Raw genomic sequence first — 56639 nt, forward strand, 5'->3', positions numbered from 1 at the left:
CCGCCGCAGAAACCGGCGACCAGGGTGGACACCGCCTCGGCCAGCAACACGTCGCGGGTGCGGTAGTCGTCGCCGGCCGCGCGCGCGCTTTCGGCCACGTTGATGCCGCCGACCACCATCAGCAGACCGAACGGCAGCAGCAGCGGCAGGTAGGGCACGGTATACGGCAGTCCGGCGATGAAGCCGGCATTGGGCAGCGGCAGCACGAAGGCCAGCGGCTGCAGCGGCGGCAGTTCGAAACCCGGCAGGCCCAGGCCGGCCAGGCCCAGCCCGTAGTACAGCGCGGTGCCGGCGACGAACGCGGCGAACACGCCCGGCACCCGCCATGGCAGCCGCCCCTTGCCGACCAGCACGTACAGCAGCAGGCCGAGGGTGGCGATGCCGACCACCGGATTGCGCAGGGTTTCGATCAGCGGCAGGAAACCCAGCAGCGCCAGCGCGGCGCCGCCGATGGAACCCAGCAGTGCCGCGCGCGGCAGCACCCGCGTGACCCAGTCGCCGGCGAAGGACAGCACCAGCTTGAGCACGCCCATCACCACCAGCGAGGCCATGCCCAGCTGCCAGGTCGCCATTGCCGCCGCATCGGTGGCCATGCCCTGCCCCGTGAAGCCGGCATAGGCAGGACCCAGCACCAGCAGGGCCATGCCGATGCTGGTCGGCGCATCCAGGCCAAGTGGCATGGCAGTGACGTCGTCGCGCCCGCTGCGCAGTGCCAGGCGCCGCGCCATCACCGTGTAGACCAGGTTGCCCACCAGCACGCCCAGCGCGGTGCCGGGAAACATGCGCCCGAACACGACCTCCGCCGGGAACTGGAAGATCCCGACCAGGGCCGCGGCGATGAAGCCGAGGATGGACAGGTTGTCGACCACCAGGCCGAAGAAGCCGTTGAGGTCGCCGGCGACGATCCAGGGCAGGGGGCGGGGCTGGGCGGGGGCATTGGACATCGGGATGGTCTTCGCTGGGGTCGCGTGGAAGCGGGGCGGCGCCGGCCGGCCCGTGAGGCTGGGAAGGCGCGACGGGGCCGGCGGCGGCGCCGGCCCCGTCCGCGGTCAGAACCGGGTGCGGAACTCCACGCCCCAGGTACGCGGCTCGTTGAGGAAGCCGGTGAGGTTGTTGAAGTCGATCGCGCCGACGATGCGCTCCTGGTCGGTGATGTTGCGGCCGAACAGTGCCACTTCCCGGTCGCCCTGGTTCCACAGGTAGCCGATGCGCAGGCCGCCTTCCAGCGAGGACTTGCCGCGGAACTCGCGCGACTCGTACAGGAAGAAGTTGACCTCGCTGCGGTAGGCCCAGTCGGTGAGGAAGTACAGCTCGCCACCGGCCAGCGGCACGCCATAGCGCGCGCTGAGGTTGTGCACCCACTCCGGCGCCTGCGGCAACGGGTTGCCGTCGATCAGGGCGCGGCCGGATGCGTCCAGCGGGTCGGTCACGGTGCAGGCGGCGCACGGCGCCACCGCCAGGGTGTCGTCCCGGATTTCGGTGTCGTTGTAGCTGGAACCGAGGGTGACCAGCAGCTGGTCGGCCAGGTACGCCTCCAGGTCCAGCTCGAAGCCCTGGCCCACGGTGCGGTCGGCGTTGAGCAGGGTGGCGATGTTGCTGCCGCCGCCGACGGCGATGATCTGCTGGTCGTCGACCGTGTAGCGGAACAGGTTGAAGCCCAGGCGCGCGCGGCGGTCCCACAGGTCGGCCTTGATGCCGGCCTCCCAGGAGATCACCTCCTCCGAATCGGCGGTGGTCACGCCGCCGTTGGGCGCGCCCGGATCGGCGAACAGCAGCCGTCCCTGGATGGAGGGCGCGCGGAAGCCCTTGGCCACGCGCGCGTACAGGTTCACGTCCTCGTCCACCGCGTACACCACGCTGGCGTCCCAGCTGACATCGTTGGCGTCGGTGTGCACCCGGTACGGGCCGCCCACCGGCGCGCCAAACGGCGCGCCTTCGACCACCTGGGCGGCGAAGTCCTTCTTGTCCCGGGTATAGCGCAGGCCGCCGCGCAGCTTCAGCCGGTCGGTGGCGTCGTACTCGCCGGAGGCGAACACGGCCCAGGCGGTGTTCTCCTGCTGCTGCACGGCGAAGCCGGCCTGCGGGTTGCCGGGGGCCAGCGAGTCGTAGTTGAAGCCGTGGATGGTGATGTCCTCGCGGAACCAGAACAGGCCGGCCTGCCAGTTGAACGGGCCGTCGTTGTCCGATTCGAGGCGGAACTCCTGGGTCAGCTGCTCGTGGTCGGGCAGGCCGTCGGCCGACTCGGAGGCGAACGGGATCACGCCGGGGCCGGAATCAGGCAGGAACACCGCGCCGTAGCCGCCGTCGATGTCGCCGCGGTTGAGCGACTCGGCGGTCTCGTAGCCGCTGATCGAGTGCAGCACCAGGCCATCGAAGTCCCAGCGCAGGCGCGCATTGGCGCCCCAGGTCTCCAGGTCGGAGAAGTTCACGCCGTCCAGCGAGACCTTTTCGCGGTCGAAGCCGGGGACCAGGTCGTTCGTGCCCGGCTGGATGATGTTGGCGCGGAACAGGCGCGCGGTGCCGTTGAGGTCGCGCCGGTGCAGGTTCAGCAGCGCCTCGAAGGCGTCGCCCTCGTACAGGAACTGCACCCGCACCGCGGATTCGTCGTAGCCCTCGAAACCCTCGTTGGGCGCGCCGTCGAGGGTGTTGTCGACCCAGTCGTCGCGGCGCTGGTACAGCGCCGACAGGCGCGCCGACCAGCGCTGGCCCAGCGCGCCGCCGACCGCGCCCTCGAAGTTGACCATCTCGTCGCTGCCCAGGCCCAGCTTCGCGTAGCCGCCGAACTCCCGCGACGGCCGCACCGATTCGAACTTGACCACGCCGGCCGGGGTATTGCGCCCGAACAGCGTGCCCTGCGGGCCTCGCAGCACTTCCACACGCTCCAGGTCGAACAGCGGGAAGCCCTTCAGCAGCGGGCTCTCCTGCACCACCTCGTCGTACACCAGCGACACCGGCTGCGAGGCATTGAGGTCGAAGTCGGTGTTGCCCAGGCCGCGGATGTAGAAGCGCGGGAAGGCGCGGCCGTAGGACGACTCGATGTTGAGACTGGGCACCCGCGCGGAGAGGAAGCGGATGTCGGCGCCGCCGGAGCCATACAGCTCGAGCTTCTCCGCATCCACGCTGGTGATCGACACCGGCACGTCCTGGATGTTCTCGACCTTGCGTTGCGCGGTGACCTGCACCGCATCGAGGGTGGAGGCCTCCTGGGCGTGCAGCACCGGCACGGCCAGCAGCAGGGCGACGGCGGTGGCCAGGCGGCAGCGCCGGGCCGGGATGACGTGCGACGGGTTCATCGGGTGGCTCCTCGTGGGGTGGAGACGGGACGGTCGTGCATCGCGGGACCGGCACGCGCCGGTCAGAAGGAAACCTCGGCCGGCTGCCGCGACCACAGCACCGACTGGTGGCCGGTGGCCCGCTTCCAGGCCAGGCGGATGGCCTCGATGTCGGCGCGGCGCTGCGGCGTGTCCTCGTGCAGGACCACCAGCACCTTGCTGCGCAGCCGCTGCGGCTCGGCGTCGCCGCGGAACAGCCACTGGCCGTAGGCATCGAGCACGGTCAGGCCGTCGGGAAAGCGCGGGGTGACTTCCTCGTCCAGGAAGCGGCGCCAGCGCGCCTCGTCGATGGCGTCGGTCTGCGGCCGCGTGGAGGGGCCATCTTCGCGGCCCACGCCGAAATACAGCTCGCTGCGCACCCAGCCGGCGGCCTCGGCCGGGCGCGTAGCATCGCCCTGCAGCCGCGGCCCCAGCGCCGGCGCACCGGCGCAGGCCGGGAGCATCACGGCAAGCAACAGCGCAAGGCAGGGGACACGATGCATGGCAGCTCCAGGAAACCAGGGCGCGAAGCGTGTCGGCAGCCCATCCTGCGACGGAAATAACCCGCCGTCATGTGCTGATGCCGATCCCACGCCTCGTGGCCGCGAAGGACGCGCCTATCCTATCGCTCCATCCGGATGGATATAAGGATCCCCGAGCAGGCCGCCGCATGTCCGCCCATTCCCGCACCCGCCTCGCCCTCGTCCTGACCCTCGCCCTGCCCGCGACCGCCGCCGCGCAGGCGCCCGTCGCCGCCACCACCCTGGACCAGGTCATCGTCACCGGCACCCGCGCCAGCGACCGCACCGTGCTGGAGTCCACCTCGCCGGTGGACGTGCTCACCGCCGAGGACCTGCGCCGCGCCACGGGCCCGTCCGGCGAACTGGGCAGCGCGCTGCAGGCATTGCTGCCCTCGTTCAACTTCCCGCGCCAGTCCAACTCCGGCGGCGCCGACCACGTGCGCGCGGCGCAGCTGCGCGGGCTCTCGCCGGACCAGGTGCTGGTCCTGGTCAACGGGCGCCGCCGCCACACCAGCGCCGTGGTGTCCACCGACTCCAAGATCGGCCGCGGCACCACGCCGGTCGATTTCAACGCCATCCCGGTCGGCGCGGTGGCGCGGATCGAGGTGCTGCGCGATGGCGCCGGCGCCCAGTACGGATCGGACGCGGTGGCCGGAGTGGTCAACATCATCCTCGCCGGCGGCGCCGAAGGCGGCGCCCTGGAGGCCGGCTATGGCTTGCACCACACCCGGCTGGAGCCGATCGGGCGCCGCCTGAGCGACGGCCAGACTGGCCATGCCCATGGCCAGGCCGGCATCGCCCTGGGCGACGGCGGCTTCCTGCGCCTGGGCGCCGGCTACCAGCAGCGCAATGCCACCAACCGCGCCGGCTTCGACCAGGTTCCGCCCTGGGACCAGACCCCGGCCAACCTCGCCGTGCAAGGCCGCCGCAACTACCACCTCGGCGACGGCGACTCCAGGCAGCTGGACGGCTGGTTCAACGCCGAACTGCCGCTGCCCGGCGACGCCGCGCTGTACGGCTTCGGCACCTGGCACCAGCGCGATACCGAGGGCGCCAACTACTACCGTTACCCGGAAGGCGAGGCCAACTGGCCGCAGGTGTATCCACACGGCTACCGCCCGGTTTCGGTCGGCGAGAACCTCGACGTCGGCCTGGTGGCCGGCGTGCGCGGCCGCCTCGGCGCCTGGGACTACGACGCCAGCCTCGACCATGGTGCCAACGAGTTCACCTACCGGCTGCGCGAATCGCTCAACGCCTCGCTGGGTCCGGACAGCCCCACCCGCTTCCGCGTGGCCGACTACCGCTTCGCCCAGACCCTGGCCAACCTGGACTTCAGCCGCGGCTTCGCCGGCGCCGGTGCGGACCACGTGCTGGCCCTGGGTGCCGAGTTCCGCGCCGAGCGTTACCAGACCGGCGCCGGCGACCCGGCCAGCTACGCCGCCGGCCCATACCGCGACCGCCCGGCCGGCGCCCAGGCCGGTGGCGGCCTCACCCCGCAGGACCAGGCCAACCTCCGCCGCGAGGTGGCCAGCGCCTACGCCACCGTGTCCTCGTCCTTCGGCGAGGCGTTCAGCACCGACCTCAGCGCGCGCTACGAGCACTACCAGGACTTCGGCGGCCAGTTCACCGGCAAGCTCGCCGCGCGCCACGCGTTCACCCCGCGGCTGGCACTGCGCGGCACGCTGTCCAGCAACTTCCGCGCGCCGTCGCTGGCGCAGGTCGGCTTCGAGTCCACCAGCACCGGCTACAACGCCGCCGGGCAGCTGGTGCAGGGCCGGCTGCTGGCGGTGGCCAACCCGATCGCCCGCGCCCTTGGCGCGCGCGACCTCGACCCGGAGCAGTCGCGCAACCTCGGCCTGGGCCTGGCCGCGCGCATCGGCGAACGCCTCGACCTGTCGCTGGACCTGTTCCAGATCGAGATCGACGATCGCATCGCCCTGTCCGAGGCCATCACCGGCGACGCGCTGGCCGCCTTCGTCGCCGCCAACTTCGACGTCCCCGCCCTGGAGAGCGCGCAGTTCTTCGTCAACGCCGCCGACACCCGCACCCGCGGCGCCGAGCTGGTGGCCAACTGGCGCGACCACCTGGCCGGTGGCCGCCTGCTGCTGACCGGCGCCTGGAGCTACGCGAAGACCGAACTGGAGCACATCGTCGCCACCCCGCCGCAGCTGTCGGCGCTGGATCCGTCCTACGTGCTGTTCGGGGTGGAGGAACGCAACACCCTCACCGACGCGGCGCCGCGCACCCGCGCGCTCCTCAGCGCCAGCTGGGCCGGCCACCGCTGGAACCTGCTGGCGCGCGTGCAGCGCCACGGCAGCGCCAGGCGGGTGTTCGACTTCGGCGGCGGCTTCCAGCCGGAGCAGCGCTACGGCGCCGAATGGCAGCTGGACGCCGAGGTCGAGTACGCGCCCGCCCCGGGCTGGAGCCTGGCCCTCGGCGGCAGCAACCTCACCGACGCCTACCCGGACCGATCCAACGAGGACATCCACTACTTCGGCAACCTGCCCTACGACGTGCTCTCGCCGCTCGGCAGCAACGGCCGCTACCTGTACGGCCGCGTGCGCTACGCGTTCTGAGGCGTCGCGGCGCGCGGCCGCGGCGCTGCCGACCTGCCCCTCACGGGCAGTTCGTGCACAATGGGTGCATGGTCGACGAGACGCCATCCCGTCCATCACCACCCGCGCTAGGCGACGACTGCGCGCTCTTCCTCGACGTCGACGGCACCCTGGTGGAGTTCACCGCGGACCCCGCCGCGGTGCACGTGCTGCCCGAGGTACGCGAGGCCATCGGCCGCCTGAGCCGGCGCCTGCACGGCGCGGTCGCGCTGGTCAGCGGGCGTCCGCTGGCGCAGCTGGACGCGCTGTTCGCGCCGCTGCGGCTGCCGGCCGCCGGCCTGCACGGGCACCAGTTCCGGCATGCCGCCGGCGCCGATCCGGACATTCCCGAGGACACCTCCGCCCTGCTGCACGAACTGCACCGCCAGGCGCTGGCGATGGCCGCCTCGCGCCCGGGCGTGCTGGTGGAGGACAAGGGCGTGAGCCTGGCCCTGCACTGGCGCGCCGCGCCGCATTTCGGCCCGGAGGTCGCCGCGTTCGCGCGCGAGCACCTCGCCCGCCTGCCCGGCTACCGCCTGCAGCCGGGCGACCACGTGGTCGAGTTCGTGCCCTGCGGCAGCGACAAGGGCCGGGCGCTGGAACGGATGATGGCCCAGCCCGCGTTCCGCGGGCGGGTGCCGGTGTTCGTCGGCGACGACCTCACCGACGAATACGGCTTCGCCGCGGCCAACCGCGCTGGCGGCTGGAGCGTGCTGGTCGGCCAGCGGGAACCGAGCGCGGCGACCCACGCCCTGGCCCGCACCGCCGACGTGCACGCCTGGCTCATCGCCAATGCGGCAAAAGGGGAGGTCGGCCCGCGGTAGCCCCGGTACCGCCGAATCACGGGACAGGCAATGGACATCAACGTACACGACGCCAACCTCGAGCTTGGCGTGATCGGCAACAGCAGCTTCGGCGCGCTGGTGGACAAGCGAGGACGGGTGGTGTGGAGCTGCCTGCCCTCGTTCGACGGCGACCCGGCCTTCTGCGCGCTGCTGTCGCCACGCGGGCAGGAAGGCGGCGACTTCTCCATCGAGCTGGAGGACTTCGAGCGCTCCGAGCAGCGCTACGAGCCCAATACCGCGATCCTGCGCACCGTGCTGCACGACCGCAACGGCGGCTCGCTGGAGATCGTCGACTTCGCCCCGCGCTGGCGCCAGAACGGGCGCTTCTACCGGCCGGTGTCGATCATCCGCCGGATCACCCCGCTGTCCGGCAACCCGCGCATCCGGGTGCGGGTGCGGCCGCTGGCCGACTGGGGCGCGCGCGTGCCCGAGTCGACCTGGGGCAGCAACCACATCCGCTGGCTGCTGCCGCACTTCACCCTGCGCCTGACCACCGACGTGCCGGTGCGCTTCGTGCGCGACTCGCTGCCGTTCGTGCTGACCCACCGCATGCACCTGGTGCTGGGCCCGGACGAGCCGATGGGGCGCTCGCTCACCGGCTACGTCGAGGAGGCGATCACCCGCACCCGCGAGTACTGGCGCGAGTGGGTGCGCTACCTGTCGATCCCGCTGGAGTGGCAGGATGCGGTGATCCGCAGCGCGATCACCCTCAAGCTGTGCCAGTACGAGGACAGCGGCGCGATCATCGCGGCCATGACCACCTCCATCCCGGAGGCGCCCGGCACCACCCGCAACTGGGACTACCGCTACTGCTGGCTGCGCGACGCGGCCTTCGTCGTGCGCGCGCTCAACCGCCTGGGCGCGACCCGCAGCATGGAGGAATTCCTGCGCTACATCTTCAACATCGCCAGCCACGACGGCAGCCTGCAGCCGCTGTACGGGATCGGCTTCGAGGACCGCCTGGACGAGGTCGAGGTGCCCTCGCTGGCCGGCTACCGCGGCATGGGCCCGGTGCGGCGCGGCAACCTGGCCTGGATCCAGAAGCAGCACGACGTGTACGGCAGCGTGGTCCTGGCCTCGACCCAGCTGTTCTTCGACCAGCGCCTGGCCGACCCCGGCGACGCGCACACCTTCGCCCGCCTGGAGCCGCTGGGCGAGCGCGCGTTCGCCCTGTACGACGTGCCCGACGCCGGACTGTGGGAGTTCCGCGGCCGCGCCGAGGTGCACACCTACACCGCCGCCATGTGCTGGGCCGCCTGCGACCGCCTGGCCAAGATCGCGGCGCAGCTGGGCCTGCAGGAACGGGTGGACTACTGGCGGCTGCGCGCCAACACCATCCGCAAGACCACCCTGGAGCGCGCCTGGCGCGCGGAGGCCAACCACTTCAGCGCCTCGTTCCAGAGCGACTACCTGGACGCCTCGCTGCTGCTGCTGGCCGACATCGGCTTCGTCGAGGCCGACGACCCGCGCTACGTGGCCACGGTCGAGGCCATCGGCCGCGAGCTGCGCCACGGCGACGGCGTGTTCCGCTACGTGGCGCCGGACGACTTCGGCGCGCCGGAAACCAGCTTCACCATCTGCACCTTCTGGTACATCGACGCGCTGGCCGCGACCGGGCGCATGGACGAGGCGCGCGAGCTGTTCGAGCGCGTGCTGGCGCGCCGCAACCACCTGGGCCTGCTCTCGGAGGACATGGCCTTCGACAGCGGCGAGGGCTGGGGCAACTTCCCGCAGACCTACTCGCACGTGGGCCTGATCATCGCCGCGATGCGGCTTTCGCGTTCCTGGCAGGAGGCCTCATGAGCCGTCTGGTCGTTGTTTCCAACCGCGTCGCCGTCCCCGGCGAGAACCGCGCCGGCGGCCTGGCCGTGGCCCTGCAGGCGGCGCTGTCCGAGCGCGGCGGCGTGTGGTTCGGCTGGAGCGGCAAGACCGTGCGTGGCAACAGCGGCGAGGTCCACGAGCAGGAGGCCGACGGCATCCGCTACGTGACCATGGACCTCAACCGCCCCGACCTGGACGCCTACTACAACGGCTTCGCCAACCGCACGCTGTGGCCGTTGCTGCACTTCCGCCTGGACCTGGTGGACTACGACCGCGCCACCCGCGAGGGCTACCGCCGGGTCAACGCCATGTTCGCCGACCGCCTGGCGCCGCTGCTGCGCGACGACGACACGGTGTGGGTGCACGACTACCACCTGATCCCGCTGGCGGCGCTGCTGCGCGAGCGCGGGGTGGGCGCGCGCATCGGCTTCTACCTGCACGTGCCGGTGCCCTCGGCCGACCTGCTGATGGCGGTGCCGGACCACCAGCGCCTGTTCTCGCCGCTGTATTCCTACGACCTGCTCGGCTTCCAGACCCAGCGCGACAACGACCGCTTCCAGTCCTACGTGCGCCTGTACGGCGGCGGCAAGATCATCGGCCCCGGCCTGCTGGAGGCGCCCGGCGGGCGCCGCTTCCGCACCGGGGCGTTCCCGATCAGCATCGACACCCCGCAGATCGCGCGCCAGGCCGCGGCCGCGTCGGCCAAGCCGGCGGTACGCAGCCTGCGCACCAGCCTGGAGGACCGCCTGCTGGCGATCGGCGTGGACCGGCTGGACTACTCCAAGGGCCTGCCCGAGCGCTTCCACGGCTTCGAGCGCTACCTGCAGCGGCACCCGGACCAGAAGGGCACCCTGACCTACCTGCAGATCGCGCCGCTGTCGCGCGCCGACGTCAGCGAGTACCGCACCCTGCGCAGCCAGCTGGAGCAGATCGCCGGGCACATCAACGGCGCCCACGCCGCGCCGAACTGGACCCCGCTGCGCTACGTCAACCGCAACTTCCCGCACGCCACCCTGACCGGGTTCTACCGCACCGCGCGGGTCAGCCTGGTGACGCCGCTGCGCGACGGCATGAACCTGGTGGCCAAGGAATACGTGGCCTCGCAGGACCCGGAGAACCCCGGCGTGCTGGTGCTGTCGCTGCTGGCGGGCGCGGCGCAGGAGCTGAAGGAGGCGCTGCTGGTCAACCCGCACGACCTGGACGGCGTCGCCGACGCCATCGCCACCGCCGCGACCATGCCGCTGGCGCGGCGCAAGGAACGCTGGCACGCGATGATGGAGCACCTGCTCAAGCACGACATCCACGCCTGGCGCAAGGAGTACCTGGCGGTGCTGGAGTCGACCTGACAGGCTGGCGTCAGCCGCGATCGGCATCATTGGACCTTCGCGCCGGCATGCCGGCGCGCGTCTTTCCGCTCCCCAGGAGGTCCTCCCCCATGCGTCGCGTCCCCGCCCTGCTGTTCGTTTCCCTGCTGCCGCTGGCGGCTTCCGCCCAGCAACCGGCCCAACCGGAAGGCTGGACCGGCACCGGCGAGCTCGGCCTGGCCATGGCCCGCGGCAATTCCCGCTCCGAGAGCCTCAACACGCGCCTGCGCTTCTCGCGCGAGGAGGAGCGCTGGAAGAACGGCTTCGCCCTGTCGGCGCTGCGCTCGCGCGCCGAGGTCGAGAGCGACGTGGACGGCGACGGCGTCGAGGAACGCCACTACGAGACCAGCGCCAACCGCTACGACGTCTCCGGCTCCAGTGCCTACCGCTTCAGCCCGCGCCACCATGTCTCGGCCAACGGCCGCTACGAGCGCGACGACTTCTCCTCCTACGACTACCAAGGCACCCTGGCCATCGGCTTCGGCAGCCGCTTCATCGACAGCGAGCGCACCAAGCTCACCGGCGAAATCGGCCCCGGCTACCGCCGCGCCCGCACCGCGCTGGACGGCGAGGTGCAAAGCAGCCTGATCGGCCGCGGCCTGCTCGACCTGCGCCACCAGCTCACCGCCAACACCGAGCTGTTCAACACCCTGCTGGTCGAGTCCGGCAAGGACAACACCTTCGCCCAGAACGACTTCGGCGTGTCGGTGGCGATGAACGAGCGCTTCGCGCTCAAGGCCGGCTTGCAGGCGCGGCACAACACCGAGGTCGAGGACCCGGCCACCCGCCGCACCGACACCCTGACCACGGTCAACCTGGTCTACAACTTCCGCTGAGCTGGCCCGCACTGCCGCCCCGGCCGGCGCGCGGGGCGGCGGCGCGGACGCGGGCCGCGAGGAAGCGCAGGTGGTTGCGGAGGCGCCCGGGCGCGACTCAGCGCGGGGCGATGTAGGCGAGCGTGGCCATGCGCCCGGTGCGCTGCTCGCGCCGGTGCGAATAGAACCGTTCCGGGTCGCTGATCGTACACAGCCCGCCGCCGTGGATCGCGCCCGGTGCCAACCCGGCGGCGCCCAGGCGGCGCCGGGCCAGGGCGTAGAGGTCGACCTTCCAGTGGCCGGGCCGGGTGGGGACGAACGCCTCCGCGGCCTGCGGATCGGCGCCGACGAAGGCGTCGAACACCTCGGCCCCGATCTCGTAGGCCTGCGGCCCGGCCGCCGGGCCGAGCCAGGCCAGCAGCCGTCCCGGGGCGGCATGCATGGCGGCGACGGTCACCTCCAGCACCCCGGCGGCCAGCCCGCGCCAGCCGGCATGGGCCACCGCGACCTCGCTGCCGTCGGCGGCGGCCAGCACCACCGGCAGGCAGTCGGCGGTCAGCACCGCCAGCACCACGCCGGGGACCGCCGTGGTGGCCGCGTCGGCCTCCGGCTCGGCCTCGGTGGGAAGCGGCGCCTGCAGCGGCCGGTCGAAGCGCAGCACGGCGGTGCCGTGCACCTGGCGCAGCCAGTGCGGCGCCGAGGGCAGGCCACGGCGGCGGCGCAGTTCGGCGCGGTTGGCCGCGACCACGGCCGGGTCGTCGCCGTTGCGCGCGCCCAGGTCGAAGCTGGCGAACGGCGCGGCCGAGCCGCCCGCGCCATGGCGCAGGGTGGTGAAGGCATGCACGCCCGGCGGCGCCGGCCAGTCCGCTTCCAGGATGGCCGGATCGCGCGCGCCGCCGTGGCCGCCGCCGCCCGCCGTCATCGCCGCTGGTTCTCCTCCCAGCGGCGGGTGTCCTCGCGCAGCACCCGCAGCAGGTCGAGCATGTCCGCCGGCAGCGGCGCCGCCACCCGCACCGGTTCGCCGCTGACCGGGTGTTCGAACTCCAGCACCTCGGCATGCAGGGCCTGGCGGCCGAACCCGCGCAGGCGCCCGACCAGTTCGTCGCTGGCACCGCGCGGCAGCTTCAGCGGGCCGCCGTACAGCGGATCGCCGACGATCGGGTGGCGCAGGTGCTGCATGTGCACGCGGATCTGGTGGGTGCGGCCGGTTTCCAGGCGGCATTCCAGCGCGGTATGGGCGCGGAAGCGCTCGCGCAGCCGGTAGTGGGTGACCGCCTCGCGTCCGTCCTCGCGCACGGCCATGCGCAGGCGGTCGCGCGGATGGCGGTCGATCGGCGCGTCGGCGGTGCCGCCCGACACCAGGGCGCCGACCACCACCGCCAGGTACTGCCGGTGCACCTCGCGCGCGGCCAGCTTCGCCACCAGTCCGGTGTGCGCCGGCAGGGTGCGGGCCACCACCATCACCCCGCTGGTGTCCTTGTCCAGGCGGTGGACGATGCCGGCCCGCGGCAGCGCGGCCAGGCCCGGATCGCGGTGCAGCAGGGCGTTGACCAGGGTGCCGGCCGGGTTGCCGGCGCCGGGATGGACCACCCGTCCGGCGGGCTTGTCGAGCACGAACAGGTGCTCGTCCTCGTACAGGATGTCCAGCGGGATGTCCTCGGCCACCGCCTCGGTCTGGACCTCGGCCACCGCGGCCAGGGTCACGGTCTCGCCGCCCTTGACCGGGTCGCGCGGGCGCGCGGCCTGGCCGTCCAGCAGGGCATCGCCGGACTTGATCCAGGCGGCCAGGCGCGAGCGGGAGTACTCGGGGAACAGTTCGGCCAGCACGGCGTCGAAACGGCGGCCGGCGGCCTCGTCGGGGACGATGGCCTGGCGGGGGGCGTCGGAAGTGTGGGACATCGGGGGCTTCGGTTCGGGGTCCGGGCAGGCGAAGTCAGTCGCCGGACAGGCCACTAGGCTATCATCGGCCCTTCCGATTTCCCCGGCATGCCCTCCCCGATGGCCCTAAGCCCCCGTTCCAGCCTCTCCGTCCTCCGCCTGGTGGCCCTGCTCGTGCTCGTGGCCCTGCTGGCCACCGGCTGCGGGCGCAACAAGACCAAGAAGGATGCCGACGAAGGCAGGCCGGTCGCCGAACTGTACGAGAAGGGCCACCACCACATGGAGCGCGGCAACTGGGCCAGCGCCGAGCTGGTGTTCAGGCGCCTGGTCGCGCAGTACCCCTACGGCCCGTACACCGAGCAGGCGCTGATGGAAACCGCCTACGCCCAGTACAAGGCCGGCAAGCACGACGACGCGGTCTCCACCATCGACCGCTTCATCCGCACCTACCCGACCCACCGCAACATCGCCTACTTCTACTACCTGCGCGGCCTGTCCAACTCCAACCGCGACGCGGTGTTCATGCAGCGGGTGTGGTCGCTGGACCCCAGCCGCCGCGACCTGTCCTCGCCGCAGCAGGCCTACGAGGACTTCAACACCGTCGCCCAGCGCTACCCGAACAGCCGCTACGCCGCCGACGCGCGCCAGCGCATGGTGGTCCTGCGCAACGTGTTCGCGCGCCACGAGATGGACATCGCGCTGTACTACATGCGCCGCGGCGCCTGGCTGTCGGCGATCGGCCGCGCCAAGTACATCCTCGAGACCTATCCGCAGAGCGACTACCAGTACGACGCCGTCGCCGCCCTGGCCGAGTCCTACCGCAACCTGGGGCAACCGGAACTGGCCGAGGACGCCGCGCGCGTGCTGCGCCTGAACCAGCCCTCGCACCCCTACCTGAGCGGCGACTGGCCGAAGTACCCGTGGGCCATCCGCAAGCTCAATCCGTTCGCCGGCGAGCGCTCGCCGACCACCGGCCAGCGCGACGCCTCGCGCCGCTGAACAACGGGGTCCCGCGACGAGGAAGGGCGCATCCGCGGATGCGCCCTTCTTTTTTTGCGTGTGCCGGTGGGGCCTCAGCCGGTGAAGCCGTTGCTGATCGGGTAGCGGCGCTCGCGCCCGAACGCGCGCCGCGAGACCTTCGGTCCCGGCGCGGCCTGCTGCCGCTTCCATTCGCTGGTCCGCACCAGGCGCAGGACCCGGTCCACCACCTCGGCGGCATAGCCGGCGGCAACGATCTCCTCGCGCGACTGCTCCTGGTCGACGTAGCGGTAGAGGATGCCGTCGAGCACGTCGTAGGGCGGCAGCGAGTCCTGGTCCAGCTGGTTGGCGCGCAGCTCGGCCGAGGGCGGGCGGCTGATCACCGCCGGCGGGATCACCGGCGCGCCGCCGACGGTGTTGCGCCACTTGGCCAGGCCGAACACCTCGGTCTTGTACAGGTCCTTCAGCGGCGCGTAGCCGCCGCACATGTCGCCGTAGATGGTGGCGTAGCCGACCGCGTACTCGCTCTTGTTGCCGGTGGTCAGCAACAGCCCGCCGAACTTGTTGGACAGGGCCATCAGGATCGCGCCGCGGCTGCGCGACTGCAGGTTCTCCTCGGTGGTGTCGCTCTCCTGCCCGGCGAACACCTGCTCCAGCGACTGCAGGAAGCCGGTGAAGGCCGGCTCGATCGGGATCGTCTCCAGGCGCACGCCCAGTGCCGCGCACTGCTCGGCGGCCAGGTCGTTGGACAGGCCGGCGGTGTAGCGCGAGGGCAGGCGCACCGCGGTGACGTTGTCCGGGCCCAGGGCCTCGGCCGCCAGGGCCAGCACCAGGGCCGAGTCGATGCCGCCGGACAGCCCCAGCCAGGCGCGCCGGAAGCCGTTCTTGCCGCAGTAGTCGCGGATCCCGCGCACGATCGCGCGCCAGGCCAGCGCGTCCATGCTCTCGTCGCCGTCGTCCATCCACTGCACCGGGGTGAAGCGGCGGCCGGCGGTGTCGTAGTCCACCACCAGCCACTGGTCGGTGAACGCGGCCGCGGCCGGGTGCACGGTGCCGTCGCCGTCGGCCACCACCGAGGCCCCGTCGAACACCAGCGAGTCCTGGCCGCCGACCAGGTTGAGGTAGGCCACCGCCGCGCCAGTGTCGCGGGTGCGCTCGGCCAGCAGGGCGTCGCGCTGGGCGTGCTTGCCGCGCTCGAACGGCGAGGCGTTGGGCACCAGCACCAGCTGTGCGCCGGCCTCGACCGTGGCCGCCATCGGCTCGGGGAACCACAGGTCCTCGCACACCACCACGCCCACCGGCACGCCGCCGACCTCGAACACGCAGGGGCCGCCGTCGGGGTCGACCTCGAAGTAGCGGCGCTCGTCGAACACCGCGTAGTTGGGCAGCTCGCGCTTGCGGTAGGTGGCCTCGATGCGGCCGTCGCGCAGCACGCTGGCGGCGTTGTACAGCACGCTGCCGGCAGACTCCGGCCAGCCCACCACCGCGGTGATGCCGTGCACGCCGGCGGCGATCCGTTCCAGCTCGCGGTGGCACTGGGCCAGGAACGAGGGCCGCAGCAGCAGGTCCTCCGGCGGGTAACCGCTGATCGCCAGTTCGGGGAACAGCACGATGTCCGCGCCGTATTCGTCGCGGGCCTCGGCGATCATCGCCGCGATCCGTTCGGCGTTGGCGGCGACGGCGCCGACCGGGAAGTCGAACTGGGCCAGCGCGATGCGCAGCGAATCCTTCATGGACGGGGGGCCGTGTTGGGGATGGCCCATGATACCGGCGCGGCGTGGGCATCCTGCATCGGCCGGGCCCGGTGCGCGGGAAACCCGGGGCCCGGACGCGCGAAGGCCGCCCGGAGGCGGCCTTCGCTCCACCGTCGGAAACGGTGGGGGTATTACTTGAGCAGCGAGGCGATCGCGGCGCCCAGGTCGCCCGGCGAGCGGACGGTCTTCACGCCGGCGGCCTCCATGGCCTTGAACTTGCCCTCGGCGGTGCCCGAGCCGCCCGACGCGATCGCGCCGGCATGGCCCATGCGCTTGCCCGGAGGGGCCGAGGCGCCGGCGATGAAGCCGACGACCGGCTTCTTCACGTGCTCCTTGATGTAGGCCGCACCGGCTTCCTCGGCGTCGCCACCGATCTCGCCGACCATGATGATGCCCTCGGTCTGCGGGTCCTCGTTGAACAGCTTGAGGCAGTCGACGAAGTTCAGGCCGTTGATCGGGTCGCCGCCGATGCCGATGACGGTGGACTGGCCCAGGCCCGCGGCGGTGGTCTGCTTGACCGCCTCGTAGGTCAGGGTGCCCGAGCGCGAGACGATGCCGATCTTGCCCGGCATGTGGATGTGGCCCGGCATGATGCCGATCTTGCACTCGCCCGGGGTGATGATGCCCGGGCAGTTCGGGCCGACCAGGACCACGTCGGGGTGCTGCTTGAGCACGTTCTTCACGCGCAGCATGTCCAGCACCGGGATGCCCTCGGTGATGGCGACGATGACCTTGATGCCGGCCGCGGCCGCCTCGAGGATCGCGTCGGCCGCGAACGGCGGCGGGACGTAGATGACCGAAGCATCGGCGCCGGTGGCGTCGACCGCCTCGCGCACGGTGTTGAACACCGGCAGCTCGATGTGGGTGGTGCCGCCCTTGCCGGGGGTCACGCCGCCGACGACCTGGGTGCCGTACTCCACCATCTGGGTGGCATGGAAGGTGCCCTGCTGGCCGGTGAAGCCCTGCACGATCACCTTCGTGTTCTTGTTGATCAGAACGGACATTGTCTTGAAGTCCTCGAAATTCTTGTTGGTTGCCGGCTCCCGGGGCGCGCCTCCCCGGCCTGCGCCGCGCCGCTTCGCGGCGGGCCGCCCCCTGGCTCAGGGGGCCGGCCGGGATTCACGCCGGTTCCGCGAACCGCCAGGGCGGATCAGGCGGCGGCAGCGGCGGCGACGGCCTTCTTGGCGCCGTCGTTGATGTCGTCGGCCGGGGTGATGGCCAGGCCGGACTCGGCCAGCAGCTTCTTGCCCGCCTCGACGTTGGTGCCCTCCAGCCGGACCACGACCGGGACCTTGACGTCGACTTCCTTGACCGCGGCGATGATGCCCTCGGCGATCATGTCGCAGCGGACGATGCCGCCGAAGATGTTGACGAAGATCGCCTTGACCTTGTCCGAGGACAGGATCAGCTTGAAGGCCTCGGTGACGCGCTCCTTGGTCGCGCCGCCGCCGACGTCGAGGAAGTTGGCCGGCGAACCGCCGTTGAGCGCGATCACGTCCATGGTGGCCATCGCCAGGCCGGCGCCGTTGACCATGCAGCCGATGTTGCCGTCCATGGTCACGTAGTTCAGGTCGTACTTGCTGGCCAGGACCTCGGTCTCGTCCTCCTGGCTGACGTCGCGCATCGCGGCCAGGTCCTTGTGGCGGAAGGTCGCGTTGTCGTCGGAGTTGACCTTGCCGTCCAGGGCGTACAGGTTGCCGTCGTCCAGGATCGCCAGCGGGTTCAGCTCGACCAGGGACAGGTCCTTGTCGTTGAACAGCTTGTACAGGGCGCCCATGATGTGGGCCAGCTGGTTGGCCTGCTTGGCGTTCAGGCCCATCTTGAAGCCGATCTCGCGGCCCTGGTACGGCTGCACGCCCTCGACGAAATCGACGTTGAGGGTGTGGATCTTGTCCGGGGTCTCGGCGGCCACCTGCTCGATGTCCATGCCGCCCTCGGACGAGGCGATGAAGGTGATCGACTTGGTGCCGCGGTCGACCAGCACCGACAGGTACAGCTCCTTTACGATCTCGCCGGCGGTGGTCACCAGCACCAGGTTCACCGGCAGGGCCACGCCCGCCGACTGGTAGGTCGCCATCTTCGTGCCGAGCATCTTGCCGGCGGCGGCCTTCACGTCGTCGAGGGTCTTGCAGAACTTCACGCCGCCGGCCTTGCCGCGACCGCCCGCGTGGATCTGCGCCTTCACCATCCAGGGGCCGTCGCCCAGGGACTTGGCGGCCTCGACCGCTTCATCGGCCGTGGACGCGACGCGTCCGGCCGGAACCGGGATGCCATAGTCGGCAAAAAGCTGTTTCGCCTGGTACTCGTGGAAATTCATGCTTCACCAATGGGTGGGGAACGGCCGCCGGTGGCAGGCGGGAAAGGGCCGGAAACGGCCCCGGGACGTGCCGGGCGGGGGCGATATTGTCGCCGATGGCGGGGCGGGCGTGCAAAACCGCCCCGCCAACGCACCGTTCCTATACTGACGCCGAGCCCGACCGGGGAGTCCCGCTTGCCGCACCCTTCGCTGATCGACCGGATCGAATCCATCCCGCGGCGCGAACTGCACGCCTTCGGCCTGTACCGGGTACTGGAGGCCGGACTGATCGCCGCCCTGGCCTTCAGCCCGCTGCGCGACCTGGCCGGGCCGGTGGACGCGCCCCTGGCCTACGCGGTGGCCGCCGGCTACATCGTCGCCGCGGGGGTGCTGCTGGTGCTGGGCCGCGACGAGCGCTGGCTGGCGCCGCTGGTGCTCACCGGCAGCTGCATCGACATCCTGGCCGCGGCGCTGGCCACCCATGCCCTGCCCGGGGTCGGCGCCGGCATCGCCATGATGCTGCTGTTCAACGTGGCCGCCGCGGCCATGCTGCTGCGCCTGCGCCAGGGCCTGGCGGTGGCGGTGCTGGCCTCGCTGGCGCTGGTCGGCGAATACGCCTGGTCGGTCCTGGGCAGCGACGGCCCGCCCCCACGCCCGCTGGCGGAACTGACCATGTTCGTCACCAGCTACCTGGCACTGGGCTGGCTGGGCCACCAGATCGGCCAGCGCGCCCGTGCCAGCCTGCAGCTGGCCGCCACCCGCAGCGCCCAGGTCGCCAACCTGGTGGAGATCAACGAGCTGATCATCCGGCGCATGCGCACGGGGGTACTGGTGGTCGACGGTGACAACCGCATCACCCTGGCCAACGAAGCGGCGCTGATGCTGCTGGGCGACGCCGCCCCGGACCCCGACGGCGGCCGCCTGGCCAGCGCCGCGCCGGATCTGGCGCGCCGGCTGCAGCGCTGGCGCGAGGGCGGCGAGGCCGACGCCGGCCCGCTGCAGCTGCGCCCGGACCAGCCGGAGATCCAGCCGCGCTTCGCCCGCCTGCTGGCCGACAGCGACCTGGCACTGGTGTTCCTGGACGACGCCACCGTGGTCTCGCGCCGCGCCGAATCCCTGACCCTGGCGGCGATGGGCCGCTTCTCCGCCAGCCTGGCCCACGAGATCCGCAACCCGCTGGCGGCGATCAGCTACGCGGTGCAGCTGCTGCAGGAATCGCGCGGCATGGACGAGGGCGACCGCCGCCTGCTGCAGATCATCCACCAGCAATGCCTGCGCACCAACGGCATCGTCGAGAACGTGCTGGGCCTGGCCCGGCGCGAGCGCGCCAAGCCCGAGCACGTGGACCTGCGCGCCTTCGTCCGGCGTTTCGTCGACGATTACCGCGGCACCCTGCCGCTGGAGACGGACACCGTGGAGGCGGCGCTGCCGGACACCCCGGTGCCGGCCCTGGTCGACCCGGCGCACCTGCAGCAGATCCTCACCGCGCTGGTGCAGAACGCGCTGCGCTACGGGCGCCTGCCGGACGAGCCGGCACGGGTGCGGGTGCAGGTCGCCAGCGAGGGCCGCAACGCCGTGGTCGAGGTGCTCGACCACGGTCCCGGCATCCCCGAGGCCGCGGCGGCGCAGCTGTTCCGCCCGTTCTTCACCACCTCCGAGCATGGCACCGGCCTGGGCCTGTACATCGCCGGCGAGCTGGCGCGCGCCAACCAGGCCACGCTGCGCCACGTTCCCCCGCCGGGCGGCGGCGCCTGTTTCCGGATCACCCTGCCCGGCCCGATGGGCATGCTCGCCGTGTGACCGGCATCACCTACTTGGTCACGCGCGAAAGAGTCGGCTATCGTTCCCCGCCATGACCCAAACCCGCAGCGCCCTGATCGTCGACGACGAACGCGATATCCGCGAGCTGCTGGTCCTGACCCTCGGGCGGATGGGACTACGCGTGGATACGGCGGCCAACCTGGCCGAGGCGCGCGAGCTGCTGGCGTCCCGGCGCTACGACCTGTGCTTCACCGACATGCGCCTGCCCGACGGCAGCGGCATCGAGCTGGTCGGCGAGATCGCGCGCAAGTACCCGCAGACGCCGGTGGCCATGATCACCGCCTTCGGCAACATGGACCTGGCGGTGGAGGCGCTGAAGGCCGGCGCCTTCGACTTCGTCAGCAAGCCGGTGGACATCAACGTGCTGCGCGGCCTGGTGCGGCACGCGCTGGAGCTCAACAACGCCGAGCGCCCGGCCCCGCCCCCGCCGCCGGCCGAGCAGGCCAGCCGCCTGCTGGGCGATTCCCCGGCGATGCAGGCCCTGCGGGCGACCATCGCCAAGGTCGCCCGCAGCCAGGCGCCGGTGTACATCCTCGGCGAATCCGGCGTGGGCAAGGAGCTGGTGGCGCGCACGATCCACGAGCAGGGCGCGCGCGCGGCCGGGCCGTTCGTGCCGGTCAACTGCGGCGCGATCCCGGCCGAGCTGATGGAAAGCGAGTTCTTCGGCCACAAGAAGGGCAGCTTCACCGGCGCCCACGCCGACAAGCCCGGCCTGTTCCAGGCCGCCAGCGGCGGCACCCTGTTCCTGGACGAGGTGGCCGAGCTGCCGCTGGCGATGCAGGTCAAGCTGCTGCGCGCGATCCAGGAGAAGTCGGTGCGCCCGGTGGGCGCGGCCAGCGAGGTGCCGGTGGACGTGCGCATCCTCTCGGCCACCCACAAGGACCTGGCCGGGCTGGTGGCCGAGGGCCGCTTCCGCCACGACCTGTACTACCGCATCAACGTGATCGAGCTGCGGGTGCCGCCGCTGCGCGAGCGCACCGCCGACCTGCCGCAGCTGGCCAACGCGATCCTGGCGCGGCTGTCCGCGGGCCATGGCCGGGAGGCGCCGGAGCTGGCCGAGGCCGCGCTGGCGGCGCTGGCGCGCTACCCCTTCCCGGGCAACGTGCGCGAACTGGAGAACGTGCTCGAGCGCGCCCTGGCCCTGGCCGAGGGCGACCGCATCGAGGTCGCCGACCTGCACCTGCCGCAGGCGCCGATGCGCACCGCCACGGCGCCGGCCGCGGCCGCCCCGGAACCGGCGCTGGAGCCGGCCGGCGGCGCCCTGCCCTCCTACATCGAGCAGCTGGAGCGGGCCGCGATCCAGAAGGCGCTGGAGGACAACCGCTGGAACAAGACCCGCGCCGCGGCGCAGCTGGGCATCACCTTCCGCGCCCTGCGCTACAAGCTCAAGAAGCTGGGCATGGACTGAGGCGGCCGCGCCGCCTCCCCCGCGCGCCGCGCCAGCGGCGATAATGGCGCATGACCACGAGCCACACGCCGAAGAAATCGCTGGGCCAGAACTTCCTGCACGATGCCCGCTACATCGAGCGCATCGTCCAGGCCATCGACCCGCGCCCCGGCGACCGGGTGGTCGAGATCGGCCCCGGCCAGGGTGCACTCACCCTGCCGCTGCTGCGCCGCCACGGCGCGCTGACCGTGATCGAATTCGACCGCGACCTGGTCGGCCCGCTGGCCGAGATGGCGGCCCCGGTCGGCCAGCTGGAGATCATCCACCGCGACGTGCTGCAGGTGGACCTGACCGCCCTGGCCGGCGGCGGACGGATCAAGCTGGCCGGCAACCTGCCCTACAACATCTCCTCGCCGATCCTGTTCCATGCCCTGGACCACGCCGCTGCGATCCGGGACATGGTGTTCATGCTGCAGAAGGAAGTGGTCGACCGCATGGGTGCCGCGCCCGGCAGCAAGGTCTACGGCCGGCTGAGCGTGATGCTGCAGGCGTACTGCCAGGTGCAGCCGCTGTTCGTGGTGCCGCCGGGCGCGTTCCGCCCCGCGCCCAAGGTCGACTCGGCGGTGGTGCGGCTGGTGCCGCGCGACCCGGCCACGATCGGCATCGCCGACCGCGACCGCTTCGCCCACGTGGTGCGCGCGGCCTTCGGCCAGCGCCGCAAGACCCTGCGCAACGCCCTGCGCGACGTGTGCACGCCGGAACAGTTCGAGGCCGCGGGGGTCAGCGCCGACGACCGCGCCGAGCAGGTCGACGTCGCCGGCTTCGTGCGCCTGGCCAACGCCTGAGGCGTGCGCGGACGCCGCGCTTGCGGCGGACGCCGGCACGCGCGATCTTGTGCCCCCGGCATCACGCGGCGTTCGCTTACACTGTCGCCATGTCCCGCTCCGATACGCCCTACGCGATCGAGGTCGAAGTCGCCCCGCGGTTCCTGGAAGACCAGTCCGAACCCGACGCCGACCGCTACGTGTTCGCCTACACCATCCGCATCCGCAACCGCGGCAGCGTGGCCGCGCAGCTGCTGGCGCGGCACTGGACCATCACCGACGGCCACGGCCGCACCGAGGAAGTGCACGGCGAGGGCGTGGTCGGCGAGCAGCCGTGGCTGGAACCGGGCGAGGACTTCGAGTACACCTCCGGCGTGGTGCTGGAGACCGGGGACGGGTCGATGCAGGGAAGCTACGACATGCTGGCCGCCGACGGCACGCGCTTCGACGCGCCGATCGCCCCGTTCCTGCTGACCGTCCCACGGACGCTGCACTGAGGCCGCCGGATGACCACCTGGGCCATCGGCGACCTGCAGGGTTGCTACGACGCCACCCAGCGCCTGCTGGAGAAGATCAACTTCGACCCGGCCGCGGACACCCTGTGGTTCTGCGGCGACCTGGTCAACCGCGGCGGGCAGTCGCTGGAGACCTTGCGGCTGGTGCATTCGCTGCGCGAGCACAGCGTGGTGGTGCTGGGCAACCACGACCTTTCGCTGCTGGCCATCGGCGAACGCCCGCTGGCGGAGAAGCGCAAGGTCAACCCGGACCTGCAGCGGGTGGTGCTGGCCGACGACGCCGGCGAACTGCTGGGCTGGCTGCGCCGGCAGAAGCTGGTGCACGTGGACCGCGAACTGGGCTGGCTGATGGTGCACGCCGGGCTGGCGCCGCAGTGGACCACGCAGATGGCCGAGCAGCTGGCCAACGAGGTGCAACGCCAGCTGCGCGGCGACGGCTACCGCGGCCTGCTGCGCAACATGTACGGCGACAAGCCGCACTGGTCGCCGGGCCTGCGCGGCCAGGACCGCTGGCGCGCGATCATCAACTGGTTCACCCGCGCCCGCTACTGCACCCCGCGCGGGCGCATCGCGATCGACGAGAAGGGCCCGCCGGGCAGCCAGGCCCCCGGCCTGTACCCGTGGTACGAGGCCCCGGGCCATGCCCCGCGCGACCTGAAGATCGTCTGCGGCCACTGGTCCACCCTGGGCCTGACCATCGCCCGCAACGTGCACGCGATCGACACCGGCGCGGTCTGGGGCGGCAAGCTCACCGCGCTGCGCCTGGACGGCGACGAACTGTGCGTCAAGCAGGTCGCCGGCCGCGATGTGTCGGCGATCCCGCCGCACCTGCGCAAGGAATGAGCCGGCCCGCTCAGCGGCGGCGGTAGTCGACGAACTGGAAGGCGTGGGCGTGGCGCGCGTCGGCCGCATGCGCCTGGCGCGCGACTTCCCGCCACTGCGCCTGGTCCCATTCCGGGAAGAAGGTGTCCGCGTCCTCGACCACGGTGTCGACCAGGGTCAGGTGCAGGTCGGTGGCCAGCGGCAGGGCCAGCGCATAGACCTCGCCACCGCCGATCACGCTGAGGGTTCCAGCGCCCTGCACGCGCGCCAGCCCAAGCGCCTGCTCCAGCGAAGCCACCGGCTGCATGCCCGCGAACGGCACCGCGCCGCTGCGGGTCAGCACCAGGTTGGTCCGGCCCGGCAGCGCGCGGCCCAGCGATTCGGCGGTACGCCGGCCCATCAGCACCGGCGTGCCCAGGGTCAGGGCCTTGAAGCGCCTGAGGTCGTCCGGCAGCCGCCACGGCAGGTCGTTGCCGCGCCCGATGGCGCGGTTGCGGTCCATCGCCACCACCAGGGCGACGCGCATGCTCACACCGCCACCGGGGCCTTGATCGCCGGATGCGGGTCGTAGCCCTCGATGGCGACGTCCTCGTAGCGGAAGGCGAACAGGTCGCGCACTTCGGGATTGAGCCGGAGCTTGGGCAGCGGCCGTGGCGCGCGCGCCAGCTGCTCGCGCGCCTGCTCGAAATGGTTGGAGTACAGGTGGGCGTCGCCCAGGGTGTGGACGAAGTCGCCGACTTCCAGCCCGGTGGCCTGGGCCACCATGTGGGTCAGCAGGGCGTAGCTGGCGATGTTGAACGGCACGCCGAGGAAGATGTCGCCGCTGCGCTGGTACAGCTGGCAGCTCAGGCGGCCGTCGGCCACGTAGAACTGGAACAGGGTGTGGCACGGCATCAGCGCCATCTTCGGCAGGTCGGCCACGTTCCAGGCACTGACCACCAGCCGGCGCGAATCCGGGTTGCGCTTTATTTCCTCGACCACCCAGCGGACCTGGTCGATCTCGCTGCCGTCGCTGCCGGTCCAGCGCCGCCACTGCTTGCCGTAGACCGGGCCCAGCTCGCCGTGCTCGTCGGCCCACTCGTCCCAGATGCTGACCTTGTTCTCCTTCAGGTAGGCGATGTTGGTCTCGCCCTTCAGGAACCACAGCAGTTCGTGGATGATCGAGCGCAGGTGCAGCTTCTTGGTGGTGACCAGCGGGAAGCCCTGGCCCAGGTCGAAGCGCATCTGCCAGCCGAACACGCTGCGGGTGCCGGTGCCGGTGCGGTCCGGCTTGTCGGTGCCGTGCTCCAGCACGTGGGACAGCAGTTCCAGGTATTGCTTCACGCCTTGCCTCCGTCAGCGGTGGGCGCCGGCCGCAGCACCGGCGCGCCGTGCGAGCGCCACAGCAGGAACAGGCCCAGCAGCACCAGCGGCAGGCTCAGCAGCTGGCCCATGGTCAGCCAGCCGAAGGCCAGGTACCCGATCTGGGCATCGGGCACGCGCACGAATTCGACCAGGAAGCGGAAGCAGCCGTACAGCAGGGCGAACATGCCGGCCACCGCGTAGCGCGGGCGCGGCCGGCGCGAGAACCACCACAGCACGCAGAACATCACCAGGCCCTCGAGGAAGGCCTGGTACAGCTGCGAGGGATGGCGCGCGAACGCGTCCAGCGCGCCGGCGTCGAAGCGGGCCTTGAGCGCGGCCGGATCCAGCCCCTGGTATTCGGCCGGCAGGCCGGACGGGAACACCACGCCCCAGTCGCCGCCGGTGTACTTGCCCCACAACTCGCCGCCGACGTAGTTGCCGATCCGGCCGAAGCCCAGCCCCGGCGGCACCAGCGGCGCGACGAAGTCCATGGTGTCGAAGAAGTGCAGGCCCTGGCGGCGCGACCACAGCCAGCTGGCGATGAGCACGCCGATCAGGCCGCCGTGGAAGCTCATGCCGCCGTCCCACACCCGCACCACCATCAGCGGGTCGCGCAGGGCGTCTCCCAGCGCGTAGAACAGCACGTAGCCCAGGCGGCCGCCGAGCACCACCCCGAGCATCCCGTAGAAGAGCAGGTCCGAGTAGGCGTTGGCGTCGGTTCCGGGCAGGCGCCCGGCGGCGATCCGGCGCTGGCCCAGCCACCACGCGGCGGCGAAGGCCAGCAGGTACATCACCCCGTACCAGTGCACCTTGAACGGGCCGAGGCTCAGGGCGATGGGGTCGATCTGGTGCAGGACGATCATGGGGCCACGCGCTGGGTTCGGAGTCGGACTGTATTACAGGGCGGGTCCGCCCGGCGCCGCCGCCGGGCACCGCGGCTCAGAACTCGCCCGCGCCCGGGACCTGCTTGGCACGCGCCACCCGGCGCATGAGCAGGTTCAGGATCTCCACCATCACCGAGAAGGCCATGGCGAAGTAGATGTACGGCTTGGGCACGTGCACGTCGAAGCCGTCCAGCACCAGGACCACGCCGACCAGCAGGATGAAGGCCAGGGCCAGCATCTTGATGGTGGGGTTGGCGTCGATGAAGTTGCCCAGCGGGTTGGCCGCCAGCAGCATGATCGCCACCGCCACCAGCACCGCCACCACCATCACCGGGATGTGGTCGGCGATGCCCACCGCGGTGATCACCGAGTCCAGCGAGAACACGATGTCGATCACCGCGATCTGGGCGATCACCACCCAGAACACCTGCGAGGCCTTGGTGGTGCGCGGGTCGTCGTCGTGGCCGCCGCTGATCAGCTCGCGGATTTCCATGATGCCCTTCACCAGCAGGAACGCGCCGCCGACGATCAGGATCAGGTCGCGCACCGAGATGCCCATCTGCCCGATGTGGAACAGCTCGGTGTGCATGCGCGCCAGGAAGGCCAGCGAGACCAGCAGGCAGATGCGGGTGACGCAGGCCACGGCGATGCCGAACTTGCGGGCGAAGGCGCGCTTCTCCTGCGGCAGGCGGCCGACCGCGATCGAGATGAACACCAGGTTGTCGATGCCCAGCACGATCTCCAGCGCGCTGAGGGTCACCAGGGTCAGCCAGACGTTCGGGTCGGCCAGGAATTCAAGGTTCATGGGGGATGTTTCCAGTGGTAAGCGGGTTCACAGCAGGCGCGGGCCCAGGACCAGGCCCCAGCACGCCAGCACGTTGAGCATCAGCACGAACACCGCGGCCGAGCCCATGTCCTTGGCGCGGCCGGCCAGCTCGTGGTGTTCCGGGCCGTAGCGCTCGATCACCGCCTCGATCGCGGAGTTCAGCAGCTCGGCGGCCAGCACCAGCAGCATCGAGCCGAGCAGCAGGGCGCGCTCGATCCCGTCCCGGCCCAGCCACAGCGCCAGCGGCGCCAGCACCACGAACAGGTAGACCTCCAGGCGGAACGAAGACTCGTGGCGCCAGGCCGCGGCCAGTCCCTGCAGCGACCATTGCGCGGCCTGCAGGATCCGGCGCGGGCCGCGGGGCAGGTGGCCGCTCACGTCAGCCATGGGCTTGCCCTGCGGGGAGATGCGGGTACGGCGGCAATGGAAGCCGGCCGGAGGGCCGGGCCCGGAACTGGGACGTCATCAGGCGGTGGCGGGCCAACGGAGCGCCAATTTTGCCACACCCCTCCCCGGCACGCCGCGCGGGCGCGCGGCGCCGGCCACGGACAGCCGCCACTCCGGCCGTTCGGCCGGGTCACCTGGAGGCGCGCAGCGCCTGCTGTTCGGCCAGGGTCAGGGCGACGTTGTCGCGCAGGTAGGCCGGTTCGACCCGCTCGGCCGGCACCGCCTCGCCGGCCTCGCAGGCACTCGCGGCCAGGCGCGCCAGCACCGCGGCGCGCGGCAGCGCGGCCGGGTCGACCGCGACCATTTCGCCCGCCAGGCGCTGCGCGAGCAGGCCGTCGGCGGCGGCAAAGCCGGTGCCCACGCCCTGCCAGGCTCCGGAGGCGACCGGCAGCCGCACCGCTTCCGGCGCCAGTACCTGCTCGCGGTCCAGCGCCCGCAGGCGCCCGCCTTCGCGTTCGTAGGCGCCGACGTAGACCTCGCCCATGCGCGCGTCGATCGCGGCCAGGATCCGGTCCGGGCCGTCGGCCGCGGCGCCGGCGGCCAGCACCTGCAGGGTCGAGACCGGCACCAGCGGGCGCTCCAGCGCCAGGGCGATGCCCTGGGCCAGGGCGATGGCCAGGCGCACCCCGGTGAACGCGCCGGGGCCGCGGCCCACGGCGATCGCGTCCAGCTGCGCGCGGGCAATGCCGGCCTCGGCCAGCAGTTCCTGTGCCCACGGCAGGGCCAGCTCGGCGTGCCGGCGCGGCACCACGCCGAAGCGCTCGCGGATTTCCCCGTCCAGGTACAGCGCGACCGAGCAGGCCTCGGTGGCGGTTTCGAAAGCGAGCAGTTTCATCGGGGCGGTCTTCGGCAGCGGAACGGGGAAACGGGGGTTGCAGGTTAGTCCAGCGGGGCGTCCGGCGCGGCGGTGGCGAAGAACGCCTGCACGTCCTCGATCCGGCGGGTCACCGCGAAGCGCGGCAGCGACTGCATGAACACCCGGCCATAGGGCTTGCCGGTGATGCGCGGGTCGCACAGCACCAGCACGCCGCGGTCGGTCTCGCTGCGGATCAGCCGGCCCACGCCCTGCTTGAGCGCGATCACTGCCTGCGGCAGCTGCTCGTCGCGGAACGGATTGCCGCCGCGCCGGCGCACCGCCTCCAGCCGCGCCTCGAACACCGGGTCGTCCGGGGCGGCGAACGGCAGCTTGTCGATCACCACCACGCTCAGGGCGTCGCCGGCCACGTCCACGCCCTCGCGGAAGGTGGCCGAGCCCAGCAGCACGCCGTTGCCGGATTCGCGGAAGCGGCGCAGCAGCTCCACCTTGGGCGCACTGCCCTGCACGAACAGCGGCCACGGCCCGCCCTCCAGCGCGGCGGCGGCCTCGCGCAGGGCGCGGTGCGAGGCGAACAGCAGGAACGCGCGGCCGCCGGAGGCCTCCAGCACCGGACGCACCGCGGCGAGCATGGCCGCGGTGAACTCGCGGCTGCTGGGCTCGGGCAGGTTGCGCGGCAGGTAGCACAGCGCCTGGCGCTGCCAGTCGAACGGGCTTGGCTCCAGCAGGGTCTGCGGATCGAACAGGCCCAGCTTGCGGCCGATGTGGGTGAAGCCCCCGCCCACCGCCAGGGTGGCCGAGGTGAAGATCCAGGCCGCGTGCGAGCGCTCGCGGTGCTGGCGCAGCGGCGCGGACACGTCCAGCGGCGTGCGCTGGCAGCGGAAGCCACGCGCGCTCAGCTCGTACCAGTAGACCTCGCCGCCGCGCGCGGCCGCGGCGGCCAGGGCCTCGGCATCGGCCCCCTCCTCGCCGGCCACCGCCTCGACCATGGCCTGCTCGTCGGCCGGTTCGGCAAAGGCATCGGAAACGGCGTCGCCATCGCGCCAGCGCTGCAGCCGTTCGCCCAGGTCGCGGGCACGGGCCACGCAGGCCTCGAAGCCGGGCGAGGTTTCGGCCAGCGGCTCCATGGCCTGCTCCAGCGCGGCCAGCGCGTCGGCCAGCACGTCGAAGCCATCGGCCACCGCCGGCAGGGCCAGGGCGCGGTAGCGCGTGCCGCGCGGCGGCAGCGCCTCCATCGCCGCGCGCAGCTCGCGCAGGGCCTGCTCCAGCGCGCGCACCGGCCCCTGCACCACCGCGGTGGCGCCGGTGGTCTGCTTGCACTCGGCCAGGCAGTCGCGGCCCAGCTCCTGGATCTGGCGCATGCCGAAGCCTTCGCCGAAGAAGCTGGCGGCCAGCTCCGGCAGCTGGTGCGCCTCGTCGATCACGAAGGCCTGGGCGCCGGGCAGGATCTCGCCGAACCCCTCCTGCTTGAGCGCCAGGTCGGCCAGCAGCAGGTGGTGGTTGACCACCACCAGGTCCGCGGCCTGGGCGCGCTGCCGCGCCTGGACCACGAAGCACTCCTCCCAGAACGGGCAGTCGCTGCCCAGGCAGTTGTCCACCGTGGAGGTGACCAGCGGCAGCAGCGGCGAATCATCCGGCAGGGATTCCAGCTCGGCCATGTCGCCGGCGCGGGTGCGCCCGGCCCAGGCGACGATGCGCTGGAACTGGCTGGCCTGCTCGGGGCTGGAGAAGCGCGCGTCGCCCCTGGCCTGCTCCAGCCGGTAGCGGCACAGGTAGTTGGCGCGACCCTTGAGCAGGGCGCTGCGGACACCCTTGCCGAGGGCGTCGCGCACCCGCGGCAGGTCGCGGTGGTAGAGCTGGTCCTGCAGTGCGCGGGTACCGGTGCTGACGATGGTCTTCAGCCCCGACAACAGCGCCGGCACCAGGTAGGCGTAGGTCTTGCCGGTGCCGGTGCCGGCCTCGGCCAGCAGCACGTCGCGGTGCTCGATCGCCTCGGCCACCGCCGCGGTCAGGCGCTGCTGCGCCGGGCGCGCGGTGAAGCCGTCCAGGCGCGCGGCGAGCGCGCCTCCTTCGCTGAGCGCCTCGCGGCTGGCCTGGGCAAGAAGGGACATGGTCGATGCAGGATGCACGGTCCGGCGCGGCCGGCGGCGGGGTACGCCGCGGCCGCCGCCGTCAGAACCGCTGCACGCCCGGGACGGTGCAGGCGGCCAGATGCGCCCTGGCCGAGGCGGCATTCTCCGCCTGGCCGCGCGCCAGCCGCGACTGCTCGATGGTGGCCCAGTGCCGCCGGCACATCGGCCCGACCCGCGAGCCGAGGTCATAGGCGCGCCGGGCCAGGGTCTCGGCGCGGTCGTACTGGCCCTGCAACAGCGCCACCTCCGCCCGCTCCTGCAGCACCGCCGGGTCGTCGGGGGCGGCCAGCAGGGCCTGGTTGAGGGCCTCGGCGGCGGCTTCGGCCTGGCCGGCGGCCAGCGCCGCGGCGGCGCGCTCGCGCAGGTCGGCGACCTGCGGGTCGCGCAGCGGCTGCACGTCCAGTTCGGTGTCGGCGGCGCCGGCGGCGGCCTGGACCGCGGCCAGGCGCTGCGCCGGGGTCACCTCGGGCACGGCCGGGGCCGGCGGCGCGGGCGTGGTACCGCAGGCGGCCAGCAGCAGGCAGGCGGCCGCTGCGGTGGGGAAACGGGGGAAGGCTTGCATGCCGGCCATTATGGCGCAGGCGGCTGCGCCGGGGCCGGCGCCTGTTGCGGATCGGCGGCGCGGCCGCCGCCGAACAAGCGCCGCCAGAAGCCCGGCTGGCGCTCCTGCGCCTGCGCCGGCGGCGGCGCGGTGCCATCCAGCGGCAGCGGCAGGTAGTCCGGGGTGCACGGCGCGTAGTCCGGCGCGGTGCCGGCCACGAACGGCAGCCGGCGCGCGCCGGGGCAATCGGCGTCGGTGACGTAGGAGCCCTCGGCCTGCACCCAGTGCCATTCCACGCCCTTGCCATCGACCTGCAGCGGCGAGCTGGGCAGGCGCGAGAACAGGCCCGACCAGATCCGCATCGCGCCGGTGGCGCCGTACAGGCCGGTCTGCTGGTTCTGGTCGTTGCCGACCCAGACCACTGCCAGGTGGTCGCCGGTGTAGCCGGCGAACCAGCTGTCGCGGCCGTCGTTGCTGGTGCCGGTCTTGCCGGCCGGGGACAGGCGGCCGAGGCCGTCGCGCTGCAGCTGGCGCGCGGTGCCGCTGTTGACCACCTGCTGCAGGGCGATGGTCACCAGGCGGGCGGCGATCGAGTCGCCCTCCTGGGCCGGCGCCGGCGCGGTGTCGTAGCGCTTGAGTAGCCGGCCTTCCGGGTCGAGCACGCCGCGCACCGCGCGCAACGGCTGCACCTGCCCGCCGGAGGCGAGGAACTGGTACAGCTGGGTCATCGCGTACGGGCTCTGGTCGGTGGAACCGAGGATCAGCGAGGGATTGGGTTCGGCCTCGATCCCCGCCAGCACCTTCAGCAGCTGCGCCAGGCGGTCCGGACCGACCTGCATGCCCACCCGCACCGTGGCCTGGTTGTAGGAATGCGCCAGCGCGTCCACCAGCCGCACCGTGCCGTGGCTGCGGTTGTCGGAATTGCCCGGCGACCAGCGCCGGCCGCGTCCCAGCTCGACCGTGACCGGGGCGTCCTCGACGAAGCTGGCCAGCGAGAAGCGCTGCGGCTGCGCCAGCGCCAGCAGGTACACGAACGGCTTGAGCAGCGAGCCGACCGGCCGCTGCGCCTCGACCGCGCGGTTGAAGCCGTGCAGCTCGGCGTTGCGGCCGCCGACCACCGCCAGCACGTCGCCGCCGCGCACGTCGGTCACCACCACCGCCGCCTCCAGCGGCGGGCGCTTGCCGGTCTGCAGCGCCTCCAGGGTGCGCGCCACCGCGCCCTCGGCATAGGCCTGGGCCGAGGGCGACATGCCGGTGAGCACGGTCAGGCCGGCGCCCTGCAGCGCGCTTTCCGGGTAGTCGCTGGCCAGCTGCCGGCGCACCAGGTCGATGTAGCCGGGGAAGCGGTTGGCCGCGGCCACGCCCGGGCGCGCGGTCACGCCCAGCGGCGCCTTGCGCGCGCGCTCGTATTCGGCGTCGTCGATCAGGCCGGTGGCGTGCATCATCGACAGGGCGACGTTGCGACGCTCCAGCGCGCGCTGCGGGTGGCGGCGCGGGTCGTAGTAGGACGGGCCCTTGACCAGGCCGATCAGCAGCGCGGTCTGCTCGGTGGTCAGGTCGTCCAGGTCGCGGCCGAACCAGAACTCGGCGCCGGAAGCCACGCCGTGGATCGCCTGCCCGCCGCGCTGGCCCAGGTAGACCTGGTTGAGGTAGGTCTCCAGGATCGTGCGCTTGTCGTAGCGCGCCTCCAGGATCAGCGCGTACAGGATCTCGTTGAACTTGCGGCTCCAGGTCTGCTCCTTGCCGATGCCCAGCAGGCCGCTGCGGGCCAGCTGCTGGGTCAGGGTGGAGGCGCCCTGCTTCTTCTCGCCCGAGCGCAGGTTGACCAGCAGTGCGCGCAGCATGCCGGACACGTCGATGCCGTGGTGGCGGGCGAAGTCGCGGTCCTCCACCGCCTGCAGGCCGGTGGTCAGCAGTTCCGGCACTTCCTCGATCCGCACCAGGCGCCGTTCTTCCTGGCGCTGGCCGTAGAGGGTGGCGATCCGCGCCGGGTCCAGGCGCGCGGCCTTGATCGCCTGGCCGCTTCCGGCATCGCGCAGGCGCGAGACCTTGCCGCCGGACAGGCTGACCTCGATCCGCCGCGGCGGCACCACGCCGTCGATGTCGGCGTAGCCGCGGCTGGAGATCGTGAAGCGGGCGCCGTCGACGTGGTAGCTGCCCTGGCGCCGGCCCTCGCCGTCCTCCTGGTAGCCGGCCGCGTCCAGCTCGGTGCGCAGGGTGCGCTCGTCCAGCGCCAGGCCCGGCCGCAGGTGCAGCGGGCGCGCGTACACGCGGGTGGGGATCTGCCACTGCAGGGCGCCGAAGCGCTCGGTCACCTGGTTGTTGAGGTGGACCGTGTACGGGACCAGGAACCCGGCCGCCAGGGCGGCGGCCGCGAGCACCACGGTCAGCAGGCGGCCGCGCCAGGCGGACGCCCCGGGGGACTTCGCGCGGGCGGTATCTCCGGCGGTAGAACGTCGAGGCACAGGAATACCAGGATCAGGAACGGGCGGAGTCTAACCCGAGATCGGCGCGCGCCCGGTCGGGGGGCTGAACGGCCGCCGGGTGCGCGCCGGCGCCGCCACGGCTCATACCCGCAGCCCCAGCAGGTCGCCGGCGGCCGAGCGCAGGCCGAAGGAAAACCGCGCGTAGCGGCCGCTGCCCAGTTCCTCGCGCACCGAGGCCAGCCGGCGCAGCGGCGAACGCGGCAGGCGCGCGCGCGCCAGCGCGTGCCGCAGGCGCTGCGCCACCGCCTCGCGCACTTCCGGTTCCACCGCCAGCCCACCCTCGTCGATGCGCTGCAGGAACGAGCGGTACAGCACGCACAGCCGCTCCAGCGAGACCCGCCGCGCCACCCAGCCGTAGGCCAGGCGCTCGACCAGGCGGCGCGGGCGCGCGCCGATCTGGTTGCTGCCATGCTGGCGGTAGTCGATCGAGGCCCAGGGCATGCAGTCGACCCGGGCCTGGGTGGCCGCCGCGATCGCCAGCCACTCGTCGTGCACCCAGCCCTCCGGCACCGGCAGCAGGCGCCCGAGCAGCGCGCCGCGCAGCGCGGTGGTGGCGCCGGTGACCAGGTTGCGCCGCATCAGCAGGTCGAAGGCGCGGCCGGAGTGCTCCATCTCCAGTTCCGCCGGGGACACCTCCAGCGCCTGCAGCAGGTCCACGCCCAGCCAGGCGCCATCGGCGTCGACCAGGCGCGCGTCGGTGTGCAGCAGGCCCAGTTCCGGTTCGGCGAGGAAGCGCGCGGCCATGCGCGCGATCTTCTCCGGGTGCCAGACGTCGTCCTGGTCGCAGAGGAACACCAGGTCGCCGCGGGCGCGCTGCAGCGCGCGCTCGAAGTTGCGCACGTAGCCGAGGTTGGCCGGGTTGCGCTGCAGCTCCACCGCCACCCCGCGCACCCGCGCGCGCGCGGCGAAGGCCTGCAGCCGCTCCCAGGTGCCGTCGGACGAGGCATCGTCCTGGACCACGATCTCGTCGGGCAGGCGCAGCTGCGCCAGCAGGCTCTCCAGCTGCGGACCGAGGAAGCGCTCGCCGTTGTAGGTGCACAGCACCACCGACACGCGCACCGCTCAGCCCTCCGCGTCCATGCGCCACATCGAGGCGTCGACCCGGAACGGGCGCGGCGCCACGCCCAGCAGGGCGCTGGCCTCGGCGTTGTCGGCGACCAGGTCGCGGTCCAGCCGCGACACCGGCCCACGCGCGCCCGGCAGCAGCGCCGCCAGCAGGCGCAGCAGCGGCCGCCCCAGCGGCAGCGGCATGGTGGCGAACGGCAGGCTGGCGCGCACCCGCGCGAACATCTCCGCCGCCGGCAGGCGCTCGCCGCCACCCAGGGCAAGGATGCGGCCGTCGGCGGCGCCGGTATCGATGCAGGCGAGGACCGCCGTGGCGAGATCGTCGGCATGCACCGGCTGGCGCAGGCCGCGGCCGGCCGGCAGCGGGAACAGGCGGGTGCGCGCGGCGCGCCGCGCGATCGGGGTCAGGCTGCGGTCCAGCCCGGCGCCGTAGATCAGGGTCGGGCGCAGCACGGTCCAGGCCATGCCCAGGCGCCGGCACTGCCGTTCCAGTTCGGCCTCGCCGGCGGCCAGCCGGCCGATCAGCTCGCGCTCGGCCGGCACCGCGGAGTCGCGCTTGGTCAGCACGCTCATCGAACTGGTGGCGACCACCCGCGGCGCGGGCGCGGACTGCAGGCCGGACAGCCACTGCGCCAGCGTGTCCAGCGGGGCGAAGCTGGCCACCGCGCGCAGCGGCGGCAGTTCCGGCATCGGTCCCGGCAGCTGGCCCTGCAGCCACTGCACCCCGGCCCGTGCCGGCCGTGGATGGCGGCTGAGCGCGAGCACGCCATCGCCGCCGGCGGCGAGGCGCGGCAGCAGGAAGTGGCCGATCTGGCTGGTGGCGCCGATGACGAGGACGGGCATGGCGGCTGCGGACTGGGTGGCGGGCGCCGGCGCGGCGGCGTCGGACTATAGCGTGCGGCCCCGCCGGCCGGTCCTCCGGCGCATGAACGGCCGCAACGAAGACGGCCCGCGCGAGGCGGGCCGTCGGGTGTGGCGATGCAGGCGGGCGCGGCTCAGTCGTCGCCCTTGGACAGGTCGTCGTCGGCGACGACCTCGGCGGCGGCCCACTCCAGCGCCTCGCGCTCGGCGCGCTCGCGCTCGGCCTTCTCCACTTCGTCGATCAGGTTGGCGTCGACGGTGCGGGCGGCGATCTCGCGCAGCGCCAGCACGGTCGGCTTGTCGTCGCCGTCCTCGTTCTCGATCGTGGCCGGCACGCCATTGGCCAGCTGGCGGGCGCGCTTGGCGGCCATCATGACCAGTTCGAAGCGGTTGTTGACCACTTCCAGGCAATCTTCAACGGTGATACGGGCCATAGGGGTTCCAGGCGACTGCGGTCGCCACTCGTGTCTGGGGAAATGGAGGCGGAGTTTACCCGCGCCGCCGCCTCCGCGGCAAGGCCCGGCGCCGGTTCTTCCTTTCCGTTCAGGGACTTGCGTTCAGGCAGCGGGGCCGGCGCCGGGGTCCTGCCCGAGCAGGGCGCGGATCAGGCCGGCATGGCGCTGCTGCTGCTGGCCGCGGCGCAGGCGGCTGGCGACGAAGATCGCGCACATCTCGTCCACCGCGGTCTCGAACACCTCATTGACGATCACGTAGTCGAACTCGCCGTAGTGCGACATCTCCTCGCGCGCGGCCGCCAGGCGGCGGGCGATGACCTCGTCGCTGTCCTGGCCGCGCTTGCGCATGCGCTGCTCCAGCGCCTCCCGCGACGGCGGCAGGATGAACACGCTGACCGCGTCGGGGACCTTGGCCCGCACCTGAGCCGCGCCCTGCCAGTCGATCTCCAGCAGCACGTCGTGGCCGGCCGCCAGCTGCGGCTCCACCGACTGCCGCGCCGTGCCCTTCCAGTCGCCGTGCACGCGGGCGTACTCGAAGAAGTCGCCGGCGTCGATCATGCGCTGGAACTCTTCCTCGCTGACGAAGTGGTAGTGCTCGGCATGGCGCTCGCCCGGGCGCGGCGCGCGCGAGGTGAAGGAGATCGACAGCCGGATGGCCGGATCGCGCGACAGCACCGCGTTGACGATGCTGGACTTGCCGGCGCCGGAAGGCGCCGCAACGATGAAGAGGGTTCCGCGCATGCTCATCGGCTGTCCTGCACCGGCCCGGCGGCGCGAACTCGGGCCTGGGGACCGGTGCCACTTCTCCAGGCCCCGGGCGGGTCTGGCGCCATTGCCGCGCCTGGGACCCGGGGCCGCGTGTATGGGGTAACGGGGCGCGAATGGTAGCAGACCCCCCGCCCCGGCCGGCCCCCGGCGCCGCCACGCTTTGCGCGCAGCCCCTGTCGTTGGTTGGGTTTACCGCGTTTGCGGCCGCTTGGCATGCTCGCCGCCAACGCCCCGACACCGGCGTGCGCTGGACCACGGCTTGCGGCGGGCAGCCAGGAGCCCACGCCCCCATGCCAAACGCAGCGATCGAACTGCAGGCCGTCGACAAGTCCTACGGCCCACGGCGGATACTGAAGGACCTGCAGCTGGTGGTCCCCGAGCGCAGCGTGTTCGCCTTCCTCGGCAACAACGGGCATGGCAAGTCCACCACCATCCGCCTGCTTGCCGGCCTGGCCGCGCCGGACCGCGGCAGCATCCGCGTGCTGGGGAAGGACATCCGCCAGCACCGGCGCGAGGTGCTGGCGCAGATGGGCTGCCTGATCGAGGCGCCCAGCAGCTACCCCAACCTCACCGCGCGCGAGTTCCTGTCCATCGGCGCGTGCCTGAAGCAGCTGCCGCGCAGCGAGATCGACCGCGCGCTGGAACTGGTCGGACTGCGCCCCGACCGCCGGCAGCGGATCGAGCACTATTCGCTGGGCATGCGGCAACGGCTGGCGCTGGCCCATGCCCTGCTGGGGCGTCCGCGCCTGCTGGTCCTGGACGAGCCCACCAACGGCCTGGACCCGGACGGCATCCGCGACATCCGCGCCCTGCTCTCCGCCCTCCCCGAAGCCGCCGGTTGCACCATCTTCTTCGCCAGCCACTACCTGGACGAGGTGGAGAAGACCGCCACCCACCTGGCCGTGCTGCACGAAGGCACGATCCGGCTGCAGGCCTCGGCCGGCGAACTGGAACGCCAGCTCGCCGGGGTCCTGGCCCTGGACGTGGACGACGCCGAACGCGGCTCGCGCACGCTGCAGGCGCTGGGCTACGCCGCCCGCGCCGAAAGCCCCAACCGGGTGCTGGTGGCCGACGTCGACCGCGACCGCGCCGGCCTGCTCAACTCGCAGCTGGTGCAGGCCGGGGTCGTGCTCTACCCGTCGGTGTTGCGCAAGCCGACGCTGGAGCAGTGGTTCCTGCAGATGACCGCCTCCGGGGGAGCCGTCGCATCCTGATCCGCCTTTGCCTGGTCGAACTGCTCAAGCTGCGCCGCTCGCTGGTGCTGCTGACCACCGTGGCCTGCCCGGCGGCGGTGGTGGCGCTGATGTTCGGGATGGCCCTGCGCCGGATCACCCCGGACGCCATGACCGCCGCGCAGTGGTCGATGCTGTGGGGCAGCGCGTCGGCGCTGTGGAGCCTGCTCATGCTGCCGCTTTACATCGGCCTGTGCACCGCGCTGGTCAACGGCAACGAGCACCGCAACCAGACCTGGCGGCTGATGCTCAGCCTGCCGGTCGGCCGGCTGGAGCTGTACGCGGCCAAGGCCATGGTCTCGGTGCTGCTGCTGGCGGCCGCGCAGCTGGCGTTGTTGCTCGCCCTCGCGCTGGGCACCGGCATCCTCGGCCTGGCCGGATTCCCGCTGGAAGCGGCGCTGCAGGCCCAGCTGCCGCGGCTGTGGGCGGCGCCGCTGGCGGCGCTGCCGGTGGTGGCGCTGCAGCATGCGCTGAGCTGGCGCCTGCGCTCGGTGGTCACCCCGCTGGCGGTGTCGGTGGTGGCCACCCTGGCGGCGATGCAGCTCGGCGCCTCGCAATACTGGTACTGGCTGCCCTGGGCCTATCCGGTGGCCGCCAGCAACGGCGGCCATGAGGCCATGCGCGACGCGGCGGTCCTGCTCGGACCCATGCTGGCGGCGGTGCTGTTCCCGCTGACCGCCTGGTGGCTGTCGCGGCGCGAGATCGCCTGAGCGCCATCCGGCGCGCGGCCCCCGCGCGGCTCACTCGATGTTCTGCACCTGCTCGCGGATCTGGTCGATCAGCACCTTCAGCTCGACCGCGGCGGCCGAGGTGCGGGCGTCGACCGACTTGGAACCGAGGGTGTTGGCCTCGCGGTTGAACTCCTGCAGCAGGAAGTCCAGGCGGCGGCCCACGGCCTGCGCCTTGCCGGAGAGGATCCGGCGGATCTCGGCGACGTGGCTGGCGAGGCGGTCCAGCTCCTCGTCCACGTCCAGCTTCTGCAGCCACAGCACCAGCTCCTGCTCGGCGCGGCCCGGGTCCACCGGGTGCGGCAGGTCGGCCAGGCGCGCGGCCAGCTTGGCGCGCTGGCCCTCGCGGATGTCCGGCACCAGCGCGCGCACTTCGCCGGCGATGCGCTCCACCGCGTCGACCCGCTCGCGGATCGCGGCGGCCAGCGCCGCGCCCTCGCGCTCGCGCGCGGCGATGAACTCGTCCAGCACCTGGTCCAGCAGCTCCAGCGCCTGCGCCTGCAGCGCCTCGCCGTCGGCCACCGGGGTCTGCAGCACGCCCGGCAGCTGCAGCAGGTCGGTGAACTGCACCTGCAGGTTGGGGAAGCGCGCGTCCAGGCGCTGGGCCAGCTCGCCCAGCTGCGCCAGCAGGGCCTCGTTGACCGCCAGCCCGGCGGCGCCTTCCGGCGCGCGCAGGCGCATCACCAGGTCCAGCTTGCCGCGCTGCACGCGCGCGGCCACGCGCTCGCGCAGCACCGGTTCCAGCGCGCGCAGCTCGTCGGCCAGGCGCAGGCCGGTCTCCAGGAAGCGGTGGTTGACCGAGCGCAACTCGCAGGAGAGCACGCCCCAGGAGGTACCACGTTCGCCGCTGGCGAAGGCGGTCATGCTGCGGATCATGCGGGAATCCGTCTTTGGCAGGGGGCGAATGTTAATCTAGCCGGCCCGCCGCGGCACCCTGCCGCCTTCGCCGGCCCCGCCGGCGGACCGCCGGGGCCCCGCCTACGGAAACCACACATGACCGTCGTCCGCCCCAGTGGCCGCGCCCCCGACCAGCTGCGCCCCGTGCGCATCGAACGCGGCTTCACCCGCCACGCCGAAGGCTCCGTGCTCGTCAGCTTCGGCGACACCCGCGTGCTGTGCACCGCCAGCATCGACAACAAGGTGCCGGCATTCCTGCGCGGCAAGGGCGAGGGCTGGGTGACGGCCGAGTACGGCATGTTGCCACGCTCCACCCACACCCGCTCCGAGCGCGAGGCCGCGCGCGGCAAGCAGGGCGGCCGCACCCTGGAGATCCAGCGCCTGATCGGCCGCGCCCTGCGCGCCTGCGTCGACCGCGGCGCCCTGGGCGAGCGCACCATCACCCTGGACTGCGACGTGCTGCAGGCCGACGGCGGCACCCGCACCGCCGCCATCACCGGGGCCTACGTGGCGCTGGCGGACGCGGTGCGCTGGCTGCTGGCGCGCGGCGAGATTTCCCGCGACCCGATCCACGGCGCGGTCGCCGCGATCTCGGTCGGCGTATACCGCGGCGTGCCGGTGCTGGACCTGGACTACGCCGAGGACAGCGACTGCGACACCGACATGAACGTGGTGATGAACGACGGCGGCGGCTTCATCGAGCTGCAGGGCACGGCCGAGGGCCATGCCTTCCGCCGCGACGAACTGGACGCGCTGCTGGGCCTGGCCGAGCGCGGCATCGGCCAGCTGCTGGAACTGCAGCGCCAGGCCCTGGCCGGCTGAGGCGGGAGCATGCGATGAAGCTGGTCCTGGCCTCCTCCAACCGCGGCAAGCTCGACGAACTGCACCACCTGCTGGCCGACAGCGGGATCGAGCTGGTCGCGCAGTCCGACCTGGGCGTCGAGGACGCCGAGGAGACCGGGCTGACCTTCGTCGAGAACGCGCTGATCAAGGCGCGCCACGCGGCCCGCGTCACCGGCCTGCCGGCGCTGGCCGACGACTCCGGGCTGTGCGTGGACGCCCTCGGCGGCGCGCCGGGCCTGTACTCGGCGCGCTATGCCGGCGAGCCGGCCAACCCGCAACGCAACATCGACAAGCTGCTGGCCGCGCTCGACGGGGTCGACGACCCGCGCCGCGGCGCCCACTTCCAGTGCGTGCTGGTGGTGCTGCGCCATGCCGAAGACCCGCAGCCGCTGCTGGTCGAGGGGCAGTGGCGCGGGCGCATCATCCGCGAACGCCGCGGCAGCGGCGGCCACGGCTACGACCCGGTGTTCCTGGACCCCGCGCACGGGCTGACCGCGGCGGAAATGCCGATGGAGCTGAAGAACCGCATCAGCCACCGCGGCAAGGCGCTGGAACTGCTGCGCGCGCGCCTGCCCGAAGTGCTTGGCTGAGCGCGCCGGCGCGAGCCTGCCATGCCCGACCTGATCCCGCCGCCGCTGTCGCTGTACGTGCACCTGCCCTGGTGCGTGCGCAAGTGCCCGTATTGCGACTTCAACTCGCACGGAGCCAGGGGCGGACTGCCGTTCGACGAGTATGTGGCCGCACTGGTACGCGACCTGGAACACGACCTGCCCCTGGTCTGGGGCCGCACGGTGCACAGCGTGTTCTTCGGCGGAGGCACGCCCAGCCTGTTCCCGGCCGCGGCGATCGAGGCCATCCTCTCGGCCGCCGCCGCGCGCCTGCGCTTCGCCCCGGACGCGGAAATCACCCTGGAGGCCAATCCCGGCACCGCCGAGCACGACCGCTTCGAGGGCTACCGCGCCGCCGGCGTGAACCGGATCAGCTTCGGCATCCAGAGCTTCGACGACGGCTGCCTGCAGCGCCTGGGCCGGATCCACGACAGCGCCGAGGCCGAGGCCGCGGTGAAGCTGGCCCAGGACGCCGGTTTCGACAACCTCAACCTGGACCTGATGTACGCCCTGCCCGGCCAGGACCTGGCCATGGCCGAGCGCGACCTGGAACGTGCCTTCGCCCTGCAGCCGGCGCACATCAGCCACTACCAGCTGACGCTGGAACCCAACACCGTGTTCTTCGCCCGGCCGCCGCAAGGCATCCCGGACGACGACCTGGCCTGGGACATGCAGGAGCGCTGCCAGGCCCTGCTGGCCGACGCCGGCTACGTCCACTACGAGACCAGCGCCTACGCCCGCCCGGGCCGGCAGTGCGCGCACAACCTCAACTACTGGCGCTACGGCGACTATCTGGGCATCGGCGCCGGCGCCCACGGCAAGATCACCCTCGGCGCCGAACAGGCCATCCTGCGCCGCTGGAAGCACAAGCACCCGGCCACCTGGATGGCCGCCGCCGGCACCGCCCAGGCGATCGGCGGCGACGACCGCATCGCCCCGGAGCAGCGCCCGTTCGAATACATGCTCAACGCCCTGCGCCTGCACGAGGGTTTCGCCCTGGCCGACTTCGAGGTGCGCACCGGACTGCCGCGCGCGCATCTGGCGCCGGCGCTGGAACAGGCCCGCGGCCGCGGCTGGCTGCAGCTCGAGGGCGAGCGGGTGGCGCCCACCGCACTGGGGCGGCGCTTCGCCAACGACGTGATTTCCCTGTTCCTCTGAGGCCATCCCCGGCCCCGCCGGGACCGCGGTGCGGCGCGCCATGCCGCCCCGCATGGAAACGTGCTAAATACCGCCCAAGGGGGAACGCGGTCACAGAATGCAAGCCACCAACCGACCAACGCCGGGCCACCCGGCATTCCCGGCGCTGGCGGACGCCGCCTTGCCGGCGCGCGTGCGCGCCATCCTCCTGCAGGTCCGCGAGCTGGCCGCCACGCAGCTGGGGCCGTGGCTGGAGGCCACCCTGGACGGGCTGGAAAACCAGCTCTTCAGCCTGGCCGAGGGCGCGCGCAGCAGCAGCGAGCAGGCCGAGCGCCTGGATGCGATGCGCCTGCTGCGCCAGCACCGCGCCGCCTTCCAGCCGCGCTTCCTCGCCGCCCTCGAGGGCAGCCTGGCCGGGCTGCGCGCACCGCCGCCGGCCGAGCCCGCCGAACCGGCCGAACCCGCGCCCGGGCCGGCACTGGCCCTGGTCGAGGACACCGAACTGGACCGCGCCATCGTCCTGCGCGAGATCGCCCGCCGCCAGGTGCAGCGCGGCGGCAGCGAGCTGTTGCTGCTGGCGCAGCGCTTCGCCGTGCTGGCCGCCACGCCGGCGTTCGAGCTGGAGCAGCTGCCGCTGGGACCGCATGCGCTGTGCCAGTGCCTGCGCACGGCTGGCGACGCGCTGCAGCTGCCGCCGGAGGCGCAGCTGCTGCTGTACCGCCAGTTCGAACGCCAGGTGATGGACCTGCACGGCGAGTTCGCCCGCCAGCTCAATGCCCTGCTCGACCGCGCCGGGGTGCTGCCGGGCCTGGTGTACACGCCCTACCGTCCACCGTGTGCCAGCGCCCCGCAGCGGCGCAGCACGCCGGCGCAGGCCGCGAACCGCCCGCGGCCGATGACCGGCTGGCACGGCCAGGGTCGCGGCGCGGGCTGGGGCCGGGCGCTGGCCGGCCTGCCGGGGGGCATGCCGCCAGGGGCGGCTGCCGGCACCGCGCCCGCGGCCGCGGCCGGAGAGGCCACGCCCGCCATCGCCAGCGCGGACGGCGACCCGAAGGAAGTGCAGGCCGCGTTCGCCGCCATGCGCGAATTGCTGGCCGCGCACCGCGCCGCCACCCGCCCAGCGGCACCCGGACCGGCGGTCCCGCCGCAGGTGCTGCCGCCGCAACTGGTCACCCAGGTGCTGGGCAGCCTGCAATCGCTGCCGCTGGCGCGCGCCCGCGGCCAGCGCCGCCGCACCATGCAGGACCTGCGCGAGGCCACCCTGGCGCGGCTGCGCGCCGAGCACGGGCCGGCCGCCGCACTGCCGCCGGAACACGAGGACGCGTTCGACCTGCTGTCCATCCTCTACCAGGAGATCGGCCGCCAGGTGCGCGGCGACGCACCGGCCCAGGACCTGCTGGAACGGCTGCAGGTGCCGCTGGCGCGCGCCGCGCTGCAGGACCAGGGCTTCTTCGTCGCCGAGCGCCACCCGGCGCGCGAACTGCTCAACGCGGTGGCCGAGTCCGGCGCCACCTGGCTGGGCGAGGACGATGCCGACCCGCAGCTGGTGCAGCGCCTGGAGCAGGTGGTGCAGCGGGTGGTCGAGGCCTACGACGGCGACCCGGCGGTGTTCGAACTGGCCAACCAGGAGGTCCAGGAACAGCAGCGCGCGATGCTGCGCAAGGCCGAGGTCAGCGAGCGCCGCCAGGTGGAGGCCGCGCGCGGGCGCGACCGCCTGGCCGGTGCCAAGCACCAGGCCGACGCCGCGATCCGCGCCTGCCTGGCCGGGCGCAGGCCACCGCAGTTCGCCCAGGCCCTGCTCAACCAGGCCTGGGCCGACGTGCTCACCCTCACCGCCCTGCGCCACGGCGAGGGCTCGCCGGAATGGCGCGAGCGCACCGCGGCCACCGCGCGCATCGTCGAGGTCACCTGCGATCCGGAAGCCGCGCCCGACCCGGCACTGGGCACGCAGATCGAGGCCGCGCTGCGCCAGGTCGGCTACCACGAGGACGAGGCCGGCGCGATCGCCCGCCGCCTGTCGCGCAGCGAGGACGACGAGGTCACCTCGCGCACCGAGCTCACCGCGCGGCTCAAGGCGCGCGCGCGCCTGGGCGAGGACGCGGCACGTCGCAGCGAGCCGCTGCCGCCGCGCAGCGCCGGGGAGCAGGCCTGCTACGAGCAGGTGCGGGCACTGCCGTTCGGCACCTGGTTCGAATTCAGCCTCGGCGCCCAGGGCGAGGTGCGGCGGCAGCGGCTGTCCTGGTACAGCCCGGTCACCGACCACGCGCTGTTCGTCAACACCCGCGGCCAGAAGGTGGCCGAACATTCGCTGGACGCGCTGGCGCGGATGATGGCCGCCGGCCAGGCGCGGGTGGTCACCGAGGAACGCAGCCGCCTGGTCGACCGCGCCTGGCACGCCACCCTGCGCCTGCTGCGCGGGCTGGCCGGGCGCGCGGAGCCGGCGCCATCGGGAGCAGGTGCATGAACAACGAGGATGCCCGCCGCGGGCGGCGGCGCCAGGTGCCTGGCAGCGTGCCGGTGGAAGACGTGATGGCCGGCGCCGTGGTCGGCCACCTCGGCAACCTGTCCGAGGGCGGCCTGCTGCTGCTCGCCGCGGCGCCGCTGCGCGAGGACGCGCTGTACCAGCTCCGGTTCGTGCTCGACGACCCGGGCGATCCGATCGACGTCGGTGTGCACCTGCTGTGGTCGGCGCCGGCCAACACCCCGGGCCAGGCCTGGTGCGGCTTCCGCTTCCTGGCCATCTCCGAGGTGCACCGCGCGCGGGTGCGCGCCTGGGTCGAGGCCGAGGCCTGACGGCGGCAGCGGCGCATGCGCTGGGGCAGAATGGGCGCTTTCCGCCGTACTGCCCCCGATGAACGCCACCGAGATCGCCGCCCTCTACCCCCAGCACCTGGCCACCCTGCGCGCGCGCGCCGACGAGGCGCTGGCCCGCTGCGGCCGCGAGCACCTGCTGGTGCCGAGCGGGCGCCGCCACTACCAGGCCTTCGACGACCGCGACTACCCGTTCGCGGCCAACCCGCACTTCAAGCACTGGGTGCCGCTGACCAGCGTCGCCGACAGCTGGCTGGTGTACACCCCCGGGCACAAGCCCAGGCTGATCTACCTGCAGCCGCGCGACTACTGGCACGTGGTGCCGGAGGCGCCCAGCGGCTGGTGGGTGGAGCACGTGGAGGTGCAGGTGATCCGCACCCCGGAGGAGGCGCTGCCGCTGCTGCCGCCTGCCGCGCGCAGCGCGATCATCGGCGAGGCCAACAGCGCCCTGGGCGACTACGTCCCCGACAACCCGCAACCGGCGCTGGACTACCTGCATTACCAGCGCTCGTACAAGACCGCGTACGAGGTCGCGCTGATGCGCCTGGCCCAGCGCCGCGCGGTGCGCGCCCACCGCGCCGCCGAGCGCGCCTTCCGCGCCGGCGCCAGCGAGTTCGAGATCCACATGGCCTACTGCGCCGCCGCGCAGCAGGACGCCACCGAGGTGCCGTACCAGAACATCGTCGCGCTCAACACCCACGGCGCGGTGCTGCACTACACCGAACTGGACCGCGTGGCCCCGGCGGAGTCGCTGAGCTTCCTGATCGATGCCGGCGCCAGCCACTGCGGCTATGCCGCCGACATCACCCGCACCTACGCCGGCGACTGCGCCAGCGAGTTCCAGGCCATGATCGACGCTGTGGACGCCGCGCAGCAGGCGATGTGCGCCGGCGTGCGCGCCGGCGCCGACTACCGCCAGCTGCACCTCGACGCGCACCTGGCGCTGATGGGCATCCTGCGCGAGTTCGGCGTGCTGAAGGTGTCGCCGGAAGCGGCGCTTGCCACCGGGGTGAGCGCGGCGTTCTTCCCGCACGGCCTGGGCCACCCGCTGGGGCTGCAGGTGCACGACGTGGCCGGGTTCGCCGCCAGCGACCGCGGCGGCACGATCGACCGTCCCGCCGGGCATCCCTACCTGCGCATGACCCGCGTCCTGGAGCCGGGCATGGTCGTCACCATCGAGCCGGGCATCTACTTCATCGACATGCTGCTGGACGAGGTGAAGGCCCGCGGCCACGCCGACGCGGTGGACTGGGCGCGGGTGGATTTCTTCCGCCCCTACGGCGGCATCCGCATCGAGGACGACGTGCTGTGCACGGAGGCGGCGCCGGAGAACCTCACCCGCGCCGCGTTCGCCGGATAAGCCGCAAAAAGCGAAGGGCCCGCTCACGCGGGCCCTTCGCCTTCCAGCCGTCCCCTCAGTTCGGGATCAGCGTGTTGATCACGTGCTCGAGGTATTCCTCGAACTCCTCGTGGGTCATCTTCGGCTGCTGCGGGCGCAGCTGCAGGAAGCCGACGTAGGCGGCATAGGTCAGGCGCGCGCGGTTCACCGCCTCGCTGCGGCCGAGGCCGACCTGGCGGAACGACGCGGTGAGGTAATCCTGGCGGCGCTGCGAGACCCGCTGGATCACCGGACCCACGGCCGGATGCTCCAGCGCGCGCAGCAACTCGCTGTAGATCGCGTGCGGCTTGGTCTCGTGGCCGACCAGCTGGAACAGCTTGCGCAGGCGCTCGCGCGGATCCGGCACTTCCTCCAGGCTGCCGAACACCTGTTCCTGCTCGACCTCTTCCCAGCGCTCCAGCGCGGCCTGCAGCAGCGCATCGCGTGAAGGAAAGTGCCAGTAGAAGCTGCCCTTGGTCACGCCCAGGCGGCGCGCCAGCGGCTCCACCGCGACGGCGGACACGCCCTGTTCGGCAATGACGTCCAGCGCGGCCTGGGCCCAATCGGCGGCGCTGAGACGGGCGCCACGCGCGGGCGTGGCGGGCGGGGTGGCGGGCGCGGTGGTGGTATCCATGGGCGGATTTAACCATACGGCGAGGTGCGTTGCAGTATGCCGTTTCCGCGGAAACCGAGGCCTGACAGGGATTTGCAGCGCCACCGCCGGCACCATACGGTGCATGCTGCACTGCCATACGCCTTCGTATTGACTTTGCGTGAAACGCATCCATACCATTGGGTATGGTATTTCCCCCGACCCCTGCCCCCGGCAGCCACGAGCTGCGCCTGTCCGGCGCCGGCCTGGAACTGGCTGCCACCTGCCATGGCGACTGCCATGCGCCGGCAGTGCTGTTCGCGCACGGCTTCGGCCAGACCCGCCGCGCCTGGAGCGCCAGCGCAGGGCGCGTCGCGCAGCGGGGTTACCGCGCCCTGGCCTACGACGCCCGCGGCCATGGCGGCTCGGACCGCAATCCGCCGGACCTGGCCTATGCCGCGCAGCAGTTCATCGACGACCTGATCGTGGTCGCCGGCGAGCTGCCGCAGCCGCCGGTGCTGGTGGCCGCCTCGATGGGCGGCCTGTTCGGGCTGGCCGCCGAGGCACGCTGGCCGGGCCTGTTCCGCGCCATGGTGCTGGTCGACATCACCCCGCGCTGGGAAGCGGCCGGCATGCAGCGCATCCTCGGCTTCATCAGCGCCTTCCCGGAAGGCTTCGCCTCGCTGGACGAGGCCGCCGACGCGATCGCCGCCTACCTGCCCGGGCGCGCGCGCAAGAGCGAGGCGGCCCTGCGCGAGGTGCTGCGCCAGGGCGCCGACGGCCGCTGGCAGTGGCACTGGGACCGCCGCCTGGTGGACGAGCTGGCACGCGACGGCGAGCGCCACCAGGACGAACTGTCCGCGGCCGCCCGTGCGGTACGCTGCCCGCTGCTGCTGCTGAGCGGCGGCCGCAGCGACCTGGTGTCCGACGCCACCGTCGACGAGTTCCTCGGACTGGTGCCGCACGCGCGCCATGTCCGCATCGCCGGCGCCACGCATATGCTGGCCGGCGACGACAACGACCGTTTTACCGCCACCCTGCTGGACTACCTGGGCGAACTGGACGGTACGGGGCACACCGGCCGTTGCGCCGCGCCCTCCGATCCAGCGTCCGTCAACGGAGCTTTACCATGAGCATTGCCGCGCCAATCCTGGCCTTCCTGCTGATCAGCGGGTTCGCCGCCTACCACCGCATGCGCCTGATAACCTGGGCCGTGCTGCAGGCCATCGCCCTGGCCGCCTGCTGGTGGCTGGGCGCGCACCAGACCACCACCTTGGTGATGGCGATCATCACCGCGGTAATCGCCGTGCCGCTGCTGCTGCCGTTCATCCGCAAGCCGCTGATCGTGGCCCCGCTGCTGAACGTGTTCCGCAAGATCCTGCCGCCGCTGTCGCAGACCGAGCGCATCGCCCTGGAGACCGGCTCGGTCGGCTTCGAGGGCGAGCTGTTCACCGGCGACCCGGACTGGCAGAAGCTGCTCGCCTATCCCAAGCCGCAGCTCACCGCCGAGGAGCAGGCCTTCCTCGACGGCCCGGTGGAAGAGCTGTGCAAGATGATCAACGACTGGGAACTGACCCACGTCCACGCGGACCTGCCGCCGGAGATGTGGGAGTTCATCAAGAAGAACAAGTTCTTCGGCATGATCATCCCGAAGGAGTACGGCGGCCTGGGCTTCTCCGCGCTGGCCCACCACAAGGTGATCCAGAAGATCGCCTCGATCTCCTCGGTGGTCAGCTCCACCGTCGGCGTGCCCAACTCGCTGGGCCCGGGCGAGCTGCTCAACCACTACGGCACCAAGGAGCAGAAGGATCACTACCTGCCGCGCCTGGCGGTGGGCGAGGAAGTGCCGTGCTTCGGCCTGACCGGCCCGTTCGCCGGCTCCGACGCCACCTCCATCCCCGACTACGGCATCGTCTGCAAGGGCACCTGGCAGGGCCAGGAAGTGCTGGGCGTGCGCCTGACCTTCGACAAGCGCTACATCACCCTGGCCCCTGTCGCCACCCTGATCGGCCTGGCGTTCCGCATGTACGACCCGGACGGCCTGATCGGGCAGACCAAGGACATCGGCATCACCCTGGCGCTGGTGCCGCGTGACACCCCCGGGGTCGAGATCGGCCGCCGCCACTTCCCGCTGAACTCGCCGTTCCAGAACGGCCCGATCCGCGGCAAGGACGTGTTCATCCCGCTGAGCCAGCTGATCGGTGGCGCCGAGATGGCCGGCAAGGGCTGGAACATGCTCAACGAGTGCCTGGCCGTGGGCCGCTCGATCACCCTGCCGTCCACCGCCTCCGGCGGCGCCAAGTTCGGCGCCCGCGTCACCGGTGCCTACGCCCGCATCCGCAAGCAGTTCGGCCTGTCGGTCGGCCGCTTCGAGGGCGTGGAGGAGGCGCTGGCCCGCATCGGCGGCAAGGCCTACACCGTCAGCGCACTGTCGCAGGCCACCGCCGCGGCGGTCGACCGCGGCGACGTGCCCTCGGTGCCGTCGGCGATCGCCAAGTACCACTGCACCAGCATGGGCCGCGAGGTCATCTCCGACACCATGGACGTGATCGGCGGCAAGGGCATCATCCTCGGCCCGCGCAACTTCGCCGGCCGCAACTGGCAGGCCGCCCCGATCAGCATCACGGTCGAAGGCGCCAACATCATGACCCGCAGCCTGCTGATCTTCGGCCAGGGCGCGATCCTGTGCCATCCGTGGGTCATGAAGGAGATGAAGGCCGCCCAGGAGAAGGATCGCAAGGCCGCCGTCGCCAGCTTTGACGAGAGCCTGGCCGGGCACGTCCGCTTCGGCTTCTCCAACGCGGTGCGTTCGTTCTGGCTGGGCCTGACCGGCTCGCAGTTCGGCAGCGTGCCGGGCAACGCCTACACCCGCCCGTTCTTCCGCAAGCTCGACCGCTACTCGGCCAACCTGGCGCTGATGACCGACGTGTCGATGCTGCTGTTGGGCGGCAAGCTGAAGTTCAAGGAATCCCTGTCCGGCCGCCTGGGCGACGTGCTGAGCCACCTGTACATGGCCGGCGCCGTGCTCAAGCGCTACCACGACGAGGGCACCCCGGAAGCGGACAAGCCGCTGCTGGCGTGGAGCATGTACAACAGCTTCCACGTGATCGAGAAGGCGCTGTCGGACGCGCTGCGCAACTTCCCGATCCGCCCGGTGGGCTGGCTGCTGTGGGCGCTGGTGTTCCCGCTGGGCCGCCGCGCCGAGGCCCCCGGCGACCGCCTGAACCACCGCGTGGCCTCGCTGCTGATGACCCCGAACGAGGCGCGCGACCGCCTGGGCCAGGGCGTGTTCCTGACCCCGTGCGAGAACAACCCCGGCGGCCGCATCGACAGCTACCTGGCCAAGGCCGTGCAGGCCGAGCCGGTGGAGCGCAAGTTCCTCAAGGCGCTCAAGACCAAGGGCATCGAGGCGCTGGACTTCAACGCCCAGCTCGACGAGGCCGTGGCCGAGGGCGTGATCACCGCCGAGGAGCGCAAGCTGCTGGAAGAGCTGCGCCAGATCACCCTGGACACCATCACCGTGGACGACTTCGACGTCCACGAGCTGCGCGCGGCCAGCTTCTACGACCGCTACGGCAACGACGGCCGGCCCAAGGCCGCCGCCTGACCGGCAAGGCAAGACGAGGACGGCGGGCCCTGTGCCCGCCGTCTTCGTATCCGGCATCCGCCAATGGAGGAAGCGACATGTCCCAGACCCCGCTGTTGCGCCTGTACCGGCGCATGCAGGCCTGGCCCGCCGGCCAGTGGCTGTTCTCCCGCGCCGTGTGCCTCAAGGCGCCCTACTTCGCCAGCATTGCCCCGCGCATCACCGCGCTGGAACCGGGCCGCTGCGAGGGCCGCATCCGCCACCGGCGCAAGGTCACCAACCACATCGGCACGGTGCACGCGATCGCCCTGTGCAACCTGGCCGAGCTGGTCGCCGGGCTGATGACCGACGCCAGCCTGCCGCCATCCATGCGCTGGATCCCGCGCGGCATGCAGGTGGAATACCTGAAGAAGGCGGCCGGCACCATCCACGCCGTGGCCACGCCGGAAGCGCCGCTGGTCGCGGCCACGACCGGCTACGACCTGCCGGTGCGGGTCGAGGCGCGCAACAGCGCCGGCGAGGCCGTGTTCCGCGCCCGCATCAGCATGTGGGTCTCGCCGCGCCCACCGCGCTAGCCGCATAGCCCGGGCAAGCAGAGCGCGCCCGGGGCACGCGGGTCACCGGCGCTGCGCAAGTGCTCTGGATCCCGGCGTACGCCTGGACGACGGTACGGGGACGGCGCCGGCGACGCCGCCGGCCTCATCCCCCGCGCTCGGCCGGCAGCTTGCGCTCCTCGCGCAGCAGGCGCCACGCGCCCACGGTCATGGTGCCGGCCACCAGCAGGCCCGCGCCGAACACCATGCTGGAGCCGAAGGCCGACAGCAGCTTGTGCAGCCAGACGAAGGTCAGGTCGCCGCCGCGGTAGATCACCGTGTCGATCGCCGCGCCGGCCTTGTAGCGCCACTCGCGGCCGACGCGGGTATAGATCGTCTCGCGCGCCGGCTTGGCCAGGGAGAACTCGCTGGCGCGGGTCACCACCTGCACCACCGCCACCAGCAGCGGCAGCGGCGAGGCGGCCAGCAGCGAGAAGCCGAGGATGATGGCGAAGCCGGGGATCAGCAGCGCGGGAGCGATGCCGAAGCGCGACAGGATCCGCCGGGTCAGCAGCAGCTGCACTACCAGGGTCAGGGTATTGACCGCCAGGTCCAGGGTGGCGAAGTAGTCGGCGCGCTGCTCGGCGCTGCTGAAGGCGGCGCGGGCGATCGCGTTCTGCTCGTTGTACAGCAGGGTGCCCACGCCCACGCCCATGACCACCATCAGCGCCAGCCAGCGCAGCAGCGGCTCGCGCGCGATCAGCTTGAGCCCGGCCAGGACCTCGCCGCCCATCGGCTGCTCGCCGCTGGCCAGCTTGCGCGCGCGCTCGCGGCGCACGGCGTAGTGCCGCAGGCGCAACAGGCAGACCACGCACAGCGCCAGCATGACCGCCGAAACCAGCATCATGTTGGCCACCCCGAGCCGGGTCACCAGGGCCTTGGTCAGCAGCGGACCGAGGAAGGCGCCGACGGTGCCGGCCGCGCCGATGTAGCCGTAGCAGGCGCGCGCCTGGACGTTGTCGAACACGTCGGCCATGAAGCTCCAGAACACGGCCACCGCGAACAGGTTGAACACCGTGATCCAGAGGATGAAGGCCAGCCCGCGCCCGGGCATGCCGCTGTCGAACATCGCATAGAACAGCAGCAGGGTGAGGATGAAGAAGCCGTAGATGACCGGCAGGAACACCCGCCGCGGGAAGCGGCTGACCAGCCAGCCGTACACCGGCTGCAGCACCAGCATGATCAGGAACACCGAGGTGAAGATCACCTGCAGCGCGAACTCGCCCAGGGACACGCCGCGCCGGGCGAAGAACCCGATCATGGCCGTCGGGAAGATCGCCTCGATGTCGCTGGAGGCGGCCATCGCCTCGCGCACCGGGCGCAGCACGTAGTAGCCGGTGAGCAGGCAGAAGAAATACAGCAGCGACCACCACAGGGCCGGCGAATCCACCCCGAGCTGGTCCAGCACCTGCCGCAGGCCGCGGCGGCGGGTCGGAGCGTCGGTGGTTCGGGTCATGCGTCCTGGGCTGCCGGCCTGGGGGACGGCCGTAAGGCGCGCAAGTTAGCCGATGCCGGGCAATGCCGCCAGCGGCAGCCCGCTTCGCACCGGGAGAGGGAAGCGCGCCGCCTCCCGCGGAGAGGGGATTCCGGCCCCTCCCAGGCCGGAGCCGGGTTGCGCGCCGCCGGGGCCACCGCCAGCATTCATCCACGCCACGCGGCGGAACAGGGGAACGCATGTACGACTACGTGATCATCGGCGCCGGTTCGGCCGGCTGCGTGCTGGCCGCGCGGCTGAGCGAGGACCCGGGTTGCCGGGTGCTGCTGCTGGAGGCCGGCCCGCGCGACTGGCACCCCTTCATCCACATGCCCGCCGGTCTCGGCCGGCTGGTCAACCAGCGCAGCATCAACTGGGATTACAGCACCGAGCCGGAGCCGCAGCTGCACGGACGCCGGCTGTGGTGGCCGCGTGGCAAGGTGCTGGGCGGCTGCAGCTCGATCAACGCCATGTGCTACACCCGCGGCGTGCCTGGCGACTACGACGCCTGGGCCGCGGCCGGCGCCGAGGGCTGGCACTGGGAAGCGGTACTGCCGTACTTCCTGCGCGCCGAGGGCAACGCGCGCGGTGCCGGGCCGCTGCACGGCGCCGACGGCCCGCTGGCGGTGTCCGACCTGCGCCACCGCAATCCGCTGTCGGAGGCCTTCGTCGAGGCCGGGGTGCAGGCCGGCTGGCCGCGCAACGACGATTTCAACGGCCCCTCGCAGGAAGGCTTCGGCTTCTACCAGGTCACCCAGCGCGACGGCGCGCGCTGTTCCACCGCGGCCGCCTACCTGGCCCCGGCGCGGGCGCGGCCCAACCTCGAAATCGCCACCGGCGCGCTGGTGACCCGGATCGTGGTCCGGAACGGACGCGCCTGCGCGGTCGAGTACCGGACCGGCACGCACGCGCACCGTGCCGAAGCAGGACGCGAAGTGCTGCTCAGCGCCGGCGCGGTCAACTCGCCGCAGCTGCTGATGCTGTCCGGCATCGGCCCGGCGCACGAGCTGCGCGCGCTCGGCATCCCGGTGCTGGCCGACCTGCCCGGGGTCGGCGCCAACCTGCAGGACCACCTGGACATCTGCACCCTCCACCACTGCCCGCCGGGGCTGAGCTACGACCGCGCCAGCGAGCTGAAGATCGCCTTCGACTACTTCCTGCGCGGCCGCCGCGGCGCCGGCACCAGCAACATCGCCGAGGCCGGCGGCTTCGTGCGCTCGGCGCTGGCCACCGACGCACGTCCCGACGTGCAGTTCCACTTCGTGCCGGCCATGCTCGACGACCACGGCCGCAACCGCCTGGCCGGCGACGGCCTGACCGTGCATGCCTGCTTCCTGCGTCCGCGCAGCCGCGGCCGGATCGCGTTGCGCGATGCCGATCCGCGCAGCCCGGCGAGGATCCACGCAGGCTACCTGTCCGATCCGGAAGGCTTCGACCTGAAGGTGATGGTCGAGTGCGCGAAGCTGTCGCGCCGGCTGCTGTCGCAGCCGGCGCTGGCGCGCTACCTGGGCGCCCCCATCCACCCGCAGCGCACCGACCTGTCCGATGCCGGGCTGGAGGAATTCGTGCGCGCCAAGGCCGAGACCATCTACCACCCGGCCGGCACCTGCCGCATGGGCAGCGATGCGCAGGCGGTGGTGGACCCACAGCTGCGGGTGCGCGGCATCGACGGCCTGCGCGTGGTCGACGCGTCGGTGATGCCGGAACTGCCCGGCGGCAATACCAATGCGCCGGTGGTCATGATCGCCGAGCGCGCCGCCGACCTGCTGCGCGGCCGCGCCGCCTGAGCCTGCAACCACGCACCCCGTCGCCGGCGGCGCGGGTGCGCTTCAGCGCGACAGCAGCGCCGGCAGCGGGCAATGCAGGACCCCGCATACCGTGCGCAGCAGCTCGGCCTCGGCCACGCTGACCTTGCCGTCGTGCGAGACCGCATCGACCAGCGCTTCGACCAGCACCTGCTTGGCCGGCGGCGCCAGCGCATCCAGTGGCTCCCACACCGTGTCCAGCGCCTGCACGCCCTGCGCCGGCGGCGCGTACGGCAGGTGGTCGCGCGGCAGCACCCGCTGCAATCCGGCCAGGTAGGCGCGGCGCGCGCCCTCCGGGTCGCCCGGGTGCCCGGCCTGGGCCAGCACCGCCAGCAGGGTGGCGAACTCGCGGCGCACGCCGGGCGCCTTGTTGCGGCCGAAGCGCGCGTGGCGCGAGGGATCCAGCGCCTCGCGCACCTGCACCTGCAGCAACCGCGACAGGCAGTACTCGAACACCGAGACCCGGCCGTCGGCGTGCACCATCGCCTCGACCGCGCCGAGGAAGGCATCCAGCTGCGGCCGCGGCTGCTGGCGCAACACCGGGAAGGCCAGCGCCGCCAGCGGCAGGCGCAGTGCCGGGTGCAGCGCCTGCAGGCGCTCCTGGCGCAGCTGGCGGGTGCGCGCGGCCACGGCCTCGCCGCAGCGCGCGGCCACCTCCTGCAGCTGGCGCGCGGCGACCGCGGCGTCCGCGTCCAGCACCAGGGCCAGCAGCAACGGCATCGCCGCCTCGCGCTGGCGCGCCAGCGCCCGCAGTTCCGGATCCAGGTTCTCCACCAGCCCGTGCGCCTGGCGGTAGTCGTCCTCGGCCGGCGCCGCGACCTGCCCGGAGACCGCGGCCGGCGCCACCGCCATCCGCGCCTCGCGCGGCGGCAGCGGCGGCGGCAGGCCCGGCACCGCATCACGCGCGGCCAGCCCCAGGGCCAGGTCCTCGGCCAGGCCATCGGGCGGGGCGGCGTGCCAGCGCGCCTGCAGCTGGCGCAGCTGCTGCGGGTCGAACGACGGTTCCAGCCGGCGGATGCGTTCGACCAGGGGCGGGTGCGTGGCCATCAGCGAGGACAGCGCCATGCCCTGGCCGAACAGCATGTGCCCGATCTCCTCGGCCTCGGCGCGGTCGGCCAGGTGCGAGCCTTCGCGCAGGCCGCCGATCTTCTTCAGCGCGCCGGCCAGGCCGCTGGTCTGGCGGGTGAACTGCACCGCCGAGGCATCGGCCAGGTATTCGCGCTGGCGGCTGATGCCGGCCTTGATCAGGCGGCCGAAGAACACGCCGATGCTGCCCACCACCACCGCCACCAGCGCCGCCAGGACCAGCGGCAGCCCGTCCCGGCTGCGGCCCAGCCGCCCGTGGAACAGGATCCGCTGGCCGATCAGGGACAGCATCATGATCCCGAACAGCACGCCCACCAGGCGGATGTTCAGGCGCATGTCGCCGTTGAGCACGTGGCTGAACTCGTGCGCGATCACGCCCTGCAGCTCGTCGCGGTTGAGCCGCTCCAGCGCGCCGCGGGTGACCGCGATCGCCGCGTCGGAGGGGCTGTAGCCGGCGGCGAAGGCGTTGATGCCGGTTTCCTGTTCCAGCACGAACAGGCGCGGCACCGGCACGCCGGAGGCGATGGCCACTTCCTCGACCACGTTGCGCAGCCGGCGCAGCTGCGGGTCGAGGGTGTCCTCCGGCACCCAAGTGCCGCCCATCTGCGCGGCGATGGCGGCACCGCCGCCACGCAGCGAGGCGATCCGGTACAGCGAGCCCAGCCCGATCACCGCCAGGGTGAGGACCGTGGCCGCCAGCGCGGCGCCGGTGCTGCCGGTGAACAGCAGCACCGCCGCGTCCACCGCCAGCACGATGCAGACCACGGCCAGCGCGAACAGCAGCACCAGCCGGAACGAGCCGCGGCGCGCGCGTTCCTGGTGTTCGAAGAAGTTCATCGTCGACGTTCCCTGGTCGAGGCCCGGCGCCCGCGGCGGCGTGGGCCGCCGGCGGGCATGCTGCCGGGGGCGATCAGAACTGGACGCGCGGGGCCTCGCGCACCTGCGCTGCGCGCTCGGCCGGCGGCTCCAGCAGCGCGGCAGGAGCGAAGTTGAACATCCCGGCGACCACGCTGGAGGGGAACATCTCGCGCTTGTTGTTGTAGGCCATCACCGCGTCGTTGTAGGCCTGGCGGGCAAAGGCCACGCGGTTCTCGGTCGAGGTCAGCTCCTCGGACAGCTGCATCATGTTCTGGTTGGCCTTCAGGTCCGGATAGGCCTCGGCCACCGCCATCAGCCGCCCCAGCACCCCGTTGAGCGCGCCCTGGCTGGCGGCCAGCTCGGCCATCGCCGCGGCGTCGCCCGGGTTGGCCTTGGCCGCGGCCAGGCCGGCCTGCGCTGCCGAGCGCGCGGCGATCACCGCCTCCAGGGTCTGCCGCTCATGGCTCATGTAGGCCTTGGCCGTCTCCACCAGGTTGGGGATCAGGTCGAAGCGGCGCTGCAGCTGCACGTCGATCTGGGCGAAGGCGTTCTTCCACGCGTTGCGCGCGCTCACCAGGCCGTTGTAGATGCCCACCGCCCACAGCGCCGCGACCACGACCAGGCCCAGAATTACCAACAGGATCAACAAACTGCCCATTCATCTTCTCCTTGTTTGTGCAATCCGGAAAACCGGCGCTAGAATCGGTTGCGGCAGTAAATCACAGGTAGGAAGCGATGAGAGACGGGCGCACTTCCCGGTCCGCCAAAGCGGGCCGCGTACTCGCACCCCGGGCACTCAGGCTCGCTACCCTGGGGCTGATGCTGGGACTGGCGATCCCGTC

General features: G+C 72.4%; 49 protein-coding genes and 1 pseudogene (2 of these 50 only partly in view). 24 read left to right on the forward strand and 26 right to left on the reverse strand.

Features of this window, described 5'->3' with window-relative positions; genetic code table 11:
• The 3 genes from EIM48_RS02240 to EIM48_RS02250 all read right to left on the reverse strand — a co-directional run.
• Positions 1–944 carry the 5' portion of a hypothetical protein gene (locus tag EIM48_RS02240; protein WP_125110994.1) on the reverse strand. 670 nt of this gene lie to the left of the window's left edge, so only the first 944 of its 1614 coding nucleotides appear in the window; the start codon lies at positions 942–944; the stop codon falls past the left edge of the window.
• A 105-nt stretch (positions 945–1049) separates the two neighbouring features.
• Positions 1050–3293, reverse strand: a complete 2244-nt coding sequence (locus tag EIM48_RS02245) for a TonB-dependent receptor (protein WP_019398400.1) — start codon at positions 3291–3293, stop codon at positions 1050–1052.
• Between the two features lie 62 nt (positions 3294–3355).
• Positions 3356–3775, reverse strand: a complete 420-nt coding sequence (locus tag EIM48_RS02250; protein ID WP_233581637.1) for a DUF3574 domain-containing protein — start codon at positions 3773–3775, stop codon at positions 3356–3358.
• 206 nt (positions 3776–3981) lie between these two features.
• Here EIM48_RS02250 and EIM48_RS02255 point away from each other — a divergent pair, with 206 nt between their 5' ends.
• From EIM48_RS02255 to EIM48_RS02275, 5 genes are all read left to right on the forward strand, one after another.
• Positions 3982–6408 carry a TonB-dependent receptor gene (locus EIM48_RS02255; protein ID WP_019398402.1) on the forward strand — a complete coding sequence of 809 codons (2427 nt, stop codon included), beginning with the start codon at positions 3982–3984 and terminating at the stop codon, positions 6406–6408.
• A gap of 68 nt (positions 6409–6476) precedes the next feature.
• Entirely contained in the window at positions 6477–7250 is a 774-nt protein-coding gene (gene otsB / locus EIM48_RS02260) for a trehalose-phosphatase (protein WP_026010477.1), read from the forward strand.
• 30 nt (positions 7251–7280) lie between these two features.
• The gene (locus EIM48_RS02265) at positions 7281–9074 is read left to right on the forward strand and encodes a glycoside hydrolase family 15 protein (protein ID WP_125108469.1); all 1794 of its coding nucleotides are present in this window, start codon (positions 7281–7283) and stop codon (positions 9072–9074) included.
• Positions 9071–10438, forward strand: coding sequence for an alpha,alpha-trehalose-phosphate synthase (UDP-forming) (otsA, locus tag EIM48_RS02270; RefSeq protein ID WP_125110995.1), 1368 nt, complete (start codon positions 9071–9073; stop codon positions 10436–10438). The genes EIM48_RS02265 and otsA overlap by 4 nt, the downstream gene beginning before the upstream one ends.
• 89 nt (positions 10439–10527) lie before the next feature.
• On the forward strand, positions 10528–11292 hold the full coding sequence (locus EIM48_RS02275; RefSeq protein WP_019398406.1) for a DUF481 domain-containing protein: 765 nt from the start codon (positions 10528–10530) through the stop codon (positions 11290–11292).
• A gap of 97 nt (positions 11293–11389) precedes the next feature.
• On the opposite strand, the gene pgeF is transcribed toward EIM48_RS02275, so the two are convergent.
• Both pgeF and rluD read right to left on the reverse strand, forming a co-directional pair.
• Positions 11390–12193, reverse strand: a complete 804-nt coding sequence (gene pgeF, locus EIM48_RS02280) for a peptidoglycan editing factor PgeF (RefSeq protein ID WP_019398407.1) — start codon at positions 12191–12193, stop codon at positions 11390–11392.
• Entirely contained in the window at positions 12190–13170 is a 981-nt protein-coding gene (rluD, locus tag EIM48_RS02285; protein WP_028914622.1) for a 23S rRNA pseudouridine(1911/1915/1917) synthase RluD, read from the reverse strand. The genes pgeF and rluD overlap by 4 nt, the downstream gene beginning before the upstream one ends.
• A 99-nt stretch (positions 13171–13269) precedes the next feature.
• On the opposite strand from rluD, the gene EIM48_RS02290 reads away from it, so the two are divergent.
• Positions 13270–14148, forward strand: coding sequence for an outer membrane protein assembly factor BamD (locus tag EIM48_RS02290; protein WP_037034306.1), 879 nt, complete (start codon positions 13270–13272; stop codon positions 14146–14148).
• Between the two features lie 74 nt (positions 14149–14222).
• On the opposite strand, the gene EIM48_RS02295 is transcribed toward EIM48_RS02290, so the two are convergent.
• The 3 genes from EIM48_RS02295 to sucC all read right to left on the reverse strand — a co-directional run bounded on the left by EIM48_RS02295 (position 14223) and on the right by sucC (position 18198).
• Positions 14223–15860, reverse strand: coding sequence for an NAD+ synthase (locus EIM48_RS02295; protein ID WP_019398410.1), 1638 nt, complete (start codon positions 15858–15860; stop codon positions 14223–14225).
• Positions 15861–16012: 152 nt separating this feature from the next.
• Positions 16013–16885: a succinate--CoA ligase subunit alpha gene (sucD, locus tag EIM48_RS02300; protein ID WP_028914620.1), complete on the reverse strand. Its 873-nt coding sequence runs from the start codon at positions 16883–16885 to the stop codon at positions 16013–16015.
• 146 nt (positions 16886–17031) lie between these two features.
• On the reverse strand, positions 17032–18198 hold the full coding sequence (sucC, locus tag EIM48_RS02305; protein ID WP_019398412.1) for an ADP-forming succinate--CoA ligase subunit beta: 1167 nt from the start codon (positions 18196–18198) through the stop codon (positions 17032–17034).
• A gap of 174 nt (positions 18199–18372) precedes the next feature.
• Here sucC and EIM48_RS02310 point away from each other — a divergent pair, with 174 nt between their 5' ends.
• The 5 genes from EIM48_RS02310 to EIM48_RS02330 all read left to right on the forward strand — a co-directional run bounded on the left by EIM48_RS02310 (position 18373) and on the right by EIM48_RS02330 (position 23567).
• The gene (locus EIM48_RS02310) at positions 18373–19977 is read left to right on the forward strand and encodes an ATP-binding protein (RefSeq protein ID WP_125110996.1); all 1605 of its coding nucleotides are present in this window, start codon (positions 18373–18375) and stop codon (positions 19975–19977) included.
• Positions 19978–20029: 52 nt separating this feature from the next.
• On the forward strand, positions 20030–21406 hold the full coding sequence (locus tag EIM48_RS02315) for a sigma-54 dependent transcriptional regulator (protein WP_125110997.1): 1377 nt from the start codon (positions 20030–20032) through the stop codon (positions 21404–21406).
• A 50-nt stretch (positions 21407–21456) separates the two neighbouring features.
• Positions 21457–22230 carry a 16S rRNA (adenine(1518)-N(6)/adenine(1519)-N(6))-dimethyltransferase RsmA gene (gene rsmA / locus EIM48_RS02320; protein ID WP_125110998.1) on the forward strand — a complete coding sequence of 258 codons (774 nt, stop codon included), beginning with the start codon at positions 21457–21459 and terminating at the stop codon, positions 22228–22230.
• Between the two features lie 89 nt (positions 22231–22319).
• Positions 22320–22706 (forward strand): Co2+/Mg2+ efflux protein ApaG, encoded by a 387-nt coding sequence (gene apaG / locus EIM48_RS02325; protein ID WP_028914617.1) that lies wholly within the window; start codon positions 22320–22322, stop codon positions 22704–22706.
• 9 nt (positions 22707–22715) lie between these two features.
• The gene (locus EIM48_RS02330) at positions 22716–23567 is read left to right on the forward strand and encodes a symmetrical bis(5'-nucleosyl)-tetraphosphatase (protein WP_125108474.1); all 852 of its coding nucleotides are present in this window, start codon (positions 22716–22718) and stop codon (positions 23565–23567) included.
• Between the two features lie 10 nt (positions 23568–23577).
• On the opposite strand, the gene EIM48_RS02335 is transcribed toward EIM48_RS02330, so the two are convergent.
• From EIM48_RS02335 to gmk, 13 genes are all read right to left on the reverse strand, one after another.
• Positions 23578–24072 (reverse strand): dihydrofolate reductase, encoded by a 495-nt coding sequence (locus EIM48_RS02335; RefSeq protein ID WP_125108611.1) that lies wholly within the window; start codon positions 24070–24072, stop codon positions 23578–23580.
• Between the two features lie 2 nt (positions 24073–24074).
• On the reverse strand, positions 24075–24869 hold the full coding sequence (locus EIM48_RS02340) for a thymidylate synthase (RefSeq protein ID WP_125075915.1): 795 nt from the start codon (positions 24867–24869) through the stop codon (positions 24075–24077).
• The gene (lgt, locus tag EIM48_RS02345; RefSeq protein WP_028914614.1) at positions 24866–25753 is read right to left on the reverse strand and encodes a prolipoprotein diacylglyceryl transferase; all 888 of its coding nucleotides are present in this window, start codon (positions 25751–25753) and stop codon (positions 24866–24868) included. The genes EIM48_RS02340 and lgt overlap by 4 nt, the downstream gene beginning before the upstream one ends.
• Before the next feature lie 76 nt (positions 25754–25829).
• Positions 25830–26579 (reverse strand): TerC family protein, encoded by a 750-nt coding sequence (locus EIM48_RS02350; RefSeq protein WP_028914613.1) that lies wholly within the window; start codon positions 26577–26579, stop codon positions 25830–25832.
• Between the two features lie 27 nt (positions 26580–26606).
• On the reverse strand, positions 26607–26987 hold the full coding sequence (locus EIM48_RS02355; RefSeq protein ID WP_019398422.1) for a diacylglycerol kinase: 381 nt from the start codon (positions 26985–26987) through the stop codon (positions 26607–26609).
• 190 nt (positions 26988–27177) lie between these two features.
• Positions 27178–27882, reverse strand: a complete 705-nt coding sequence (tsaB, locus tag EIM48_RS02360) for a tRNA (adenosine(37)-N6)-threonylcarbamoyltransferase complex dimerization subunit type 1 TsaB (protein ID WP_125110999.1) — start codon at positions 27880–27882, stop codon at positions 27178–27180.
• Positions 27883–27926: 44 nt separating this feature from the next.
• Positions 27927–29972, reverse strand: coding sequence for an ATP-dependent DNA helicase (locus tag EIM48_RS02365; RefSeq protein ID WP_125111000.1), 2046 nt, complete (start codon positions 29970–29972; stop codon positions 27927–27929).
• Positions 29973–30033: 61 nt separating this feature from the next.
• A complete protein-coding gene (locus EIM48_RS02370; RefSeq protein ID WP_125111001.1) occupies positions 30034–30564 on the reverse strand; it encodes a tetratricopeptide repeat protein in 531 nt (176 codons plus the stop codon).
• Positions 30564–32999: a penicillin-binding protein 1B gene (mrcB, locus tag EIM48_RS02375; protein ID WP_037034301.1), complete on the reverse strand. Its 2436-nt coding sequence runs from the start codon at positions 32997–32999 to the stop codon at positions 30564–30566. The genes EIM48_RS02370 and mrcB overlap by 1 nt, the downstream gene beginning before the upstream one ends.
• A 102-nt stretch (positions 33000–33101) precedes the next feature.
• Positions 33102–34079 carry a glycosyltransferase family 2 protein gene (locus EIM48_RS02380; RefSeq protein WP_019398427.1) on the reverse strand — a complete coding sequence of 326 codons (978 nt, stop codon included), beginning with the start codon at positions 34077–34079 and terminating at the stop codon, positions 33102–33104.
• A gap of 3 nt (positions 34080–34082) precedes the next feature.
• The gene (locus EIM48_RS02385) at positions 34083–34928 is read right to left on the reverse strand and encodes an NAD-dependent epimerase/dehydratase family protein (protein WP_125111002.1); all 846 of its coding nucleotides are present in this window, start codon (positions 34926–34928) and stop codon (positions 34083–34085) included.
• Between the two features lie 152 nt (positions 34929–35080).
• Positions 35081–35380 (reverse strand): DNA-directed RNA polymerase subunit omega, encoded by a 300-nt coding sequence (gene rpoZ, locus EIM48_RS02390; protein WP_026010482.1) that lies wholly within the window; start codon positions 35378–35380, stop codon positions 35081–35083.
• Positions 35381–35503: 123 nt separating this feature from the next.
• Positions 35504–36142: a guanylate kinase gene (gene gmk / locus EIM48_RS02395; protein ID WP_026010483.1), complete on the reverse strand. Its 639-nt coding sequence runs from the start codon at positions 36140–36142 to the stop codon at positions 35504–35506.
• Positions 36143–36459: 317 nt separating this feature from the next.
• Here gmk and EIM48_RS02400 point away from each other — a divergent pair, with 317 nt between their 5' ends.
• Both EIM48_RS02400 and EIM48_RS02405 read left to right on the forward strand, forming a co-directional pair.
• Positions 36460–37383 carry an ATP-binding cassette domain-containing protein gene (locus EIM48_RS02400; protein ID WP_125111003.1) on the forward strand — a complete coding sequence of 308 codons (924 nt, stop codon included), beginning with the start codon at positions 36460–36462 and terminating at the stop codon, positions 37381–37383.
• Positions 37338–38111 (forward strand): ABC transporter permease, encoded by a 774-nt coding sequence (locus EIM48_RS02405; protein WP_125111004.1) that lies wholly within the window; start codon positions 37338–37340, stop codon positions 38109–38111. Before EIM48_RS02400 ends, EIM48_RS02405 begins: the two co-directional genes overlap by 46 nt.
• 30 nt (positions 38112–38141) lie before the next feature.
• Here the strand turns inward: EIM48_RS02405 and EIM48_RS02410 are convergent, their stop codons facing one another.
• Complete coding sequence (locus EIM48_RS02410) at positions 38142–39005, reverse strand: YicC/YloC family endoribonuclease (protein ID WP_019398433.1); 864 nt, start codon at positions 39003–39005, stop codon at positions 38142–38144.
• A 117-nt stretch (positions 39006–39122) separates the two neighbouring features.
• On the opposite strand from EIM48_RS02410, the gene rph reads away from it, so the two are divergent.
• The 6 genes from rph to pepQ all read left to right on the forward strand — a co-directional run bounded on the left by rph (position 39123) and on the right by pepQ (position 45785).
• Positions 39123–39848 (forward strand): ribonuclease PH, encoded by a 726-nt coding sequence (gene rph, locus EIM48_RS02415; RefSeq protein WP_019398434.1) that lies wholly within the window; start codon positions 39123–39125, stop codon positions 39846–39848.
• Between the two features lie 14 nt (positions 39849–39862).
• Entirely contained in the window at positions 39863–40459 is a 597-nt protein-coding gene (gene rdgB, locus EIM48_RS02420; protein ID WP_125111005.1) for an RdgB/HAM1 family non-canonical purine NTP pyrophosphatase, read from the forward strand.
• 21 nt (positions 40460–40480) lie between these two features.
• Positions 40481–41635 (forward strand): radical SAM family heme chaperone HemW, encoded by a 1155-nt coding sequence (hemW, locus tag EIM48_RS02425; protein ID WP_019398436.1) that lies wholly within the window; start codon positions 40481–40483, stop codon positions 41633–41635.
• 97 nt (positions 41636–41732) lie between these two features.
• Entirely contained in the window at positions 41733–44078 is a 2346-nt protein-coding gene (locus EIM48_RS02430; protein ID WP_125111006.1) for a DUF1631 domain-containing protein, read from the forward strand.
• A complete protein-coding gene (locus EIM48_RS02435) occupies positions 44075–44407 on the forward strand; it encodes a PilZ domain-containing protein (protein ID WP_019397503.1) in 333 nt (110 codons plus the stop codon). Before EIM48_RS02430 ends, EIM48_RS02435 begins: the two co-directional genes overlap by 4 nt.
• Before the next feature lie 58 nt (positions 44408–44465).
• The gene (gene pepQ, locus EIM48_RS02440; RefSeq protein ID WP_019397504.1) at positions 44466–45785 is read left to right on the forward strand and encodes a Xaa-Pro dipeptidase; all 1320 of its coding nucleotides are present in this window, start codon (positions 44466–44468) and stop codon (positions 45783–45785) included.
• A 55-nt stretch (positions 45786–45840) separates the two neighbouring features.
• On the opposite strand, the gene EIM48_RS02445 is transcribed toward pepQ, so the two are convergent.
• Positions 45841–46437: a TetR/AcrR family transcriptional regulator gene (locus tag EIM48_RS02445; RefSeq protein ID WP_125108485.1), complete on the reverse strand. Its 597-nt coding sequence runs from the start codon at positions 46435–46437 to the stop codon at positions 45841–45843.
• Between the two features lie 164 nt (positions 46438–46601).
• Here EIM48_RS02445 and EIM48_RS02450 point away from each other — a divergent pair.
• From EIM48_RS02450 to EIM48_RS02460, 3 genes and pseudogenes are all read left to right on the forward strand, one after another.
• Positions 46602–47444 (forward strand): annotated as a pseudogene (locus tag EIM48_RS02450) (alpha/beta hydrolase); the annotation flags it as partial.
• Positions 47445–47524: 80 nt separating this feature from the next.
• A complete protein-coding gene (locus EIM48_RS02455) occupies positions 47525–50002 on the forward strand; it encodes an acyl-CoA dehydrogenase (RefSeq protein WP_125111007.1) in 2478 nt (825 codons plus the stop codon).
• 77 nt (positions 50003–50079) lie between these two features.
• A complete protein-coding gene (locus EIM48_RS02460) occupies positions 50080–50556 on the forward strand; it encodes a hotdog fold domain-containing protein (RefSeq protein ID WP_019397508.1) in 477 nt (158 codons plus the stop codon).
• A gap of 124 nt (positions 50557–50680) precedes the next feature.
• On the opposite strand, the gene EIM48_RS02465 is transcribed toward EIM48_RS02460, so the two are convergent.
• Complete coding sequence (locus tag EIM48_RS02465; protein ID WP_233581612.1) at positions 50681–52030, reverse strand: MFS transporter; 1350 nt, start codon at positions 52028–52030, stop codon at positions 50681–50683.
• A 218-nt stretch (positions 52031–52248) separates the two neighbouring features.
• On the opposite strand from EIM48_RS02465, the gene EIM48_RS02470 reads away from it, so the two are divergent.
• Positions 52249–53835, forward strand: a complete 1587-nt coding sequence (locus tag EIM48_RS02470; protein WP_125111008.1) for a choline dehydrogenase — start codon at positions 52249–52251, stop codon at positions 53833–53835.
• A gap of 42 nt (positions 53836–53877) precedes the next feature.
• On the opposite strand, the gene EIM48_RS02475 is transcribed toward EIM48_RS02470, so the two are convergent.
• The gene (locus EIM48_RS02475) at positions 53878–55776 is read right to left on the reverse strand and encodes a M48 family metallopeptidase (protein ID WP_125111009.1); all 1899 of its coding nucleotides are present in this window, start codon (positions 55774–55776) and stop codon (positions 53878–53880) included.
• A gap of 73 nt (positions 55777–55849) precedes the next feature.
• Positions 55850–56455 (reverse strand): LemA family protein, encoded by a 606-nt coding sequence (locus EIM48_RS02480; protein WP_125108489.1) that lies wholly within the window; start codon positions 56453–56455, stop codon positions 55850–55852.
• 161 nt (positions 56456–56616) lie between these two features.
• Between EIM48_RS02480 and EIM48_RS02485 the strand changes: the two genes are divergently transcribed.
• Positions 56617–56639: the 5' end (the start) of a serine hydrolase domain-containing protein gene (locus EIM48_RS02485; RefSeq protein ID WP_125111010.1), read on the forward strand. The gene runs 1282 nt beyond the window's last position; the window shows 23 of its 1305 coding nt (coding positions 1–23); the start codon lies at positions 56617–56619; the stop codon falls past the right edge of the window.

Source organism: Pseudoxanthomonas sp. SGNA-20 (assembly GCF_003931635.1).
GTDB lineage: Bacteria > Pseudomonadota > Gammaproteobacteria > Xanthomonadales > Xanthomonadaceae > Pseudoxanthomonas.

Bases quoted from the DNA above. Each gene is read 5' to 3' on its own strand.
- EIM48_RS02430 (WP_125111006.1), top strand. From the start codon at position 41,733: ATGCAAGCCACCAACCGACCAACGCCGGGCCACCCGGCATTCCCGGCG.
- EIM48_RS02330 (WP_125108474.1), top strand. From the start codon at position 22,716: ATGACCACCTGGGCCATCGGCGACCTGCAGGGTTGCTACGACGCCACC.
- EIM48_RS02255 (WP_019398402.1), top strand. From the start codon at position 3,982: ATGTCCGCCCATTCCCGCACCCGCCTCGCCCTCGTCCTGACCCTCGCC.
- EIM48_RS02335 (WP_125108611.1), bottom strand. From the start codon at position 24,072: ATGCGCGTCGCCCTGGTGGTGGCGATGGACCGCAACCGCGCCATCGGG.
- rsmA (WP_125110998.1), top strand. From the start codon at position 21,457: ATGACCACGAGCCACACGCCGAAGAAATCGCTGGGCCAGAACTTCCTG.
- EIM48_RS02465 (WP_233581612.1), bottom strand. From the start codon at position 52,030: ATGACCCGAACCACCGACGCTCCGACCCGCCGCCGCGGCCTGCGGCAG.
- EIM48_RS02290 (WP_037034306.1), top strand. From the start codon at position 13,270: ATGGCCCTAAGCCCCCGTTCCAGCCTCTCCGTCCTCCGCCTGGTGGCC.
- EIM48_RS02480 (WP_125108489.1), bottom strand. From the start codon at position 56,455: ATGGGCAGTTTGTTGATCCTGTTGGTAATTCTGGGCCTGGTCGTGGTC.
- pepQ (WP_019397504.1), top strand. From the start codon at position 44,466: ATGAACGCCACCGAGATCGCCGCCCTCTACCCCCAGCACCTGGCCACC.
- rluD (WP_028914622.1), bottom strand. From the start codon at position 13,170: ATGTCCCACACTTCCGACGCCCCCCGCCAGGCCATCGTCCCCGACGAG.
- rdgB (WP_125111005.1), top strand. From the start codon at position 39,863: ATGAAGCTGGTCCTGGCCTCCTCCAACCGCGGCAAGCTCGACGAACTG.
- EIM48_RS02370 (WP_125111001.1), bottom strand. From the start codon at position 30,564: ATGGCCGGCATGCAAGCCTTCCCCCGTTTCCCCACCGCAGCGGCCGCC.
- EIM48_RS02275 (WP_019398406.1), top strand. From the start codon at position 10,528: ATGCGTCGCGTCCCCGCCCTGCTGTTCGTTTCCCTGCTGCCGCTGGCG.
- rph (WP_019398434.1), top strand. From the start codon at position 39,123: ATGACCGTCGTCCGCCCCAGTGGCCGCGCCCCCGACCAGCTGCGCCCC.
- EIM48_RS02245 (WP_019398400.1), bottom strand. From the start codon at position 3,293: ATGAACCCGTCGCACGTCATCCCGGCCCGGCGCTGCCGCCTGGCCACC.
- EIM48_RS02315 (WP_125110997.1), top strand. From the start codon at position 20,030: ATGACCCAAACCCGCAGCGCCCTGATCGTCGACGACGAACGCGATATC.
- EIM48_RS02435 (WP_019397503.1), top strand. From the start codon at position 44,075: ATGAACAACGAGGATGCCCGCCGCGGGCGGCGGCGCCAGGTGCCTGGC.
- EIM48_RS02385 (WP_125111002.1), bottom strand. From the start codon at position 34,928: ATGCCCGTCCTCGTCATCGGCGCCACCAGCCAGATCGGCCACTTCCTG.
- EIM48_RS02265 (WP_125108469.1), top strand. From the start codon at position 7,281: ATGGACATCAACGTACACGACGCCAACCTCGAGCTTGGCGTGATCGGC.
- rpoZ (WP_026010482.1), bottom strand. From the start codon at position 35,380: ATGGCCCGTATCACCGTTGAAGATTGCCTGGAAGTGGTCAACAACCGC.
- apaG (WP_028914617.1), top strand. From the start codon at position 22,320: ATGTCCCGCTCCGATACGCCCTACGCGATCGAGGTCGAAGTCGCCCCG.
- sucC (WP_019398412.1), bottom strand. From the start codon at position 18,198: ATGAATTTCCACGAGTACCAGGCGAAACAGCTTTTTGCCGACTATGGC.
- otsB (WP_026010477.1), top strand. From the start codon at position 6,477: ATGGTCGACGAGACGCCATCCCGTCCATCACCACCCGCGCTAGGCGAC.
- hemW (WP_019398436.1), top strand. From the start codon at position 40,481: ATGCCCGACCTGATCCCGCCGCCGCTGTCGCTGTACGTGCACCTGCCC.
- EIM48_RS02400 (WP_125111003.1), top strand. From the start codon at position 36,460: ATGCCAAACGCAGCGATCGAACTGCAGGCCGTCGACAAGTCCTACGGC.
- EIM48_RS02470 (WP_125111008.1), top strand. From the start codon at position 52,249: ATGTACGACTACGTGATCATCGGCGCCGGTTCGGCCGGCTGCGTGCTG.
- EIM48_RS02355 (WP_019398422.1), bottom strand. From the start codon at position 26,987: ATGGCTGACGTGAGCGGCCACCTGCCCCGCGGCCCGCGCCGGATCCTG.
- EIM48_RS02365 (WP_125111000.1), bottom strand. From the start codon at position 29,972: ATGTCCCTTCTTGCCCAGGCCAGCCGCGAGGCGCTCAGCGAAGGAGGC.
- tsaB (WP_125110999.1), bottom strand. From the start codon at position 27,882: ATGAAACTGCTCGCTTTCGAAACCGCCACCGAGGCCTGCTCGGTCGCG.
- EIM48_RS02455 (WP_125111007.1), top strand. From the start codon at position 47,525: ATGAGCATTGCCGCGCCAATCCTGGCCTTCCTGCTGATCAGCGGGTTC.
- EIM48_RS02475 (WP_125111009.1), bottom strand. From the start codon at position 55,776: ATGAACTTCTTCGAACACCAGGAACGCGCGCGCCGCGGCTCGTTCCGG.
- EIM48_RS02410 (WP_019398433.1), bottom strand. From the start codon at position 39,005: ATGATCCGCAGCATGACCGCCTTCGCCAGCGGCGAACGTGGTACCTCC.
- EIM48_RS02445 (WP_125108485.1), bottom strand. From the start codon at position 46,437: ATGGATACCACCACCGCGCCCGCCACCCCGCCCGCCACGCCCGCGCGT.
- EIM48_RS02350 (WP_028914613.1), bottom strand. From the start codon at position 26,579: ATGAACCTTGAATTCCTGGCCGACCCGAACGTCTGGCTGACCCTGGTG.
- gmk (WP_026010483.1), bottom strand. From the start codon at position 36,142: ATGCGCGGAACCCTCTTCATCGTTGCGGCGCCTTCCGGCGCCGGCAAG.
- EIM48_RS02250 (WP_233581637.1), bottom strand. From the start codon at position 3,775: ATGCTCCCGGCCTGCGCCGGTGCGCCGGCGCTGGGGCCGCGGCTGCAG.
- pgeF (WP_019398407.1), bottom strand. From the start codon at position 12,193: ATGACGGCGGGCGGCGGCGGCCACGGCGGCGCGCGCGATCCGGCCATC.
- EIM48_RS02460 (WP_019397508.1), top strand. From the start codon at position 50,080: ATGTCCCAGACCCCGCTGTTGCGCCTGTACCGGCGCATGCAGGCCTGG.
- EIM48_RS02295 (WP_019398410.1), bottom strand. From the start codon at position 15,860: ATGAAGGATTCGCTGCGCATCGCGCTGGCCCAGTTCGACTTCCCGGTC.
- sucD (WP_028914620.1), bottom strand. From the start codon at position 16,885: ATGTCCGTTCTGATCAACAAGAACACGAAGGTGATCGTGCAGGGCTTC.
- lgt (WP_028914614.1), bottom strand. From the start codon at position 25,753: ATGATCGTCCTGCACCAGATCGACCCCATCGCCCTGAGCCTCGGCCCG.
- otsA (WP_125110995.1), top strand. From the start codon at position 9,071: ATGAGCCGTCTGGTCGTTGTTTCCAACCGCGTCGCCGTCCCCGGCGAG.